This is a genomic window from Sphingobacterium litopenaei (assembly GCF_014692495.1).
GTDB lineage: Bacteria > Bacteroidota > Bacteroidia > Sphingobacteriales > Sphingobacteriaceae > Sphingobacterium > Sphingobacterium litopenaei.
On sequence record NZ_JACOIJ010000003.1, the window covers coordinates 173,015 to 223,580 of the forward strand.

Annotated in this window: 49 protein-coding genes and 2 tRNA genes (1 of these 51 only partly in view); 35 read left to right on the forward strand and 16 right to left on the reverse strand. The window is 35.2% G+C overall.

What is annotated here, in order from left to right:
• Positions 1-309: the end of a diaminopimelate decarboxylase gene (gene lysA / locus H8B04_RS02920; protein ID WP_190301395.1), read on the forward strand. Its footprint begins 855 nt before the window's first position; 309 of the gene's 1,164 nt are visible here — the last part of the coding sequence; its start codon lies beyond the left edge, outside the window; it ends in the stop codon at positions 307-309.
• Positions 310-432: 123 nt separating this feature from the next.
• A complete protein-coding gene (locus tag H8B04_RS02925; RefSeq protein WP_165290713.1) occupies positions 433-612 on the forward strand; it encodes a hypothetical protein in 180 nt (59 codons plus the stop codon).
• Positions 613-632: 20 nt separating this feature from the next.
• On the opposite strand, the gene H8B04_RS02930 is transcribed toward H8B04_RS02925, so the two are convergent.
• The 4 genes from H8B04_RS02930 to H8B04_RS02945 all read right to left on the reverse strand — a co-directional run bounded on the left by H8B04_RS02930 (position 633) and on the right by H8B04_RS02945 (position 5,550).
• Positions 633-890, reverse strand: a complete 258-nt coding sequence (locus tag H8B04_RS02930; protein ID WP_165290714.1) for a hypothetical protein — start codon at positions 888-890, stop codon at positions 633-635.
• Between the two features lies 1 nt (position 891).
• Complete coding sequence (gene icd / locus H8B04_RS02935; RefSeq protein WP_165290715.1) at positions 892-2,154, reverse strand: NADP-dependent isocitrate dehydrogenase; 1,263 nt, start codon at positions 2,152-2,154, stop codon at positions 892-894.
• 11 nt (positions 2,155-2,165) lie between these two features.
• Positions 2,166-4,301, reverse strand: a complete 2,136-nt coding sequence (locus H8B04_RS02940; RefSeq protein WP_165290716.1) for a cation:proton antiporter — start codon at positions 4,299-4,301, stop codon at positions 2,166-2,168.
• Positions 4,302-4,401: 100 nt separating this feature from the next.
• Complete coding sequence (locus H8B04_RS02945) at positions 4,402-5,550, reverse strand: ABC transporter permease (RefSeq protein ID WP_317166094.1); 1,149 nt, start codon at positions 5,548-5,550, stop codon at positions 4,402-4,404.
• 164 nt (positions 5,551-5,714) lie between these two features.
• Between H8B04_RS02945 and fmt the strand changes: the two genes are divergently transcribed.
• Positions 5,715-6,635 carry a methionyl-tRNA formyltransferase gene (gene fmt / locus H8B04_RS02950; protein ID WP_190301396.1) on the forward strand — a complete coding sequence of 307 codons (921 nt, stop codon included), beginning with the start codon at positions 5,715-5,717 and terminating at the stop codon, positions 6,633-6,635.
• A gap of 20 nt (positions 6,636-6,655) precedes the next feature.
• On the opposite strand, the gene H8B04_RS02955 is transcribed toward fmt, so the two are convergent.
• Positions 6,656-6,865, reverse strand: a complete 210-nt coding sequence (locus tag H8B04_RS02955; RefSeq protein ID WP_165290719.1) for a helix-turn-helix domain-containing protein — start codon at positions 6,863-6,865, stop codon at positions 6,656-6,658.
• Between the two features lie 253 nt (positions 6,866-7,118).
• Here H8B04_RS02955 and H8B04_RS02960 point away from each other — a divergent pair, with 253 nt between their 5' ends.
• From H8B04_RS02960 to H8B04_RS02990, 7 genes are all read left to right on the forward strand, one after another.
• Positions 7,119-7,979 carry a sigma-70 family RNA polymerase sigma factor gene (locus tag H8B04_RS02960; RefSeq protein WP_079642450.1) on the forward strand — a complete coding sequence of 287 codons (861 nt, stop codon included), beginning with the start codon at positions 7,119-7,121 and terminating at the stop codon, positions 7,977-7,979.
• Between the two features lie 203 nt (positions 7,980-8,182).
• Positions 8,183-10,783: an ATP-dependent chaperone ClpB gene (gene clpB / locus H8B04_RS02965; protein ID WP_165290720.1), complete on the forward strand. Its 2,601-nt coding sequence runs from the start codon at positions 8,183-8,185 to the stop codon at positions 10,781-10,783.
• Positions 10,784-11,084: 301 nt separating this feature from the next.
• Positions 11,085-12,503 (forward strand): arylsulfatase, encoded by a 1,419-nt coding sequence (locus H8B04_RS02970; protein WP_190301397.1) that lies wholly within the window; start codon positions 11,085-11,087, stop codon positions 12,501-12,503.
• Between the two features lie 35 nt (positions 12,504-12,538).
• Positions 12,539-13,708 (forward strand): hypothetical protein, encoded by a 1,170-nt coding sequence (locus H8B04_RS02975; RefSeq protein ID WP_165290722.1) that lies wholly within the window; start codon positions 12,539-12,541, stop codon positions 13,706-13,708.
• 91 nt (positions 13,709-13,799) lie between these two features.
• Entirely contained in the window at positions 13,800-14,813 is a 1,014-nt protein-coding gene (locus tag H8B04_RS02980) for a pirin family protein (protein ID WP_190301398.1), read from the forward strand.
• 112 nt (positions 14,814-14,925) lie between these two features.
• The gene (locus H8B04_RS02985; RefSeq protein WP_190301399.1) at positions 14,926-15,393 is read left to right on the forward strand and encodes a GNAT family N-acetyltransferase; all 468 of its coding nucleotides are present in this window, start codon (positions 14,926-14,928) and stop codon (positions 15,391-15,393) included.
• Between the two features lie 9 nt (positions 15,394-15,402).
• Positions 15,403-15,816 (forward strand): flotillin family protein, encoded by a 414-nt coding sequence (locus H8B04_RS02990; RefSeq protein WP_165290724.1) that lies wholly within the window; start codon positions 15,403-15,405, stop codon positions 15,814-15,816.
• Between the two features lie 44 nt (positions 15,817-15,860).
• Here the strand turns inward: H8B04_RS02990 and H8B04_RS02995 are convergent, their stop codons facing one another.
• The 4 genes from H8B04_RS02995 to H8B04_RS03010 all read right to left on the reverse strand — a co-directional run bounded on the left by H8B04_RS02995 (position 15,861) and on the right by H8B04_RS03010 (position 19,870).
• On the reverse strand, positions 15,861-16,127 hold the full coding sequence (locus H8B04_RS02995) for a hypothetical protein (protein WP_190301400.1): 267 nt from the start codon (positions 16,125-16,127) through the stop codon (positions 15,861-15,863).
• 107 nt (positions 16,128-16,234) lie between these two features.
• The gene (locus H8B04_RS03000; protein WP_190301401.1) at positions 16,235-16,825 is read right to left on the reverse strand and encodes a LytS family sensor histidine kinase; all 591 of its coding nucleotides are present in this window, start codon (positions 16,823-16,825) and stop codon (positions 16,235-16,237) included.
• A gap of 1 nt (position 16,826) precedes the next feature.
• The gene (locus H8B04_RS03005) at positions 16,827-17,423 is read right to left on the reverse strand and encodes a DUF502 domain-containing protein (RefSeq protein WP_165290726.1); all 597 of its coding nucleotides are present in this window, start codon (positions 17,421-17,423) and stop codon (positions 16,827-16,829) included.
• Positions 17,424-17,437: 14 nt separating this feature from the next.
• Complete coding sequence (locus H8B04_RS03010; RefSeq protein ID WP_190301402.1) at positions 17,438-19,870, reverse strand: bifunctional UDP-N-acetylmuramoyl-tripeptide:D-alanyl-D-alanine ligase/alanine racemase; 2,433 nt, start codon at positions 19,868-19,870, stop codon at positions 17,438-17,440.
• 71 nt (positions 19,871-19,941) lie between these two features.
• On the opposite strand from H8B04_RS03010, the gene H8B04_RS03015 reads away from it, so the two are divergent.
• The 3 genes from H8B04_RS03015 (at position 19,942) to H8B04_RS03025 (ending at position 21,298) form a co-directional block, all read left to right on the forward strand.
• Positions 19,942-20,421 carry a regulatory protein RecX gene (locus H8B04_RS03015; RefSeq protein ID WP_190301403.1) on the forward strand — a complete coding sequence of 160 codons (480 nt, stop codon included), beginning with the start codon at positions 19,942-19,944 and terminating at the stop codon, positions 20,419-20,421.
• A gap of 99 nt (positions 20,422-20,520) precedes the next feature.
• Positions 20,521-20,820 (forward strand): hypothetical protein, encoded by a 300-nt coding sequence (locus H8B04_RS03020; RefSeq protein ID WP_190301404.1) that lies wholly within the window; start codon positions 20,521-20,523, stop codon positions 20,818-20,820.
• 61 nt (positions 20,821-20,881) lie between these two features.
• Complete coding sequence (locus H8B04_RS03025) at positions 20,882-21,298, forward strand: tail fiber domain-containing protein (protein WP_165290730.1); 417 nt, start codon at positions 20,882-20,884, stop codon at positions 21,296-21,298.
• An 88-nt stretch (positions 21,299-21,386) separates the two neighbouring features.
• On the opposite strand, the gene H8B04_RS03030 is transcribed toward H8B04_RS03025, so the two are convergent.
• Complete coding sequence (locus H8B04_RS03030) at positions 21,387-22,427, reverse strand: outer membrane beta-barrel protein (protein WP_165290731.1); 1,041 nt, start codon at positions 22,425-22,427, stop codon at positions 21,387-21,389.
• Positions 22,428-22,951: 524 nt separating this feature from the next.
• On the opposite strand from H8B04_RS03030, the gene H8B04_RS03035 reads away from it, so the two are divergent.
• The 4 genes from H8B04_RS03035 to H8B04_RS03050 all read left to right on the forward strand — a co-directional run bounded on the left by H8B04_RS03035 (position 22,952) and on the right by H8B04_RS03050 (position 24,125).
• Positions 22,952-23,027 (forward strand) — tRNA-Gly (locus H8B04_RS03035).
• Between the two features lie 5 nt (positions 23,028-23,032).
• Positions 23,033-23,117 (forward strand) — tRNA-Leu (locus H8B04_RS03040).
• 173 nt (positions 23,118-23,290) lie between these two features.
• Positions 23,291-23,797, forward strand: a complete 507-nt coding sequence (locus tag H8B04_RS03045) for an HAEPLYID family protein (protein ID WP_190301405.1) — start codon at positions 23,291-23,293, stop codon at positions 23,795-23,797.
• Between the two features lie 88 nt (positions 23,798-23,885).
• Positions 23,886-24,125 carry a hypothetical protein gene (locus H8B04_RS03050; protein ID WP_190301406.1) on the forward strand — a complete coding sequence of 80 codons (240 nt, stop codon included), beginning with the start codon at positions 23,886-23,888 and terminating at the stop codon, positions 24,123-24,125.
• Between the two features lie 88 nt (positions 24,126-24,213).
• Here the strand turns inward: H8B04_RS03050 and H8B04_RS03055 are convergent, their stop codons facing one another.
• Positions 24,214-25,092 carry a CPBP family intramembrane glutamic endopeptidase gene (locus tag H8B04_RS03055; protein ID WP_190301407.1) on the reverse strand — a complete coding sequence of 293 codons (879 nt, stop codon included), beginning with the start codon at positions 25,090-25,092 and terminating at the stop codon, positions 24,214-24,216.
• A gap of 160 nt (positions 25,093-25,252) precedes the next feature.
• On the opposite strand from H8B04_RS03055, the gene H8B04_RS03060 reads away from it, so the two are divergent.
• Positions 25,253-26,206, forward strand: coding sequence for a glycoside hydrolase family 43 protein (locus H8B04_RS03060; RefSeq protein ID WP_190301408.1), 954 nt, complete (start codon positions 25,253-25,255; stop codon positions 26,204-26,206).
• Positions 26,207-26,261: 55 nt separating this feature from the next.
• Here H8B04_RS03060 and H8B04_RS03065 read toward each other — a convergent pair whose 3' ends face one another.
• Positions 26,262-27,332, reverse strand: a complete 1,071-nt coding sequence (locus tag H8B04_RS03065; RefSeq protein WP_190301409.1) for a Gfo/Idh/MocA family protein — start codon at positions 27,330-27,332, stop codon at positions 26,262-26,264.
• Positions 27,332-28,603 (reverse strand): Gfo/Idh/MocA family protein, encoded by a 1,272-nt coding sequence (locus H8B04_RS03070; protein WP_190301410.1) that lies wholly within the window; start codon positions 28,601-28,603, stop codon positions 27,332-27,334. The genes H8B04_RS03065 and H8B04_RS03070 overlap by 1 nt, the downstream gene beginning before the upstream one ends.
• Positions 28,604-28,719: 116 nt before the next feature.
• Here H8B04_RS03070 and H8B04_RS03075 point away from each other — a divergent pair, with 116 nt between their 5' ends.
• From H8B04_RS03075 to rodA, 8 genes are all read left to right on the forward strand, one after another.
• Positions 28,720-29,982 (forward strand): DUF819 family protein, encoded by a 1,263-nt coding sequence (locus H8B04_RS03075; protein ID WP_190301411.1) that lies wholly within the window; start codon positions 28,720-28,722, stop codon positions 29,980-29,982.
• A gap of 117 nt (positions 29,983-30,099) precedes the next feature.
• Positions 30,100-30,543 (forward strand): acyl-CoA thioesterase, encoded by a 444-nt coding sequence (locus H8B04_RS03080; RefSeq protein ID WP_190301412.1) that lies wholly within the window; start codon positions 30,100-30,102, stop codon positions 30,541-30,543.
• Entirely contained in the window at positions 30,536-32,203 is a 1,668-nt protein-coding gene (locus H8B04_RS03085) for a M1 family metallopeptidase (RefSeq protein ID WP_190301413.1), read from the forward strand. The genes H8B04_RS03080 and H8B04_RS03085 overlap by 8 nt, the downstream gene beginning before the upstream one ends.
• Positions 32,204-32,363: 160 nt before the next feature.
• Positions 32,364-33,386, forward strand: coding sequence for a rod shape-determining protein (locus tag H8B04_RS03090; protein ID WP_165291644.1), 1,023 nt, complete (start codon positions 32,364-32,366; stop codon positions 33,384-33,386).
• Between the two features lie 103 nt (positions 33,387-33,489).
• Positions 33,490-34,332, forward strand: a complete 843-nt coding sequence (gene mreC, locus H8B04_RS03095) for a rod shape-determining protein MreC (protein ID WP_190301414.1) — start codon at positions 33,490-33,492, stop codon at positions 34,330-34,332.
• Positions 34,325-34,849, forward strand: coding sequence for a rod shape-determining protein MreD (locus tag H8B04_RS03100; protein WP_190301415.1), 525 nt, complete (start codon positions 34,325-34,327; stop codon positions 34,847-34,849). Before mreC ends, H8B04_RS03100 begins: the two co-directional genes overlap by 8 nt.
• A gap of 12 nt (positions 34,850-34,861) precedes the next feature.
• Positions 34,862-36,838, forward strand: coding sequence for a penicillin-binding protein 2 (mrdA, locus tag H8B04_RS03105; RefSeq protein WP_190301416.1), 1,977 nt, complete (start codon positions 34,862-34,864; stop codon positions 36,836-36,838).
• A complete protein-coding gene (rodA, locus tag H8B04_RS03110; protein WP_165291640.1) occupies positions 36,828-38,099 on the forward strand; it encodes a rod shape-determining protein RodA in 1,272 nt (423 codons plus the stop codon). Before mrdA ends, rodA begins: the two co-directional genes overlap by 11 nt.
• 3 nt (positions 38,100-38,102) lie before the next feature.
• On the opposite strand, the gene H8B04_RS03115 is transcribed toward rodA, so the two are convergent.
• The gene (locus H8B04_RS03115) at positions 38,103-38,720 is read right to left on the reverse strand and encodes an IMPACT family protein (protein ID WP_190301417.1); all 618 of its coding nucleotides are present in this window, start codon (positions 38,718-38,720) and stop codon (positions 38,103-38,105) included.
• The gene (locus tag H8B04_RS03120) at positions 38,717-39,574 is read right to left on the reverse strand and encodes a DMT family transporter (RefSeq protein ID WP_190301418.1); all 858 of its coding nucleotides are present in this window, start codon (positions 39,572-39,574) and stop codon (positions 38,717-38,719) included. The genes H8B04_RS03115 and H8B04_RS03120 overlap by 4 nt, the downstream gene beginning before the upstream one ends.
• Positions 39,575-40,105: 531 nt before the next feature.
• On the opposite strand from H8B04_RS03120, the gene H8B04_RS03125 reads away from it, so the two are divergent.
• The 6 genes from H8B04_RS03125 (at position 40,106) to H8B04_RS03150 (ending at position 45,880) form a co-directional block, all read left to right on the forward strand.
• On the forward strand, positions 40,106-40,930 hold the full coding sequence (locus H8B04_RS03125; RefSeq protein ID WP_190301419.1) for a prephenate dehydratase: 825 nt from the start codon (positions 40,106-40,108) through the stop codon (positions 40,928-40,930).
• Between the two features lie 54 nt (positions 40,931-40,984).
• The gene (locus tag H8B04_RS03130) at positions 40,985-42,097 is read left to right on the forward strand and encodes a chorismate mutase (protein WP_190301420.1); all 1,113 of its coding nucleotides are present in this window, start codon (positions 40,985-40,987) and stop codon (positions 42,095-42,097) included.
• A complete protein-coding gene (aroA, locus tag H8B04_RS03135; RefSeq protein WP_190301421.1) occupies positions 42,097-43,347 on the forward strand; it encodes a 3-phosphoshikimate 1-carboxyvinyltransferase in 1,251 nt (416 codons plus the stop codon). The genes H8B04_RS03130 and aroA overlap by 1 nt, the downstream gene beginning before the upstream one ends.
• A 155-nt stretch (positions 43,348-43,502) precedes the next feature.
• On the forward strand, positions 43,503-44,594 hold the full coding sequence (aroC, locus tag H8B04_RS03140; protein WP_190301422.1) for a chorismate synthase: 1,092 nt from the start codon (positions 43,503-43,505) through the stop codon (positions 44,592-44,594).
• A gap of 46 nt (positions 44,595-44,640) precedes the next feature.
• Complete coding sequence (locus H8B04_RS03145; protein WP_190301423.1) at positions 44,641-44,943, forward strand: DUF3157 family protein; 303 nt, start codon at positions 44,641-44,643, stop codon at positions 44,941-44,943.
• A gap of 85 nt (positions 44,944-45,028) precedes the next feature.
• Complete coding sequence (locus tag H8B04_RS03150; protein WP_190301424.1) at positions 45,029-45,880, forward strand: ROK family protein; 852 nt, start codon at positions 45,029-45,031, stop codon at positions 45,878-45,880.
• Positions 45,881-45,899: 19 nt separating this feature from the next.
• On the opposite strand, the gene H8B04_RS03155 is transcribed toward H8B04_RS03150, so the two are convergent.
• Complete coding sequence (locus H8B04_RS03155) at positions 45,900-48,320, reverse strand: alpha-ketoacid dehydrogenase subunit alpha/beta (protein ID WP_190301425.1); 2,421 nt, start codon at positions 48,318-48,320, stop codon at positions 45,900-45,902.
• A gap of 132 nt (positions 48,321-48,452) precedes the next feature.
• On the opposite strand from H8B04_RS03155, the gene H8B04_RS03160 reads away from it, so the two are divergent.
• From H8B04_RS03160 to H8B04_RS03170, 3 genes are read left to right on the forward strand one after another with little or no spacing between them, the layout of a single operon-like run.
• Positions 48,453-49,184 carry a hypothetical protein gene (locus H8B04_RS03160; protein ID WP_190301426.1) on the forward strand — a complete coding sequence of 244 codons (732 nt, stop codon included), beginning with the start codon at positions 48,453-48,455 and terminating at the stop codon, positions 49,182-49,184.
• A 4-nt stretch (positions 49,185-49,188) separates the two neighbouring features.
• The gene (locus H8B04_RS03165) at positions 49,189-49,986 is read left to right on the forward strand and encodes a 3-keto-disaccharide hydrolase (protein WP_223815222.1); all 798 of its coding nucleotides are present in this window, start codon (positions 49,189-49,191) and stop codon (positions 49,984-49,986) included.
• A 6-nt stretch (positions 49,987-49,992) separates the two neighbouring features.
• Positions 49,993-50,457, forward strand: coding sequence for an NUDIX domain-containing protein (locus tag H8B04_RS03170; RefSeq protein ID WP_190301427.1), 465 nt, complete (start codon positions 49,993-49,995; stop codon positions 50,455-50,457).
• Positions 50,458-50,566 lie beyond the last annotated feature (109 nt).

Genomic DNA, 50,566 nt, shown 5'->3' on the forward strand with positions numbered 1-50,566 from the left:
AAAAGTGGTCAAAAGAAAAACTTCTTAATCCTGGATGCAGGTATGACTGAATTAATGCGTCCTGCTTTATATCAAGCTTACCACAAAATTGAGAAAATTGGAGAAATATCTTCAGAAGATAAAGTACTAAACTACGATGTGGTGGGACCTATCTGCGAAAGTTCGGATTGCTTTGGCAAAGAAGTAAAATTACCAGTTAGCAAACGTGGTGATTTAATGGCTATCCGTACTGCTGGTGCATACGGTGAAGTAATGGCTTCAAACTATAACTTGAGAAACGAGATAAGACATTATTTCAAAGAAAGCTAAGATTCTTAAATAAGTATAAAAATATAGCTCAATCTTTCAAAGGTTGAGCTTTTTCTTTTTTAGCACAAATCAAACTTCTTAGCATAAAGATTGTTCTATTTATAGCAACAATTATATACTACTATGCAAGAAGAAAAAAATGAACAAAAAGATTGGGAAGGAAAAGTCCCTGATGTTGTGAATGAAGAAGAGGGTGATAAGCCAGCTGGTAAGAATATTATTCTCGTGATTATAATTGCTATTATAATATTGGCTATTATCTATTATTTCTTCTTTAGAGATTCAGACAATATGTTTAGCTAATAAAAGTGATTTTACTATTATTATAGTAAAATCACTTTCCATGCCGAAAGAATATCATTTACCGCAATAAATTCTTTTGCCTTTTCTTGTAAATGTACATTTCTGGTACTCTCATCTCCAATAAAGGCATTTGTTAATTCTTGTATATTCGAAAGCATTCGAAATGAATCTACTTCCAATTCCGAAGGAAGTGAATCTACAGTTGTCAGTTTTATTTTTTCCTCTTCACTTAATACCGTTGACTCACGTACAAAAGCAGGTAATTCTTCGTATAACATTTTAAAGCTTCGCTATTATTTTATCTGCAAACTCACTTGTTTTCAATAAGGTTGCATTCTCCATCAAGTTATAAAAATCTATTGTAACGGTTTTATCCTTTATTGTTTGAGAAAGAGCTTCAACAATCTTATCTGCCGCTTCTTGCCAACCTAAATATTCCAGCATCATAACTCCACTCAATATCACTGATGAAGGATTCATCGTATTGGTATTAGCAAATCGAGGAGCCGTACCATGTGTAGCTTCGAAAATAGCGTGACCAGTTTTGTAATTGATATTTGCTCCAGGAGCAATACCTATACCCCCTACCATTGCTGCCAAAGCATCCGAAATATAATCTCCATTTAAATTTAATGTCGCAACAACAGCATAATCTTTCGGCGCTAATAATATTTGTTGTAAAAAATTATCCGCAATGATATCTTTAATAATGATTTTGCCAGCTAATTCAGCCTCTTTTTGTTCAGTGTTGGCAACTTCTTGACCCTTTTCCGTTTTAGTTCTCTCCCACTGCCCCCATGTATAGGTATACTCTGCAAATTCTGTTTCCGCTACCTCAAAACCCCAATTCTTGAAAGCCCCTTCGGTATATTTCATAATATTACCCTTATGAACAATTGTCACTGACGGTAATTTATGCGTAATAGCATATTCAATTGCCGAGCGAACTAAACGTTTTGAACCTTCTTCCGAAACGATTTTAATACCTACACCTGTATTTTCATTGAAAGAATAATCAACATTTAAATCGTTCAAGAGGTAATGCTGTAATTGCTTTGACTCCGAGGTACCTGCAGCAAACTCAATTCCTGCATAAATATCTTCTGTATTCTCACGAAAGATCACCATATTCACATCTTGCGGTCGTTTAACGGGAGAAGGAACTCCTTCGTACCATTTTGTGGGACGAAGACATACATATAAATCCAACTCTTTGCGCAAAGCAACATTCAACGAACGAATACCTCCTCCAATCGGCGTAGTCAACGGTCCTTTAATTCCGACTAAATATTCTTTGAAAGTAGCTAATGTTTCTTCGGGAAGCCAACTTCCTGTTGTATTAAAAGCCTTTTCACCAGCTAAAACTTCTTTCCATTCAATCGCTCTTTCTCCAGAATAGACTTTCTGTACTGCTTCATCAAATACACGAACGGCAGCATTCCAAATGTCTGGTCCTATTCCATCTCCTATAATAAAAGGTATTATTGGTGTATTAGGAACATTTAACACACCATTGTTTCCCATTGTGATTTTTTCGCCCATAATAAATAGTTTTAGTTGGATTTCTCTTTATTAAATATATTACCAATTTCGCGTGTGATTTTGCGGAATAATGGCGAAGTTTGAATAGATTCGTACTCGTCGATATGTTGATTTTCTTGTCGACTTGGGAAAATCAATATCAAATTCTGGTTTTTATAATAACGACCTACACGTTTTGCTAAGCCATCTAATGAATCCCTGTAGGAAACTTCACCTTGTCTTGAAGATACAAAAACAAGTAAAGAATCGGAGTTACTATAAGTAGCTACACCATAAATATTATCCCAATCTTCGTAGTTTCCAAATGTCATTTTCACAGAAGATTTAAGGCTTTTTTTCAGCTGTTGAATATATTCTTCTGTACGCGAATCACACACAAAGCAAATTGGAAGGGACAATTCTCGAGCCAATTTTAAAATTTTGTCCATCCAATATTCAAAACCGACCTCAGACTCTGCCAAAGGCGGAACAAAAACAGTAATGGAACGATGAGAAATTAAAGGTTTCTCAATTTTACACATAAAGAGCGTGGTATCAGTATTATTCAGGATACTTTCTGCTTTTTCTCCTACGATTTTTTCAACAAAGGAAGCAACACTAGGCCAACCCATTATAATACAGTCAGCCAATACTTTTTTCGACATGCGGGCGATACCTGCCGGAATATTAATATCTACAGTGGTTAGCAATTCGACTTCAGTTTCTGAACCAGAAGCATATTTAGCCGTACTTTCCAAATTGCGTTTAGCTTCCTGTACATTTATTTCGGCCTGTTCATTGTCTTTCACCACACTAACTATACTTATTGGATAGTGCGATTTTTTGGAACGTATCAATGCCGCAAAATCCAATATAGGTTCCATATTGTTCATATTAGCCAATGGAATCATGATTTGTTCTTCTGATTCTTCGACATGCTCGATATGCTCATCATCCTGATGTCCTTCTCGTACAACTTTTTTAGAAGCACTTTCAGTCACCATAGAGGCTATAATACAGGTTATCAATATTAATACAATCGTACCATTCAAGACATTTTCATCAATTAAGCCATTGCTGTGCCCCACCATGATCACGGCTAATGTAGCTGCAGCGTGCGCATTGCTCAATCCGAAAATTAGATTGCGCTGACTGGAAGAATATTTGAAGGTTAATTGCGTAGCGGTGGCAGCAAGAAACTTTCCTAAAACAGCCACGACAGTAAGTGTACCTGCCACTATCAATGCCATTGGACCCTTGGTAAGTACACTGATATCTACAATCATCCCTACCGATATCAAGAAGAAAGGAATAAAAATAGCGTTTCCAATAAATTCAATACGATTCATCAAAGCTGAAGAATGCGGTATTAACTTATTTAATGCTAAACCTGCTACGAATGCTCCAATAATCGGCTCTAGTCCTGCCATTTCGGCCATAAATGCGGAGAAGAAAACTACAGTAAGTACAAAAATATAATGTCCGGTCTTCTCTGATTCTACTCGTTGGAAAAACCATTTGGCAATGCGGGGAATTACACCAAACATAATCAGAAGAAAAACAGCAAATGATACACCCAATGTAACCCAAAACTCTTGATTAATATTTCCTTGTGAAGCCCCTGTGATAACAGCCAAAATAATCAACACTGCAGTGTCTGTAAGAATGGTTCCACCTATTGTAATGGCTACCGCTTCGTGTTTCGAAATACCATAGCGATTCACAATTGGATAGGAAACCAAGGTATGTGTAGCAAACATACTCGCTATCAGAATGCTAGGCAACAGATCATACCCTAACCCGTAAAAACACACAGGAAAACCGATTATTATCGGGATTATAAAGGTGAAAAATCCAAAAAGACCGCTTTTATGTTTGGTTTTCTTGAATTCATTCATATCTAATTCAAGTCCGGCAATAAACATAATATAAAGCAGACCTATGGTAGAGAATAAATTAACAGCTGAATTCTTTTCTAACCAATTTAAACCATGAGGACCAATAATTACCCCAGCTATAATCAAACCAATAATCCCAGGAACGCGAATCGGTCTTAGTAAAATAGGCGATAATAGAATAATAAGTAATACTAAAGAAAAAATTAAAACGGGATTGGTAAGCGGAGCCTGAAAAGCATGAATTAAATGGTCTAATACTTTGTTATTCATCGATATCTGCTATAATTTTTTCTATTCAACTTTGAAGAAGTATTCTCCGCAGTTAAAATACAAAAAAAAGACGGCATTTCGGAATACAACGATCGAGTATTTATTTAAACTGAATAGTTTTTATAGGAGATATTCGCGTAATTAACATCGAAGGAATGATCGTGGTCAAGAAAACCAATACAATAACAGATATATTTAAGATAACTACTGTTAGAAAATCAATATGCATAGGAACAAACTCTAAGTAATAAATACTTGGATCTAGTTTGAAAAAGTGTGTTGTTCGTTGGAAAAAATAAGCTACCATCGCCACTACATTTCCAATCAAAAGACCATACCCAATGATATACAAAGAATTCATCATAAACACTTTACGCAAGGCTGTATTATTCATACCTAAAGCTTTCAAAATTCCTATCATATTGGTACGTTCCAAAATCGTGATCAGCAAAGAGGAAATCATATTAATAACTGCCACTATTACCATCAGTACAAATATGATATCATCATTCATATCTAGCATTTCAAGCCAATTGAACACATCCGCCCAATATTCTATGACATTTGTCGCTTTCAATGATACCGGCAATGCCTCATTCACTGCTTCAGTGGAGTGCTCGAGCTGCTTAAAATCTTTTACGCGAATCTCATAGGCGCCTGTTTCATTCACAAGCAGATGATTCATCTTCCGAATAATTTCGATAGAACCTACCACATAATTTTTGTCCCAATCATCAGAATTAGTACGATAAATTCCCTTTATCAGAAATTTGCGCTTACGCGTTCTATTCTCCTGAACAAAGGACATGATGACATCATCACCAACTTTTAAATTTAAGCGATTAGCTAAGTAATAAGATACTAAAAGTTGTTGTTCAGCATTTTCTGCATTCAAATCTAAAATTTCGCCGTCAACTAAAGAGCTTTTCAAAAAACGCTGATCATAGTTCGGTTCAACGCCTTTTAACATCACTCCTTCGACCTCTGAATTGACATTGATTATACCTACTTTAGTCGCAAAACCGTTTATGGATTCGATATTTGGAATAGAAAGTATTTGAGTAGTTTGGGAATCACTCAAGAAGACTGGCATCAGCTCATAATCCGCCAATGTCTGTTTAGTTACCACAATATCACCAAAAAAACCACGTTGCTTCGTGGTAATTTCTTCTTTGAACCCTCGAAGGATAGCGACAGATAATAGAATAGCTATTATGGCAATAGACAACGCGCCTATTGTGACACGCACAATAAGTTTTGAAAAAGTCCGTTGACCTTTTATATTTATTCTATTGGCTAAAAATAAAGGAAAATTCAACCTGCAATATTATTTTGTAACTTCGCAAAGTTAATAATTTTTGGCACTTGACAAATTCAAGTTATACCGTTTTAAAATAAAAGTAATAAGAATATATGCGTATCGTTTTTATGGGAACTCCAGATTTTGCAGTAGCTTCACTAAAAGCTTTGCTTGATGCTGGAGAAAATGTTGTTGCTGTGATTACTGCTCCAGACAAACCAGCTGGTAGAGGACAAAAATTAAACAAATCTGCTGTTAAAGTATTTGCGGAAGCAAATGCATTACCTGTACTGCAACCCGAAAAATTGAGAGATCCTCAATTCATTGAAGAGTTAAAGTCCTATAATGCAGACCTGCAAGTCGTAGTTGCTTTCCGAATGTTACCAGAAATGGTCTGGAATATGCCTCCTATGGGAACAATAAATGTACATGCGTCCTTGCTTCCTCAGTATCGTGGTGCCGCGCCTATCAACCATGCTGTAATTAATGGTGAAAAACAATCCGGTGTAACTACCTTCCTTCTACAACATGAAATAGATACAGGAAATATTCTTTTATCGACAAAAGTAGATATTGCCGAAACAGATAATGCCGGAATACTTCATGATAAATTAATGAACGCCGGAGCCGAAACGTTAATCAAAACAATTGAAGGTCTTCGTAATAATACGATAAAGCCTATTCCACAAGAAGACTTTAAGATAGAAGATCTGAAACATGCTCCTAAAATTTTCAAAGAAGATTGTCTAATTGACTGGAATAATTCCACAGAAAAAATCTACAACCTTATACGTGGATTAAGCCCCTATCCTACAGCCTTCACATATTTACATGGGAAAGTGCTTAAAGTCTATGAGGCAGAAAAAGAAATTCAATCCCATCAGAAAGAGTCTGGAACTTACGAAACCGATGGTAAAACGTATTTAAAATTTGCCACAAATGATGGCTTTATCAATTTGAAAATGATTCAAATTGAAGGCAAAAAACGTATGGAAATAAATGAGTTTTTAAAAGGATATCGGTTTGAGAAATAAATCTATCATTAATTAAAAAATCAATCTTCTTCATACACTATTATATCTCCAGGTTGGCAGTCTAAAGCCTTACAAATAGCTGCCAATGTGGATAAACGAATAGCTTTAGCTTTATTATTTTTTAATATTGACAGATTTGATAAAGTAATCCCTACATGTTCACTCAATTCATTAAGTGACATTCTTCTTTTAGCCATAACCTGATCTAAGCGGATAATTAACTTTTTCATTTAATATAATTTTATATTGAAAAAACATTTTAGCGACAAAAAGGTTTTAATTATGAAACAAAAATTATTTATTGCTTTATAATGGAACGTTAACATTATTTAATAATTTTTGGAATGATTTTTGAAGTAAAGTAAACACTTCAATACGATTCACAACTTCCTCATAATGAAGCAATAAATTACAAAATTATTACACGAAAAGACTTGTTTTTTTCGTATTTTTGCAACATCCAGAAAAAAGGTATAAAAATTAATGAGACAGCTCAAAATTACACAATCGATCACGAATCGTGAATCACAATCTCTTGACAAGTATTTACATGAAATTGGTAAAGTTGACTTGATTACTGCTGAAGAAGAGGTAATCTTGGCTCAACGTATTCGCGAGGGGGATCAAGTGGCATTAGAGAAATTAACAAAAACCAACTTACGTTTCGTCGTTTCTGTAGCTAAACAATATCAGAATCAAGGTCTTACTTTAGGTGACTTGATTAACGAAGGTAACTTAGGCCTAATCAAAGCAGCAAAACGTTTTGACGAAACAAAAGGTTTTAAATTCATCTCTTATGCGGTGTGGTGGATTCGTCAATCTATTTTGCAAGCTATCGCTGAACAATCACGTATCGTTCGTTTACCTTTGAACCAGGTTGGTTCATTGAGCAAAATCAGCAAAGCTTTCTCAAAATTAGAACAAGAGTACGAACGCGAGCCTTCTCCAGAAGAATTAGCAGATATCTTAGAAACTACGGTAGATAAAGTTTCGGATACATTGAGTAATTCGGGTAGACACGTTTCAATGGATGCACCATTTGTACAAGGTGAAGAAAATACACTATTAGATGTATTGGAAAACTCTGACCCAGATACAGATAGTTCATTGATCGACGAGTCATTATCAGAAGAAATCAAACGTTCCCTATCTACATTAACAGAAAGAGAAAGAGAGATTATCGTATTATTCTTCGGATTAGGATCTAATCACCCACTATCACTTGAGGAAATCGGTGAAAAATTTAATTTAACAAGAGAGCGTGTACGTCAAATCAAAGACAAAGCATTACAACGTCTACGTCACACTTCTCGTAGCAAAATTTTAAAATCTTACTTAGGCTAATAATATAGCCCATACAAAATTTGAAAAGCGCAAGATGATCCTTGCGCTTTATTTTTTGCCAAAACTTCATTATTCTAATAAACAATCTGAAATAATGTCCTTATAATTTATTCAGAACAGACAAAATTTCCGATTTTATACTTCCAAAACCTATAGGCATTCCATTTGTTAAAATATGTATGTAAACCGAAAGGAAAACAGATATGAATTTTAACAATTACACTATCAAAGCTCAGGAAGCCATACAAAAGGCTTCAGAAATTGCGACAGCAAATCAGCAACAAGCAATTGAGCCTGCACATATACTAAAAGCATTACTAAGCGTCGATGAAAATGTTATTTCGCATTTACTTAAAAAGCTTAATGCAAATAGCAATTACATTAGCACGGAAACCGATAAACTGGTAGATGCATTACCAAAGGTATCGGGAAGCAATATTTATCTAAGTAATAATGCGGCATCAGTTCTTCAGAAAGCACAAAGCTATTTGAAAGAATTTAATGACGAATATGTGTCAATAGAACATCTTTTATTAGCACTTCTCTCCTCTTCAGACAAAGTGGGGAGTCTCTTAAAAGATCAAGGAATAAATGAAAAAGATTTAAAATTAGCTATAAAAGAATTGAGAGGAAATAATAGAGTGACAGACCCAAATGCAGAAGCTACATATAATGCATTAGGCAAATACGCACGCAACTTGAATGAGTTCGCAGAATCAGGAAAATTAGATCCTGTAATCGGACGTGATGAAGAAATTCGGCGTGTGATGCAGATTCTATCGCGTAGAACGAAGAATAATCCAATATTGGTCGGTGAGCCAGGTGTAGGTAAAACTGCGATTGCTGAAGGTATTGCGCATCGTATCATCAAAGGTGACGCACCAGAAAATTTGAAATCTAAGACTGTATTCTCCCTAGATATGGGAGCATTGATTGCTGGGGCGAAATATAAAGGTGAATTTGAAGAGCGCTTGAAAGCTGTGGTAAAAGAGGTGTCGGATTCTGATGGAGAAATCATCTTATTCATCGATGAGATTCATACATTAGTTGGCGCAGGTGGTGGCGAAGGGGCAATGGATGCCGCTAATATCTTGAAACCTGCTTTAGCGCGTGGAGAATTGCGTGCTATCGGTGCGACAACGCTGAATGAGTACCAAAAATATTTTGAAAAGGATAAAGCCCTTGAGCGTCGCTTCCAAAAGGTGATGGTCGAAGAACCGGATACACAAGATGCTATTTCAATCCTTCGTGGTTTGAAAGAACGTTACGAAACGCACCACAAAGTGCGTATTCTCGACGAATCGATTATAGCGGCTGTGGAACTATCACAACGTTATATCACAGATCGTTTCCTACCAGATAAAGCGATTGACTTAGTCGATGAAGCGGCTTCTAAATTGCGTTTGGAAATGGATTCGGTGCCAGAAGCTGTTGATGAATTAGATCGTCGTATCATGCAACTAGAAATTGAGCGTGAAGCGATCAAACGCGAGAAAGATGAGAAAAAGGTAGCTGAATTATCGGAGACTATTGCGAATCTTTCGGCTGAACGTGATTCGTTGAAAGCAGCTTGGCAAGCCGAGAAAACACTCGTTGATCGCGTGAACCAAGAAGTGCAAAATATAGAGAACTATAAATTAGAAGCTGATCAAGCCGAACGTGCAGGTGATTATGGTAAAGTTGCTGAATTACGCTACGGAAAAATCAAAGAAGCACAAGATACGGTAGAAAAATTGAAAGCTGAACTAAGCGAAAAACAAAAAAGCTCACGTATGCTGAAAGAAGAAGTTACCGCTGAAGATATCGCAGATGTGGTATCCCGTTGGACTGGTATTCCAGTAAGCAAAATGGTACAATCGGAACGTGAGAAATTGTTAAACTTAGAAACAGAATTACACAAACGTGTTGCTGGTCAAGAAGAAGCTATTGAAGCGATTTCGGATGCTATCCGTCGTTCACGAGCTGGTTTAAGTGATGCTAAACGTCCTATTGGATCATTTATCTTCTTAGGTACTACGGGGGTAGGTAAAACGGAATTAGCAAAAGCTTTAGCTGAGTTCTTATTCGATGATGAGCAAGCCTTGGTACGTATCGACATGTCAGAATATCAAGAACGTCATTCGGTATCACGATTGATCGGTGCGCCTCCAGGATATGTGGGTTATGATGAAGGTGGTCAATTGACTGAAGCAGTTCGTCGTCGTCCTTATTCTGTTGTGTTATTGGATGAGATTGAAAAAGCGCATCCGGACGTATTTAACATTTTGTTACAAGTATTGGATGATGGACATTTGACTGACAACAAAGGTCGTGTCGTAAACTTCAAAAATACAATTATCATCATGACTTCGAATACAGGTTCGCACATTATCCAAGAGAATTTCTCTACGCTGACAGAGGTGAATCGTGATGAGATCATAGCGAAAACAAAAGACGAAGTTTTTGAATTATTACAAAAATCTATTCGTCCTGAGTTTTTGAACCGTATTGATGAGATCATTATGTTCACTCCGTTGAGCAGAAATGAAATCGGAGATATTGTACGTATGCAGTTCCATCACGTTACTCGTCAATTGGCTGAACAAAATATTCAATTGACAGCGACAGAAGAAGCTTTGGATTGGTTAGCACAGTTGGGTTACGATCCGATTTACGGTGCACGTCCATTGAAACGTGTTATTCAAAAACGAATTTTGAACGAATTGTCCAAAGAAATATTAGCTGGCAAAGTAACTTCAGATTCAATTATTCAATTGGATGTGTTCGATGGCAAGTTTGTATTCTTAAATACATCAGAAGGATAATATTTTAATAATTCTCCTTTCGTAAAAAGGTTCTTTTCAGCAATGAAAAGAACCTTTTTATGTTTAATAAATTAACAGTTATGTTGTGCATCAAAATATAATAAATTGAATAAGAATCAATTCGTTATTCTTACTTATATTTATCCATGAAAAAAATCTGATTCACTTTTTATGGGAATACATAAGAATTATTAATGCTATGTATTTTAAATATTACACAATAATTTTAACTAAAATTTTATAAATTTAAAATATATTTATTGGATTACATTTTATTTTTTCATAGAATAATTTTATCTAAATGCAGAAAATAAGAAAATTTATTACAATTATCCTATTTACATTAGCCATATCAGTGAATGGGCAAACTAGGAACCCAAATATTGTGTTTATAATGGCGGATGATTTAGGTATTGGGGATCTTGGTGCGTATGGCCAAACTAAAATCAAAACACCAAATATAGACAAATTGGCTCAGCAGGGCGCAAAATTCACCCAATTCTATGCTGGCACTTCTGTATGTGCACCCTCACGCGCGTCTTTAATGACAGGAAAGCATACAGGTCATACTTATGTGCGTGGAAACAAAGAAATCGAGCCCGAAGGTCAAGAACCCTTAGCTGACTCCATACGAACTTTTGCGATGGATCTACAGCAAAATGGATATGTAACTGGAGCATTTGGGAAATGGGGACTTGGAATGGTCGGAACTAGCGGAGATCCTAACCTCAAAGGATTCGATACCTTTTATGGATATAATTGTCAGCGACAATCACACCGCTACTACCCTACGCATTTGTGGCACAATGACAAACGTGTGATCCTTGCTGGAAATAATTTAGCAGACAAAGTTCATTATGCGCCTACTCTTATTCAAGAACAGACGTTGAAATTTATTGATGACAATAAACAAAAACCATTCTTCCTTTTTGTTCCTACAGTATTGCCTCATGCTGAATTAGCTGGCCCTGATGATGAATATTTCAAAATGTATGAAAATGCTTTTGTGGAGACTCCACACAAAGGTCAAGATTATGGGCCAAATGCAACCATAGGTGGATATGCTTCTGTGGACAAGCCACGCGCGACCTATGCTGCAATGATCACTCGAATGGATGCTTACGTGGGTCAAATAATAGAAAAACTTGATGAATTAGGATTGCGCGAAAATACAATTATCCTATTTACAAGTGACAACGGTGCACATCGTGAAGGTGGAGCTGATCCTGATTTTTTCAACAGTACAGCAGGTTTTAAAGGCGTCAAAAGGTCGCTATATGAAGGAGGTGTACGTACTCCACTAATCGTAAATTGGAAAAACAAAATTGCTCCCAATCAAGATATTAAACATGTTGGAGCATTTTGGGATGTGTACAACACTATATTAGAACTCGCTAATTTAACACCATCTACTCAAAATGATGGCATATCTTTTTTGCCGACACTCGTAAAGAATACAAAGCAAAAGAAACATAAATATTTGTATTGGGAATTTCATGAAGATGGAGGAAGACAAGCAGTTCTATCCAAAAGCTGGAAATTGATTAAACAGAAAGTCGGATCACCTAAAGATTCTTACTATGAGCTATATAATATTGACAAAGATCCGTTCGAACAAAATAATTTAGCGACTTCAAATCCTAAAAAAGTTAAACAACTTGCTATGCTGATAGAAGAAGCGCATATTGAAAGTGAAATATATCCTTTGTTAGCTAAATAAAGAGCATTAATCACTAATAATTAAACTATATAATTATGAGAATATTCCTATTAATCCTTTTTATAACCAACCATCTCATACTTTCTGCTCAAGATAAAATCCAAAAACTAATAGTAGCAGAATTTATGGAAGGAAATGGATCCTTTAATTATGTGACCAGCTATAATTTCAAAAATGGAATATTTATTGGAAAAGACACCATTATCCAGATCGGCGATAGAAAGGATGGATTTAAAACTTCTCGCGTTGGCTTTAGTAACTATAGCGGAATCATCTATAAAAACAAATATTACATTCCTTCTTATGGAAGTGTGATAGATTTGAAACAATCTTCAATAATTAAAACAGAAGATGGTGACCATTTTATTGCAATTCACAACAATTCGGATACTCTTATTTTTTACAGGAATAATTCATTCACAGGCAAAGGATATTTAGCTCTAAACCTTAACTCAAAAGCATACGATTTTATTACTGAAAATACATGGTATAAACCCCGAAAAGATAGAAGTAATCCTAATAATACGCACTATTTGGAACTCGACCGCACAAATCTACCTTATAAAATCTGGTTAAATGATTATTCAGGAAATCGAAAATTAATCATAGAAGATGTAAAGTCTGGTCCAGCCATGTATTCAGATGCTCAATTTCCAAACATTGAAACCTATTGGGTGGATAATACGTCTTTTCTCTACGTAGTTCATCATCGTCTAATAGATACGCTTAAAAAAGATATGTATCATAAAGTAGCAATTAGAAGATATAATATTGATTCAGACATAGACGAGGAGTTTTATACACACGATTCTTTATCTAAAGGAATACTAAATGGTTATTTTAAGGTTGATCCTATGAATCATCTTCTGCATAAAGCATCGAGCAATGATTATTATTTAGTGGATTTAACTCATAAGAAGTTATCGATTACAAACAGGTTTAACGTAAATGCTAATTTTGAATACTCTAGCAAAACTGCTCAAAATGATTTTGATAGGACATTTTACTTTAATGGTAACGAAATTGGTAATAAATGGTCAAATACGGTATATGCGACTAGAAATTCAATTGCTATAACCTATGGAGAATATAAATCCAATCTTGGTTACCCTAAAGGACTTCAGATATGGACAAAACAAACTAATGAATGGCTAATATTTGATATCCCTTGGGTCAATGCAATATTGGGCTGGATGGAAGAATAAACTTCTCACTTACCTCCAGGTAACCTCATCAACTTTTAGTACATTACGGCATGTCATTTGATGATTATATATCAAAAAGAAAGGCTTAAAAATGAAAGTTAAAAATATCCAAAAAGTGACAGGTCCAATGCCTATTGGCGATCCATTTATTATGGGTGCATACCATTATGACAAATACCCAGAAGGCAATGGCAAATTTGGTCCTAAAGCGTCCTTGGATGGTAAAAATTTGGGTAATGATTTTGATAGTAATGCAGAATGGCGCATGTATCATGGTAAAGAAATTCCTGGTTTTCCATTTCACCCACATAGAGGATTTGAAATTATTACGATAGCTGAGGAAGGTTATGCCGATCACTTCGATTCAAAAGGCTCAAAAGGTCGTTATGGTGAAGGTGATGTACAATTAATGAGTGCAGGGTCAGGTGTATTGCATGGCGAAATGTTTCCATTGATTCACGAAGACAAAGAAAATCCGTTGCGCTTATTCCAAATTTGGCTTAACCTGCCAGCTTCCAGCAAAATGACAGAACCTCAATATAAAATGCTTTGGCACGAAAAGATTCCTGTAACAAAAGTCGGTGACGAGGCAAAAGTGAAAGTGATTCTAGGTGAATATAATGGTGTAAAATCCATAGAAGCTCTTCCCTACTCTTGGGCAAAAGATCCTAATCATCATGTAGGGGTGGCTTTAATAGACTTAGCACCAAATGCTTCATACACTCTAAATGCTGTATCAGATACTATGAATAGATTTTTATTCTTTTATGATGGAAAAGGGGTGGTTTCAATTGAAGATTATAGTCTTCAACCTAACTATATAGCAGATTTAGAGGGAGGTGAGGAAATTATCATTAAAAACGGTTCAGAACGAGCTAAATTATTAATTTTAGAAGGAGAACCAATTAATGAGCCTGTGGCAGCTTACGGTCCTTTTGTCATGAATACTAAAGAAGAATTAGACCAGTCTTTTGCAGAATACCGCAGAACGCAATTTGGTGGCTGGCCATGGGGGCATGAAGAAATTGACGTTGTTCATCCAAAAGATGCGGGAAGGTTTGCCAGTTATAATTTTGGCAAAATCATCGACAACCCAAATTTATAAATAGAAGAGCGTTCTTAAGGAACGCTCTTCTTTCATTATAGGAGCCTGTAAATTCCTCTCATTTCATTTTTTAGAATAATTTTAGTATCTTCTGACAAAGTATAATGGAATTATGGATAGTGCTATTTTGATAAGAAAATTCAAACCAGAAGATAGTACCGCATTATTGCAAATCATAAAAAACAATACGCCTGAATACTTTGCCGTAACTGAAATTGAAGATTACAAAACGTATTTAGAGACCGAAATCCAAGACTATTTCGTAGCCGTATTAGAGGATAAAATTATTGCGGGCGCTGGAATTAATTACGACAGGGAAAAACAACTGGCTAAGATCAGTTGGGATGTAGTAGATATAGGGTTCCACAAACAAGGTATAGGAACATTACTATTAAATCACCGTTTGGAAATAATTGCGACTAGAAAAAATATTAAGTCCATCATTGTGCGTACTTCACAACATGCCTATGCCTTTTATGAAAAGAATGGATTCAAGTTATTAGAGCGACATAAAGATTATTGGGCTGAAGGATTTGATATGTATAAAATGAGTTATAATAAGAAATTAATAGAAAAGTAAGGTACGTATATGAAAAGTTCAAAACCTATAGGGATAATTATTGGGATAGTCGTATTAATCATCATCATTTTGATGTTTGGACTTCCACTCTACAATGTATGGCAACAGGAAATGGCTGGTAAAGCAGAAATGGCTAAAGCAGAACAAAACCGTAAAATATTGATTGAGGAAGCAAGAGCTCGATTAGAAGCTGAAAAACTGAATGCACAAGCCGAAATTGAGCGTGCTAAAGGTATGGCTGAAGCGATGAAATTAGAAAATGGAACGCTGAATACTACGTATAATCAATATCTCTTCATTCGTACATTAGAGAAATTGGCAGATAAAGGTGATTTGCCACAAATCATTTATATGCCTGCTGAAGGGCTCGTTCCTGTATTGGATGTCAATCATACCAAAAAATCAGTAACGCCTGTTGAATAATTAAAAAGCCCTTCAAAATTTGAAGGGCTTAAATTACAAATTATCTAAAATTCCACTTGAATAATGGCTGCAAGAGGAATTAAAACGCCACTTTTGATTTGAACATATCGATCAGTGACTGACCACACTGTCGTTTCTACACGCAAGGGGCCATCAACTGTATTAAATACTATAGATGCCTTAGATTTAAATTCGTTACCCAATCGTTGTGCATCTGTCAATTTACTTCTTAATTCCTCGGATCTGTTTACTTCGGCTGCTAAAATTTTGTGGTTTACTATATCTTCTTTTTCTATTAATGTTCCTATCATAATATTTCTAGATTTAAATCCGACCTTGTTTTTCTTTATAAGTAAATATAAATAAATGATAAATTAAAATAAAGATTGCAACAAAAGAAATACGTAAAAATATAGCCCTATATTAAGAGTAATGTAGCTTTAAATGTAGCACTGTTACTATTGATGAACAAACTGTGCTTATTTGGGTATATCAGTTCCAAACGTGCTTTGAAATTATCGATAAGCGCAGTATCTTCTTGATTCGCGATATAATGATTTACTCTATTACTTACCTCGATTTTAAATGTATCGCCAATGCTATTTAACTTGATCCGAATTGGATATTTTTCCATCGTTGTATAACCATTTACTATAGCATTCTGAACTAACGGAATAAGCACAAAAGGAAAAATTTTATAATCACTTGATTCGTCAACATTATTCTGCAACGTAATGAAAAAATTCTCCCCTTTTAAAGCTTTATATGCCAGTACATATTCCTTCAAAAGATTAATCTCATCGTGTAGAGTTCTTAAGTTGCTTTCATCCACAACAGTTGTCAAAGAAATAAGGCTTTCTATTGCCTGCAATCTATTCTGTTGAACAGCCAAAGCCACTAAATGTTTATCCAAAACGGCATTTTGAACGCTAATTTGAGCTTGTAAAGCTAATTTAGCTTCATCGAGTTGTGGCGTTTTTTGAAATAATTTCGAGATAAAATTCGCCATATTATTCTAATCCTGAAACACCACCAGACACCACTAATTTCATAGCATCCGTTGCGGACATATTCAATTTTTCAACAAACCTAGACTCTACAACAACTACCTGTCCAGCAAATGAATAAGAGTAAGGAAAATAAACGATTACTTCACTATCCAAACCTACTCTAGATAAGTCACGTTGTGTCAAAAAACCTATTTTCTTTAAGCCCATTTCATTCACTTGAACTAAGACCGGTTCATTGAATTTTTTAGCGTCGCCAACAAATGCTTCTGTAAAATCTTTTATAGAAGAATATAACGTATTAAATAGCGGAATACGATTGATCGTACGACTCAACCATTGACGAATAGGAGCAGTCACAAAAGTCGTAAAGATAAATCCAACCAATATAAGAATACATATAACCGTAAGTAAACCTATTCCTGGTATGTATAAAGGATGACCTTGCTCATCTTCCAGAAAATGCTGTGAAATATTGAGTGCATTATCTAACGACGCGAAGATCCATATAATTAAAAATATAGCTCCTGCGACAGGTACTACTACTAATATTCCCTTGATCAGATAATATAAAATTCGTTGAAAAAGCTTCTTAAACATATAATGATTTAGATTTATTCGTAATAATATACACGTTTAACACGTGATGATATTCCTGTTAGTAACTCATAAGGAATTGTACCTATGCGTTTCGCTGCCAAAGCTACATCCGGAAACACATACACCTCATCCCCTTCTTTAGCTTCGATGTCGGTAATGTCCAACATGCACATATCCATACAGATATTTCCAACCGTCTTAACCAGATGACCATTAATCATCATCTCACCCACCCCATTTCCAAAACGACGGTTATATCCATCGGCGTAGCCAATTTTCACTGTCGCGATGACTGAATCTCGAGTCAATACACCTTTCCGATCATAACCAATAGTTTCTTCTTTTGGGATATGCTTTATCTGCGTAATAGTTGTTTTCAGTACACTTACCTCTTCCAGATTAAGGTCTTTTGGACTCATATCATAACCATACAGGCCTATCCCCAATCGTACCATATCCATATGCGCTTCAGGATTATGTACTATACCAGAAGTATTGCAAATATGGCGAATAAAATCATACCCAATGGCAGATCTAATCTTTTCACTAAGACGTTTATACAGTGAAATTTGCTGTTCTGTGAACTCCTTGAATTCTTCAGCACCTGCTCCAACCAAATGTGACAATGCCGATTGGACTTTGACATGATTTTGAGATTTTAAAGTAGTTAAAAGATCGTCTATTTCGTTCTCCATAAAACCTAGTCTATGCATTCCAGTATCTAATTTGATATGGATAGGATAAGCTGTAATTTCACGGTCAGCTAAGAACTTAACAAAAGCTTTAAGTATACGCTTCGAATATATCTCAGGCTCAAGTTTATACTGAATAATATCTTCAAAAGCACTTTCGTGGGGACTTAACACCATTATCGGTAATTTAACTCCTCCACGTCGCAATTCGCTCCCCTCATCTACGAACGCCACTGTCAAATAATCGACATTATTAAACTGCAAAATATTAGCCACCTCAAAGGAACCACTTCCATACGAAAAAGCTTTAACCATAGCCATCATCTTGACCGAAGCATCTATTTTAGAACGGTATTGTTTGAGATTATGCTCCAAGGACTTCAAATTAATTTGCAGAATTGTTTCATGCGATTTCTCAGTCAGACGACGACTTAGACTTTCCAGCTTATATTTACGCGCCCCTTTTATTAACACTACAGCATTTGAAAAATTCAATTGCGTTAAATTAGCTAATAACTCATCGGTAGTTTCGTAAATTCTAACGGTACCGTTTGAAGAATATTTAAAATTCTTGAAACGTTCTCCGATTAAAATAACTTCATCCAAAATCACCGTTGATAATAAGTTATTCAGTTTTGTTTGGAATTTTTCAGTCCATTCCTCTCCTTCAAAATCACTTAAAACTAACTTTTTCTTATCGAATTGATTTTGTTGATTCAAAAAATCCAAAGCAATATTCAGCGAAGCCAAATCATTAGAATACGTGTCATCAATGATACTGCTATTATTCTTTCCTTTCTTCAACTGAAGACGCATATCTAAATGCTTCAATCTAGAAACACGCTCTTTAATGATCTCAGAATTATACCCCAATTCCAACAGAACAAGTATACAAGTAAGCACATTCTCTATAGAAGCCTTATCCGTAAAAGGTGCTTCAATATTAAACTCCTTACCCCCGTATGTTAAAGTTAAATGAGTAGAATAACCTGAAATTCCAGATTTTAGTACTTGAAGTTTATCCGCAAGTAAATTACCCCAACTAATTACCTTTCTTGCATTTAAAAAATTTTCAGGAATCTGATCAGAAGGAACGATTATTTTTTCCGCACTATCAAAAAGCTTCCATTTCTCTTTTAACTTTTCTTCTTTGGATGGAAAACCTTCACGATGCGCAGTACCCAAAGATGTCAGAATTCCCCATGTCGGACGTATCATTTTTTGTAAATAATCCATCTCGTGCACGGTACTTATCCCCGCTTCGATCAAGGCGACATTATACTCATTAGTCAGATTCCACAACGAGAGTGCAACACCTAGTTGCGAATTGTAGCTTTTTGGACTTTGGTATACTTTCTTTTCTTCTTTGAGCAATTGTGCCAACCATTCTTTTACAATAGTCTTTCCATTACTTCCAGTGATCCCAATAATCGGAATTGTAATCTCATTACGATGCATAGCAGCTAATGCTTGCATTGCACGCAAAGTATCCTCTACCCAAATAAAATTTGCATCTGGATAAGATTCAACGGAAAAATTAAGGTCTGAAACAACAAAATTGCGCACGCCTTTATGATATCCATCTGTTATAAATTTATGCCCGTCCTGCTGTGCCTGCAAAGCAAAAAATAAACTTCTTTCACCCGTTCTTATTTTACGTGTGTCATATGATAAAATATCAAAAGTTAAATTAGGATTTGCCAGAAAAGTTTTAATCGGCACCAGGTGCTTGATTATATCTGAGATAACGTACATAGCTTTGTTTGTTCAAAACAAATTTCACCATTATTTTTTAATAAGTCTATCATTTTTTCAAGATTTGTAACATGGAAGATTTCGAAAGAAATAAAAAGAAATATACTCCTCATCAGGCCAAACTGAAGATTGAAAATTATTGTGCTTACCAAGAACGTCCTCAACAAGAAGTTAGGGACAAACTTTACGAGATGGGATTGCATGAAGAAGATGTAGAAAACATCATCGCTAATTTGATTTCTGACAATTTTCTTAATGAAGAACGTTTTGCTAAAGCCTATGTTCGTGGGAAATTTAGAATGAAAGATTGGGGAAAAATAAAAATAACTCAACATTTAAAATCGAAGCGGATATCAGCTCCCCTAATTAAAATTGCACTAAAAGAGATCGATTATGACGAATATATAGAAAAGCTGGATCAAATTATACTTAAAAAAGCTACAAGAGCAATTAGCAATTTATCTTACGAAGAGAAATCGAAATTGGTACGTTACATACAGTCCAAAGGTTATGAAAATGAATTGATTTTCGAAAGGCTAAAGCTGTTATAAAGCGTGTTATATGACAAAAATGTAACAGAATAACTGTTTTGAAAAAAGCAACTTTTATTTATTTTTACGGAAATAAGAAAAAAATAATACTTTAATCATATGCGAAAACAATTGGTTCAATACATACTCTCCGTAATATTATTGGCTTGTTTTGCATATAAAATGACTTCGGCAGTTACTCAGGCGATCTCTCAAGAAATTGAGATATTGGATTCGTTCTCAACGGAAAAAGAAACCAAGGAGATTGAGAAGATGAATGAAATAGAAGTATTTATTCAATCTAACTTTAATTTTTTATTTACATCTACGAGTTTAAAACTGGATTTTTACGAAAGAAAAAGTAGTTTGCCATTTCGCTATTTTCAAATGCATTACCCTCCTCCAAATGCAAAAGCTTAACGCTTAAATTTTCCATTTTTAAAACATAAAACAAATATTTCATTTATAAAATCATATAAATATGACTATAAAATCAATTGTCATTATTGGCGCTATTATGGGGTTTGCACACACTGCAAACGCACAACAAATTGAAGAAAAAGAACTAAAAGTAAATGTTCAGACTATTTCTCAACCTTTTGCGGTACTAAATAGCTTGGAGCCTGTAACTTTCAATTTTAATACAGAAAAATACAAAGCTTTTGAATTACCAAAAAGCAAACAATATGGTTTCACTACTGCGAATGCTTCTCCTGAAGTAATAACAAAGCAAGCTAAAATTTACAAAACAGGTAAAAATGCAACAAAAGCATTTCAATATGATGAAGTAAATAATGAAAACTTAATCCCTGTTTTGGTTGCTGCTATTAAAGAACAAAAAGCGGAAATTGAAGCACTTCGAAAGGAATTAGAAAACCTTAAGAAAACTGCAGAGTAAGACGAATTAGAAAGGGATTTTGATAAATCAAAATCCCTTCTTCCATTTATAAAACCAATTTGACTAATTATAACACTTTTATATTTTATTAAAAAGAGTACACTAAGGCTAATGAAAATTGTGAAGCTGATTTAGTAGGTGTTACGAAATCACTTTTATAGAAAGGTTTAGCATCACTTGAGTCAAATCGAAACTCTGGGATAAATGCTAATCCCCCATGCGTCAATTTACCAGTTAATGTAAAAGAAGTATATTTGTCACCTTCAATGCCACCAACTTCTTTCTCTGCGAAGTACTCACCTCTAACCCCAATCTCTGCATAATCTGTTACACTAAATTTTGGATATAATGCTATTCCTTGATATCCACCTTCTGATTTAAATGTATAATCAGCTGCATTCAACCCTAAAGAGAATTTCTCCGTCACATCATAACTAGCTACTAAGTCATAAATAGTACCCGATGAATAATTATCTTCTCCTCCTACAGATGATCCAGTAAGGAAATTAGCATAAATACTTAATCCATCAACAGGCGCTAAACTCAATTGAGCTCCAAAATGTGATACCCCATTTAAATCTTTGTATTCATTCCAATCGTTGAAAATACCAGCCATTAAAGATACTTTATCTGAGAAAGCATAAGTACCTTTTATACCTGCATTTTGGAAGGGTCCCGCACCAAATAAATAAGAAGTACTATAATGAAAATTTGAAGCTGGTGAAATCACTTCATATCCCACAAATGTTCCCATAAAACCTGCAGTCATCGAAAATTTATCGGAGAAAGCATAATCAACATATAAATTTTGAATATTAAATGAGTTACTTTCATTAGCACCCACGCCGTCTCCATTAAGTAGAGATTGATATTGACCTCTTGGACCAAAAGATAACTCTCCTACAAAAGAAGCCTTTCCTGTTGTTTTTTTCAATCCTAATGCAAGCATTCCTAATGAAACAGAATTATGATCACTGGCAAAGTATGTTCCTATATTTTCTCCTTTTGCAAAATCATACTTCCAATACGCGTCTGCTGAACCAGAAATTTCCAATCCACTTGTACTTTCCTGTGCATAAGCAAATGCACCCATCATAAATAACGATAAAAGTAAAGATTTTTTTCTCATAAATTTTGTGTTTAGTTTGTATTAATAGGTTAATTTCTCACTTTTTAAGTATTTAAATTTGAAATTATTACAAAACACCATAAATAAATTACATATTTCAATATTTTTATTGATTAAATTTCAATTTAAACAAATTTATAAAACAAATAATGGAAATATTTTAATACAAAACAAGAAAAAATGATATTTTTTTTCATAAAATCTAATTAAAAAGTTTAATAATTGAACATTTTGTTATCACTAAGCTAAAATTTAAACTCAAAACAGTTTATAAAAACAGTTTTTTAGCATAAACTACATTTTAATCTCGTTTATTCATCTCTTTAAGGAAAAATTTTAATGATTTTGTCGGAAAGGAATGTTTTTAGAAATTATTCTCACTGATTATCAAACAAATGGCTTTAAACACTAAAAAAAAGCCATTTTATTTTCAAAAACATTTTGCAAAACTAGATTATAGCTCTATATTTGCATCATCAAATCGGAAGGACGCGATGTCCAGACAACTTGAAAGACTTAAAAAAGCGAAAATAGCTCAGTTGGTAGAGCACAACCTTGCCAAGGTTGGGGTCGCGAGTTCGAATCTCGTTTTTCGCTCCAGAGTTGCCTAGGTGGTGGAACTGGTAGACACGCAGGACTTAAAATCCTGTTCCTGTTAAAGGAGTGCGGGTTCGATTCCCGCCCTAGGTACGAAAGCTCGACAGTAATGTCGGGCTTTTTTTATGCACAGTTTTTAGAAAAATTTACTTATTAAAGGTTTTAATCTAAAAAACACTCCTCTTTACCAATACTTATTCTATTAAATAAGTTTTATTCCCATTTTATTCCCAATTCTGCTAATAGGTTTGTCGTAAAATAATGCTATGAAAATTAATTATACGATTTTACTGCTTCTTCTATCACTAACGACATTTGGTCAAAATCAGTTGAATAATCAAAATCATTCCATAAAAGACACTACTTTAACTAAATTACCTCCGAAAGTAGATCATGCCGAACCATTGTATATAGATTTAATGCGAGATTTAGGCGCACGAAAAGGCGAAGCAGAAATAAATGTTGGTTTTGGAAGAAACAACCACAAGCATTATAATGAATTCTACGGATTTGTAGAGTATGAATGGGCTATTGCGAACCGATTAGGTATGGAAGTCGAAGTACCATTCTCATTTAACCAACTTAATAAAGACAATACTCATTTCACTTTGCCAGGAAATAAAATAGAAGGTTTAAAACTTGCTTCTCAGTATACATTTTTGGTAAATGAGAACAGAAAATTATCAATGGCATTCGCTTATGTTCATGAGTTTGAATTGAACACATTTAAGGAATTATTAATCAAGGAAACATATTTACGGGAATGCGAATGAATCCAGTATTTATAGCTGCTAAAAACTTCCATAATTTTAACACCATATTATATACTGGACCTGTTTTTAATAATGATTACAAGAACATATGATTGGGACTGGAGCCACAATAAATGCCAGCTGTTTGTATGTTATTCCGAATACAAAAAACTTCATAGGCTTAGAAAATAACATGGATATTGATGGAAATGGTTTTCATGATTATCTGCGACCTCAAGTTAAAGTTGCTGTAAGACACAATTTAATGGTTGGACTTGTAGGAGGTATACCCTTATCCCATGAAAATTCAAGAGGTGATTTAATGACACGTATTATTTGGGAACTATAAATGAGAATAAGCAATAGCCCTTCTTCTATCGTATCATATATTTTGAGGGGTTTACGTCTTTATTTTATCAATTTATATCCGTTGATACTTATTTAATTTTCTTCAAAGTTTCCAAAGAAATAATATCATATTCATCTTTAATAACATTCAACAATTCATTTTTAAGGATTCCTTTTTCAGATTGGAGCGATAAATTAATAAGTATGGGATCCGTATAATAACTTCCCTTACCATATAGCGTATCCAACACAGATTGAAAACTTTGCTGTTTTAGCGATATCAAATAAATGGTATCATTTTGATTTTTTATCTGAAGAATTTTTGGATTATTAGATTTAAAAAATGGCACCTCTTCTATCACCAAAGAATATCGATTATCTTCTTGAACAAATGGTTTATCAAATAATGAAACAATTAATGGAAATAAAATAACAAATAAAAGATTCCAGCTCGAATGAAATAATACACCCCACCAAAAATTTAGTTTAACACGAATAAATGAGATTATTAATCCTCCAGTTATTTGAGACAGAAACAAAAAAGGAATAAAAATATAATATATAGTATCATTATTATCATAATTGGAAGCATGAACAATTCCAAAAGAAAGTGATAATATATACACCAAATATGGAAAAATTTTATCCCATGATTCTCTGCTCACTATAATAGCAACTAAACCTGAATATCTTAAAATATATCTAAAAAAGAATTCTTCAATTAACGGCACTAATAAAACAAGCATAAGAATGCTGGTTATCAAAGTATAATCTTCGAATACAGCCGATTCTCGTAAAGGAGTTATATAATCGACAAATTCATAAATAGGATAAACTAGGAAACAAAGAATGGCTATTTCAAAAAGCAAAAGAATACCGAATATTCTTAGTTTTTGTCTAAAAGAAATTTCGTATTGTTCGTCTTTAGGATATCGGAGAAATTTAATTAGTTCGATAAACAGTTTCATTATTCTAAATTAACAAAATATCTGAGATCAATAGACCTTAATCATGTTTTTTAATTTCTCCATCCTACATGTTGTAATCAATATTTTACGGACATAATAAGCAGAAATATCTTTAAGATTGTATATTTACTATCTATCTATAAACCAACCCTTAAATTTTATGAGAAAATTTTTGATACTCGTTACATTTCTTTTTTTAGAGCTAAATGCTTTTAGTCAACAAAACCCCGTTTTCCCAGGAAATTATGCAGATCCTGAAGCAATTATTTATAATAATACCTACTGGATTTATCCTACATATTCGGCACCTTATGAGGAACAAATTAAGTTTGATGCCTTTTCCTCGAAAGATTTGGCTACATGGACTAAACATGCTAATATCTTAGACAATAAAGAAATAAAATGGGCAAAGCGTGCGATGTGGGCGCCTTCAGTAATTGAGAATAATGGGAAATATTATTTTTTCTTTGCAGCCAATGATGTCCATCAAGGAGAAGTAGGCGGAATTGGAGTAGCTGTAGCAGACAAACCCGAGGGGCCATACAAAGATTTATTAGGAAAACCATTAATTAGTGATATCATCAATGGCGCCCAACCTATTGACCAGTTTGTATTTAAGGATAAGGACGGCACATTTTATATGTATTATGGTGGTTGGAAACATTGCAATGTGGTGAAATTAAGTTCTGATTTTACTAAATTGATTCCTTTTGATGATGGAACATATTATAAAGAGGTTACTCCTAAAGATTATGTAGAAGGTCCAATTATGTTTATCAAAGACGGAAAATATTACTTTATGTGGTCAGAAGGTGGATGGACTGGACCTGATTATAAAGTAGCTTACGCAATTGCGGATAATCCTCTAGGCCCATTTGAAAGGGTAAATACCATTCTCGAACAAGACCCAAATATTGCTACTGGTGCTGGACATCATTCGGTTATCAAAATTCCTAATAAAGAAAAATATTACATTGTGTATCACCGAAGACCTTTAGGAAAAACAAGTGCACACGATAGAGTTACCTGTATAGACGAAATGAAATTTGACAAAGATGGAAAAATCATTCCAGTCAAAATGACTTTCGAAGGTGTGAAACATATGTTGAAATAATAAATGTCCCTTATTTATTTAAGGGACATTTATTATTAAATATCTTTAGTTGGTATTATAGCTTAACTATTTCCCCAGTTCTGACGCTTTCATCACAAGCTAATGCAATTTTTAAACTATTTAGCGCATCGTCCATCGATTTGGATATATCGAAATCATTAATAATTGCTTCGTAAAAGAACCTCTGTTCACGATTGCACAATTCTTGATGATCGGGCTCATCCGTCAAATTAATCCATTTATCTTCTTGTAAAAAGTTATTATTTGAATCGACAGCTGCATGATGTACCCGTATGGACTCGGTTTTGGTGTGCGCTTCTATAGAATCGGACTTTCCATCCTTTGATGCTTCTTTTGCAACGATGGAAACAGAACCTTTTGGCCCAAATACATCTTTCACAAAAAAAGCAGTTTGGCTAACCATAGGCCCCCATCCAGCTTCATACCAACCAACAGACCCATCATCAAAACGAATCTGCAATTGGCCATAATTATAATTGTCCGTCGGAATATCTTCCGTCAAGCGAGCACCTATAGCTGAAACTGAAATAGGTTTAGCAGTTGTCATTTGACACATCACATCAATATAATGTACTCCACAATCTACAATTGGACTCAAGCTCTTCATCAAATTACGATGCACGTCCCACATATAACCTTGGCTTTGCTGATTGAGATTCATGCGAAATACTAACGGTGAACCTAGTTTTTTTCCTTCCTCAATAAAACGCATCCAAGAAGGGTGATGTCTTAGAATATATCCTACGACCAACTTCTTACCTGCCTTATTAGCCGCATCGATCACGCGTTGAGCACCAACAACAGTATCCGCTAAAGGTTTTTCAATAAAAACATGCGCGCCTGCTTCAAACGCTTTTACGGCATATTCTTCATGCGTATCGGGATAAGTCGAAATGCACACAGCATCAGGTTTTGTTTCGACTAAAGCTTCTTCATAATCTTCAAACAAATTGTAATCTGATCCTAAACTCTGCTGAAGCGCTAATTTACTATTACCTCGTGATACTAAACCGGCTATTTCAAATTCTGGAAAATCGTGGTAAGCTTTTGCATGAGAAGCCCCCATATTGCCACAACCTACTACTAATATTTTAATCTTCTCCATTATACAAATGATTTCATGCCTGGTCTAGCAATTTCCATATTGTCCGCAGGCATATCCCAAGAAAAATCTTTAGAAAGCGGACTAAGCACTTCTTTGGAAGACATAATTTGCTCGTAAGTGATGCGTTTACCTGTGTAAGCTGAGATTTTACCCCAAATGGCCAATAAGGTAGAATTTACCATATGATCACCATCATTTATTACGTTACCTGAGCGCACCGCTGCTAAAAGCTCATCGTGCTGCGTTTGGTACATATTATTAGAATTGCCTGAAAACTCGTACGGCTTTTCTCCGTGAATTTTATAAGAACTCATCAGGTTAACTTCAACATTTCCCTTAGAACCCAAAACCTCTACAGAATTACGACTATCTGTTCCGCTTTGTTGTCTTCCAAAATGTACTCCTTTCACCCCATTCCCATAATCATATTCTACTGCAAAATGATCGAAACCATTGCCAATAGCATCCCATTTCCATGTTTGTCTTCCACCAGTTGCAAACACAGATTTTGGCAATTTATTATTCATAATCCAATTCATATAATCCAGACTATGAACAGTTTGTTCTACGATTAGATCTGCAGCATAACGCTGGAAATAATACCAGTTTTTTAATTGATACTGCATTTCATTATAAGAAGCTAGACGTAGTTTTAACGTATTCTCGCCACCACACCTAAAAGTAGTCACCGATTTTACCTCCCCAATATCGCCTTCCGCTACACGTTTCATAATTTCACGATTGGGCGTCAAATAGCGAAAACAGAATCCAGACACAATATTTAAATTCTTCTCTTTCGCAATTTTTACTGTTTCCATCACACGTTTAAGTCCAGGGATATCAATCGCTACAGGTTTTTCGCAAAAAATATGTTTGCCTTTTGATACCGCATATTCAATATGATCAGGTCTGAAGTTTGGCGGACTGCACAATAAAACTATATCAACATCGGTATCTATAAGATCTTTGTAACTTTCGAAACCCAAAAATTGTCTTTCTTTAGGCACATCAACTCTTGCACTATCCTTTTTCATCGCAAGTTTCAATGCTTGATCCACTTGCTCCGGAAAAACATCAGCCAAAGCTGTAATAATAACATCAGGATCTGCAGACATAGCCTGTATTAGTGCACCTACTCCTCTACCCCCACAACCTATCAATCCTACTTTAATTTTTCTATTCAGGTTTATTGAATTGGCCATAGATGCAAAAGGCAAAGTGCCTAGTACAAGACCACTTGTTTTAATAAAATTTCGTCTAGAATATTTCATACGTTAAATATGCAACTTTATATAATTTTTAGGAAGTTGAAAGTCATTACTTTCTGTTTTTATTACCAAAAACATCAAAAATATTACATATTTTCACAGCATTTTAATGATAAACCATGGAAAGCGTACAACAAATAGAACCACTTATCACCAATAATACTGTGATTGTCGGTATACTGATGGCAATCTTAGGATTAGTTTTTTATACTTCTGGAATCAATAACAAATTCATAAAAGGCTTTTATGATATTATCCCCCCTTTACTTTTATGCTATTTTTTACCCGGAGTTTTAAATTCATTTCATGTATTTGACGGAGCTAATTCTCCATTAACAACTATCGGAAGTCGCTATTTCCTTCCTGCATGTTTGATTTTGTTTATTCTTAATTTGGATATTAAAGAAATGTGGGCCCTACGCAAAAGGGCGGGATTGATGTTCATTACCGGAACAGTCGGAATATTACTCGGAGGACCATTAGCGGTTTACCTTACATCATTAGTAGCTCCACAAGTAGTTGGAGGCTCTGGTCCGGATGAAGTTTGGCGAGGTCTGGGTTCACTTGCAGGGTCTTGGATTGGTGGTAGCGCTAACCAAGTCGCATTAAAAGAAATCCTTCAACCTTCACCGAAGCTTTTTTCTTCTATTATTGCAGTCGACGTATTCGTAGCATACACTTGGATGGCACTTTTATTATATGGTGCGAGCAAAAGCAAATTGATGGATAAATTTTTCAAGGCTGACGCACGAGATGTAGATGAATTAATGGTGAAATTGGAGAAAAAAGCGAAAGAAAATGCTAAAATGCCAGAAACTAAAGATATCATAATTATGTTATCAGTGGCATTTGCTGGAACAGGGTTGGCTACCTTTTTGGCTGAGCCAGTAGCTGCTTACATTATGGTTAACTATCCTCAATTAGAGACCTTCTCTTTGACCAATACATTTTTTTGGATAATACTATTTGCTACTATTATCAGTGTTTGTCTTTCTTTTACACCTTTGCGTAAACTAGAAAATGTAGGCGCCTCCAAAATGGGAACAGCCTTGTTGTACATGTTGATCGTCACTATCGGTATGCAAATGGACATTTTGGCCATTCTCCAAAACCCTGGATTATTTATTGTTGGTATCCTTTGGATTTCATTCCACGCCTTACTTCTATTTATAGTAGCTAAAATCTTTAAAATTCCTTTCTTCTACTATGCCGTAGGAAGTATGGCAAATGTTGGAGGAGTGGCATCGGCATCAGTAATGTCAGCTGCCTTCCATCCTTCTCTGATTTCCGTCGGTGTCATTTTATCGGTGTTTAGCTACGCTATTGGAACCTATGCTGGTTGGTTAACGGCTATATTAATGCAGTTAGCCTCTCCAATTTAATATATAAAAATATTCAGGACTAAAAAGAGCGATAAAATAGGTTTTATCGCTCTTTTACTTTAAGGTTTAAGCCTATAAATTGATATTAATTACTATTTTAGGGCATATGAATTAATTATGAACGACAACATCTATTATGAAGGACAGGTGCTATGGAGTCAAATAGACGCTAATAGACACCTTAGACATTCCGCTTATGCCGATTTTTGTGCCCAAGCCCGAAGCAATATGTTAAACAAAATAGGATTATCGTTAGATGAATTTGCTAAAAATAAAATTGGTCCTATTCTTTTTCGCGAAGAACTCATTTACCATCGTGAAGTTAAGCTAGACGAGTTCATCAAAGTATCCACAGAACTAAGTAAAATCAATACGATAAACGGTAGATTTTCCTTCCAACATAAAATTTTAAAATCAAACGGAGATGTAGCTGCTACCGTAAATGTAGATGGCGCTTGGCTTGATTTAGTTGCACGCAAACTCACAACCCTGCCCGAAAACTGGAAACCTATTTTACAAAACATCCCTAAAACTTCTGATTACATCGAAATAAATGAATAAAACTTTTTTTGCAAGTACGATTATTGCTGCATTCTGCCTTACTTCTGCCCCATCCAAAGCGCAATTGATGCGCGCAAAAGATCTATATAATAAAGCTGATTCTCTTCGAGGACAATTAACACCATTAAGGACCTGTTATGATGTCCAATTCTACCATTTGGATATCAAAGTAGATATCGATAATAAATTTATATCTGGCTCTAACCTATTTAAAGTTAAAGCAATTCAGGATTTTAAGAAATTACAATTTGACCTATTCGATAATTTATCGGTAGACAAAGTGGAATATGAAGGACAGAATCTAGCGTTCACGAGAGAATACAATGCCGTTTTTGTCACATTTCCTAAAACAATTAAGAAAGGTACAGTAGAAACCTTCAAAGTATATTATTCCGGAAATCCTATTCAAGCTACCCGTGCTCCATGGGATGGTGGTTTTGATTGGAAAAAAGACAGTAATGGAAAACCTTTTGTAGCTACAGCTGTGCAAGGTCTTGGTGCTAGTGCATGGTGGCCAAATAAGGATCATCAATCCGATGAACCTGATAGTATGCTTATATCGGTAGCCGTTCCAAAAGAACTCATGAACGTGTCCAACGGAAGGCTGATAAAAGTAGATTCGCTGCAAGATGGATATACCAAATACCATTGGCGAGTAGTTAATCCGATTAACAACTACAATGTCTCTTTGAATATCGGCGACTACGTACGATTTCGGCAAAAAATCAAAACAGAAGATGGGATGATGGATGCGGACTATTATATTCTCCGCGAGAATGACACCGAAGAAAAAAGAGCGCACTTGAAGAAAAATGTTGCACAAACATTAGAAGCTTTTGAATATTGGTTTGGTCCTTACCCTTTCTACGAAGACAGTTATAAAATTGTGGAAACGGCGCATTTGGGAATGGAACATCAATCTGCTATTGCTTATGGCAACAAGTATCAGAATGGCTATTTAGGAAGAGATGGATCCAATACGGGTTGGGGTAAAAAATGGGATTTCATTGTCGTTCACGAAAGCGGTCATGAGTGGTTTGGAAACAATATCACGGCAAAAGATATCGCTGATATGTGGATACATGAGAGTTTTACCAATTATTCCGAATCTTTATTTATAGAATATTTTTATGGTAAAAAACCTGGGCAAGACTATGTGTATGGAAATCGTAGCGGAATCTTAAATGATAAACCTATGCAAGGTCCTTACCATGTCAACAAAGAAGGATCAGGAGATATGTATGTCAAAGGCGGCGTATTTTGGAATATGATACGAACTATGGTGGATGACGATACCAAATGGCGGTTTATCTTGAGAAGTTTAAATAAAGATTTCAAACACAATCAGGTAGATTATAATGATATTGTTAATTATATTTCCAAGCATTCTGCGCTGGATTTAAGCAAGGTATTTGAGCAGTATGTTCAAACCAACGTTATTCCTACTCTTGAAATAAAGTTTAACTCTAATGGCGAGGCTTTAGGTCGATGGAAAACAAATGTTAAAGAATTCAAAATGCCAATTCATTTAGGTACGGAAAATATACTCAAGCGAGTAATATTAACGGACACTTTTTCAAAAATAAACATTGAAGGATTGAAAAAAGACAACCTAAAAGTAGATACATTCAACTACTACATAAAATTGGATGTGCAATAATTCAATAAAAATGTGCGTTAAATACGGATACGAGAATAGAATATCGAATTGCTAATAAAAAAGAAAATTTATTATCGGTTTTTATCGTGAAGCTATTATCATAATCAGTTTTTTTAATTAATTTTGTTCAAATTTTTCACAAAGAATCAGGACTTTTTAAATGGGTTTATTCAATTGGTTTACGCAAGAAGTTGCGATTGACTTGGGGACGGCAAACACCCTAATTATACATAACGACAAAGTAGTAGTGGATGAACCTTCGATAGTAGCATTTGATCGCACTACCAATAAAGTAATTGCTATTGGTAGACAAGCGATGCAAATGGAAGGTAAAACGCACGACAATATAAGAACAGTAAGACCTCTACGTGATGGTGTAATCGCTGACTTCACTGCAGCAGAAGCATTGATTCGCGGTATGGTGAAACTGGTTAACAATGGTAAATCTTGGTTTTTCCCATCATTACGTATGGTGGTATGTATTCCTTCAGGTATTACTGAAGTTGAAAAACGTGCTGTACGTGATTCAGCAGAAATTGCGGGAGCTAAAGAAGTTTATCTTATTCATGAGCCAATGGCTGCTGCCGTAGGTATTGGTATCGACGTAGAAGAACCTGTTGGTAATATGATTATTGATATCGGTGGTGGTACAACAGAAATTGCTGTTATAGCATTATCAGGTATTGTGTGTGATCAGTCTATTCGCGTAGCGGGTGACAACTTTGACTCGGATATCGTACAATACATCCGTCGTCAACATAATATCATGATTGGTGAGCGTACTGCTGAAAAAATTAAAATTGAAGTAGGTGCTGCATTACCAGAATTATCAGATCCGCCTGCGGATTTTGCAGTTCAAGGTCGTGACTTGATGACTGGTATTCCTAAACAAATTACAGTATCTTACACGGAGATAGCGCATTGTCTAGACAAATCAATTTCTAAAATTGAAGAAGCAATTCTAAAAGCTTTGGAGATCACTCCTCCTGAATTATCTGCAGATATTTACCAAACTGGTATTTATTTAACAGGTGGTGGAGCTTTATTAAGAGGGCTGGACAAACGTATTCAAGCTAAGACAAAACTTCCAGTTCATGTGGCGGAGGATCCTCTTCGTGCGGTAGTTCGTGGTACTGGTATTGCGTTGAAAAACATTGGAAGATTCAAATTCTTAATGCAATAATCTTCTCAATATAAAATATTTAGACGCGATATAGAAAAGTATTACTTCTTCTATATCGCGTATTTGTTAACAATAAATTTAAATTTAGTCAACACACCTTTTCATGAAAAATTTGTGGCTCTTCTTAGTCCGATATAATGCCTTCTTTTGGTTTATACTATTTTTCGTGTTTTCATTAGCTCTTGTTGTTAACAACAATAATTATCAACGCTCTTCTTTTGTGAATTCTTCCAACGTCGTTGTTGGATCTTTCTATAGTAATGTCAATTCTTGGAAAGAATACATGCATCTTGCCGAAGCAAATAAAGATTTGTTGGATGAGAATGCCTTACTAAGACATCAGTTGCAAGAAATGGTGGCAAAAGACAGTATTAATGAACCATTGATTACAGATTCAATGGACAATCCAAGTCGTTATGAATTTGTCGTTGCATCTGTAGTAAATAATAGTGTACATCAACGAAGCAACTACATTACTATCAATAAAGGATCTTTGGATGGTATAGAAAAAGATATGGGCGTTATTACTTCTAACGGTGTTGTTGGAACAGTTTTAAATGTTTCTCTGCACTTCAGTACCATAAAATCCTTATTGCATCCAGATACCAAAATTTCTGTTTCAGTGGATTCCACGTCTTCAGCTTTTGGTTCATTAGTATGGGGAGATAATACAGAATCTAGATTTGCTATGGTTCGAGATATTCCTAACCACGTCAAATTGTATGTCGGACAACCAATCTATACTTCGGGATATTCGACTAAATTTCCGAAAGGAATAAAAGTGGGATATGTTGTTCAAACAGATATTGTTTCGGGTGGATCATTTAAGGATGTTCGAATCTTGTTGACTACAAAATTTGAGAAATTAACCCACGTCTATATAGTCAAAGACAAATTAGCGAAGGAAAAATTAGAGTTAGAATCATTAAACGAAGACAATGGGTAGAATTATAATTTTTAATATCATTCGTTTTTTGGTGTTACTTATTCTGCAAGTAGCAGTGCTTAAAAATATAGGATATTACAATATAGCGGTAGCATTTCCATATATCCTCATCATTCTCTTATTACCTATTGGATTACCAAATTTTTTGCTCTATACATTAGCATTTCTTACAGGATTATCCATTGATGCGTTTTACGACAGTATTGGTATACATGCTGCAGCTTGTGTAGCCTTAGCTTATTTCAGAATATTCTTTCATAAAATTACGATTGAATTGGATGAGCAAGAATCTTTCAATACACCTTCTTGGGGAAATATGGGTTTTAAATGGTACAGTACCTATATCGTATTGTCTGTAGTAATTCATCATGTTGTTTTATTTTTTGTAGAAGCATTCTCTTTTTATAATTTTATACATACACTCCTTAGTATTGCATTAAGCGGGGTGTTTACATTAATATTAATATTTGTTATAAGCTTATTGACATACCACAAAAAGTCTCGTGTCATTAATTAATAAGGTTCTTTCATGAATAGTTTTTTCGAACGTAAATACGTTATTCAAGGTATTATCCTTATTATAGCATTGACCCTAATCGCTAGATTATTTTACTTACAGATAATTGACGATTCTTACTTATTATCAGCCAATAATAACGTCCTACGTAAAGTAATAGAATACCCCGCACGTGGTGTTATCTTAGATCGAAATGGTGAAATTTTAGTACAGAATGAACCTGTTTATGATTTGATGGTCATTCCTAAGGAAGCCAAAAACATTGATACTGCACTACTTTGTAGATTGATCGATATAGACCGCGAAGGGTTTGATAAGCGCATGAAAAAAGCGCGTGACCACTCTCCTTACCGAGCTTCCATATTTGAAAAATTAATTCCAAAAGAAACCTTTGCTGTTCTTCAGGAACATATGGATAAATTCAACGGTTTTTATACTGTAGATCGTAATATACGTACTTATCCAGATAGCGTTGCTGCGCAATTTTTAGGTTATATTTTAGAAGTCACAGAGAAAGATATCGAGCGGTCTAAGGGATTTTATCGCTCGGGTGATTATATAGGCGCTTCAGGAGTTGAACGTTCTTATGAAGAATTATTACGCGGAACGCGAGGTGTTAAAAACCAAATGGTAGATGCCCTGAATAGGCCTCAAGGTTCGTTCATGGAAGGTAAATATGACACTTTAGCTATTTCGGGAGAAGGTCTTGTTTCTTCATTAGACAAAGAATTGCAACTATTAGCTGAAAAACTGATGCGCAATAAATTAGGTTCTGTAGTAGCTATAGAGCCATCTACTGGAGAAATTTTAACTTATGTAAGTAGTCCGAGTTATAATCCAAATTTAATGGTTGGGCGCGAAAGGGGAAATAACTACATGAAAATGTTGAACGACCCCTACAAACCTATGTTTAACCGACCAATTCAAGCATCATATCCTCCTGGTTCTGTATTTAAGGTTGTTGCAGCACTTACAGCCCAACAAGCGGGCGTGATCAATGCACAGACAATTTTCAATTGTCCTGGGGGTTATCGTTATGGCCGTAATGCAATAATGCGCTGTACCCACGTAGATGGTCCCACTGATTTAGTAAAGTCAATTCAAAAATCTTGCAACACCTATTATGGTTATGTCTATGCACATATGCTCGATAGACGTGGCATGCCGAGCTACAAAGCTTACGATTTATGGCGTGATGGTTTGATGAAATTCGGCTTAGGTCACCCTCTAGGTATTGATTTACCGGGTGAAAAAGGTGGAAATGTATTCCCTTCGGATTATTACACCAAAAATTTTGGCAGTAACAAATGGACTTCTAGTTACAACATATCACAATCTATTGGTCAAGGTCAATTAGGGATTACACCTTTGCAAATGGCAAATATTATGGCTATTGTGGCAAATCGAGGATTCTATTATCGACCACACTTAATTAAAGGTATTGGCGAAGAAAAAATTGTAAAAAAGGAATTTACAGAAAAAATTTGGGCGGGTGTAGATGCTAAATATTACGAACCGGTAATTGAGGGAATGAGTCGTGCGGTTTCTTCTGGTACAGCTGCCGCTTCTAAAATTCCCGGTATTGAAATGTGTGGTAAGACCGGTACAGTGCAAAATCCTCATGGGGAAAACCACGCGGTATTCTTTGCTTTTGCTCCTCGAGAAAATCCTAAAATAGCTATCGCAGTATTTGTAGAAAATGCAGGATATGGTGGTACCTGGGCTGCTCCGATCGCCAGTATGCTGGTAGAAAAATATATCAAGGATACGATTACATTACCAAAATATATCCAAGATCGCGTCATGAATGCTGTTATTTTGCCTAAAGTAAAAACCAAGGAAATTAAGCCTACGGTAAAAGAAAAAAAAGATAGCACAAAGAATTCACAAAATAATTCTACTCCAGTAAAACAAGCTGCAGCACGGGAGAAAAACAACAAAAATTTATTGGTTCACCATAGTCAAATAAGAAGAAACTATGCACAATGATAAGAAAGGATTTCTGGGAAAAATTGATTGGGTGACTATTTGTTTGTGGTTGCTATTATGTCTTATTGGCTGGTTCAACATTCATGCTGCTGTATATGACCCTGAAAATCCAGGATTATTCAGTATGGCTACCAATTATGGCAAACAGTCAATTTATATCTTTACTGCTCTAATAATTGGCTTCAGTATACTTATCATAGACCAACGATTTTTTATTTCTGCGACTCCGTTTATCTATGTGGTCGTAACATTGCTACTCGTAGCAGTATTGGTTGTGGGACGAAATGTCGGAGGTAATCAAGCTTGGATACCTATCGGAAGTTTCCGCTTACAACCTTCTGAATTCGGAAAATTAGCGACCTGTCTCCTCTTAGCTTATTTTCTAAATACCCAGACTAACAAAGTCCCAACAATGAAGGGTTTAGTTATAGGTGCTTGTATCGTGCTTTTTCCAGTTTTTTTGGTTATGTTACAACCCGATACAGGTTCTGCTCTAGCCTTCTTTTCCCTAATATTTGTATTTTACCGTGAAGGATTTGTAGGAACGAAACTGCTTATATTTGGTGGTTTAGCTATACTCTTGTTCGTTTTAGCCTTATTGGTAAATCAGTGGATTTTAATTGGTCTAATCGCTGCTGTCTGTGTTGTATTTATATTTTTACTCGGTAAGAAAAGAAAGTATTTAATCGATATAGGAGTAATTTTCGCTGTTGCTAGTGTATACGTGTTAAGTGTTGACTTTGCTTATGAAAATGTTTTACAATCGCACCAAAGAAATCGTATTGATATTATATTAGGCAAAATGGATGACCCGAAAGGTCAGGGTTATAATCTTAACCAATCCAAAATTGCTATTGGTTCAGGAAAATTATTTGGAAAAGGATATTTACAAGGGACACAAACGAAATACAATTTCGTTCCAGAACAAAGTACGGATTTTATCTTTTGTACAGTTGGTGAGGAATGGGGATTCGTTGGTTGTTTAACTTTGATAGGTATCTATATTTTCTTGCTTTTGCGTATCATTCATATTGCTGAAAGGCAACGCACCACTTTTGCGCGAGTTTATGCTTACGGAGTGGCTTCTATCCTATTTTTCCACTTCTTTATCAATATTGGAATGACAATAGGGATTGTACCTGTTATTGGAATTCCATTACCATTTATTAGTTACGGTGGCTCCTCATTATGGAGTTTTACAATATTATTGTTTATTCTATTGAAATTCGATTCTACACGAAAAGGACTTTCACCGAATTAGTATTTAAAGCGTTCGCAAATACGTAATGCGAGCGCCTTCGACCTTTTCCATTTTCTGCATAAAAGTATTAACCTGCATTTTGCGCATTTCTACAGTCATAACACAAGCATTATCAAATTGTTGGTCCAAAACAGTAATATTTTCATCCTTGATGACACGCATCACATCATTCATAGCCAAATACTCAAAGTCAATTTGATACACATCATTGACTGTTTTTTCTACGACAACTGCATTAGCTAAAGCTTCTTGGGTTGCTGTTTTGTAAGCATTAATTAAACCAGGAACTCCAAGTAAAGTACCTCCAAAATATCTTACAACTACAACCAAAATATTTGTAACGTCTTTGGAAAGTAAGGCATTCAAAATAGGTCTTCCCGCAGTTCCAGATGGTTCTCCATCATCGTTCACTCGAAAAACTGTTCGATCTGGCGACAAACGATACGCCCAACAGTGATGTCGCGCTTTTGGATGCAACGACTTTAGCTCTCCTATAATTTCCTTAAGCTTATTTTCATCCTTAAAAGGATAGGCATAAGCAATAAACTTACTTCCCTTGTCTCGAAATATACCTTCGGCAGGTTCTTCAATAGTAAAGTACGTATCTTCAAATAAACTCACAGGTATGCAATTAAAAGTATTGACACTACAGCCAGCACTAAACCTATTTTGTTCGTTAAGCTGAGTTTTTCATTAAACAGAAATACTCCCACCAAACTTCCCAAGACTATTACTCCAACATTCATCGCTGTAAAAACTATAGATGGATTATCAGCTATTGCGCGATGGGCTTTCATGTAATAATAAATATTTGCAAAGTTAAATAAACCTAATATTAATCCCCAGACAATTGCTGATTTGTCCAAACGTTTTTTTTGTATTCCTACTCGATACAATAATATCAAAAACGCAAAAATCATTGCTCCTACAAATACGATAAACATAGATGTCGTGTAAGGAATATCACTATACAAGGCAATTTGTTTGAATAGAATATCAATAAATCCCATTCCTACGAATACTATAATAGGATACACTGAGTTTTTTCTAGTTCGCCTATTCTGCGCCTTACCCCAACTGACCGAACAAGCAACAGCTATTAATCCTACCGCAATTCCTATGAGTTTGTTAACTTTTAAAACTTCATTAAAAATCACAAAAGATGCAATTAACGGTATAAATAAAGACATGCGTTGTGCCACATCTGTCTTTACTATGCCACTATATTTCACTGCTAGTGCAATAAATATAAATAAGGATGGTAAAAGAAAAGTTAAAGGAATATAAAACTGATAGGGAAGTGAATTCCATCGCAAACCTTGCAAATGGGGCTGTAATAATAAATATGTCAGGACTACTGTAGTGGGGTAATTCCAGAGTACTAATTGTTGTACATTGACCTGCTTTTGCCTCGCCAATTTGATTAACACCCCTACCAATACACTACAGCAAACACTTATTAATACATATATCATAAACTACTTTTTGTTAAGAACACAATATTATTAAATATATTTCAATTATAAAACCACTCATAAAAGCATCAAACAACACTAAAATTTATATGTTTTTTATAAATTTTACATATCAAAAAACACACATAAAAAACATTATTTTTTATTAAAAATTTCTTCATAATTTTAAACAATAAAAAAAGCCAAAAGCAGCCTTATTGAAGAATAAACAAATTTTTTAGATTTTCTAACCTTAAAAACACCTTGTTTTAACACTAAAATTCACAAGAAAATACCGTATATTTTTACCACATTTTTAAGCTAAAAATTGATCAAAAAAATATTTTTTTTTACAAATATTTTGGAATTAAAAAATATTGGTATACCTTTGGATTATCAAAACGAGAAATGAAAAACTTTAACACATATAATTTCTACTACTTCTTTTATTTTAGCAATAAAGGACGGGACTAATTATAGTGTTGAGTTAAGAAGATAAATACTAAAGTCCCGGTTTGAAACTGGGACTTTTTTTGTGAACATAAAAACGACATGAGTATAAAAATTGCAATTCAAGGTGTAAAAGCATCATTCCACGAAGAAGCTGCTTACAAATATTTCGGTCAGGATATCGAAACTATTGAATGTGGTTCTTTCAAACAAACCTGCGAAATGCTTAAACAAGGCAAAGCAGACTATGTAGTGATGGCAATTGAAAATTCTATCGCAGGAAGTATTTTACCGAATTACAATCTACTAAGAGATTACAGATTCCATATTATTGGAGAAGTACACTTAAATATTCAGCAAAATCTATTGGCTTTACCAGGTGTAAAATTGAGTGATATTCAATTTGTAGAATCCCACCCCATTGCCATTCGTCAATGTGATGAATTCTTAGGAGAGCATCCAGAATGGACGATCAAAGAAGGTATGGATACTGCAGGTTGTGCCAAGAAAATTGCAGATGAGAAGCTGACACATACTGCAGCAGTAGCAAGTGAATATGCAGCGAAGATTTATGGTCTGAATATTTTAGAAAAACGTATTGAGACACACAAAAAGAACGCAACACGTTTCTTAATATTAGCAAACGAAGTCGTAGAGCAAAAAGGTGCTAATAAAGCTTCTTTATCTTTCCAAACTGGTAATGCGGTAGGTTCTTTAGCAGCAGTATTGCAATGTTTTGCTGAACAAAATGTTAATCTGAGTAAAATACAATCTATGCCCGTAGTTGGACGTCGAAATGAATATGATTTCTATGTAGATGTAGAATGGAAAAAGCAATCAGACTACGATGCCGCTATTCGCAAAGTCTTGAAACATACGGTAAATTTCAGCATCATGGGCGAATACATCAAAAACGAAAAAGTATAACACAAACATAAAGAGTTACTAATCAAATTGTAAATAAAAAAATTCAAATAAAAAATGAAACATTCTTTAGACATCCTTCCTTTAAGTTCTTGGATAGATACAAACGGTAAACCATTAATCATTGCTGGACCTTGTAGTGCTGAAACAGAAGAGCAATTAGTTTCTACAGCACACTTGTTAGCAAATACAGGTAAAGTAAACGTATTGCGTGCTGGTATTTGGAAACCACGTACTCGTCCAGGAGAATTCGAAGGTATTGGTAGCATTGGTTTAGAATGGTTAAAACGTGCTAAAGAAGAAACAGGATTATTGACAGCAACTGAAGTTGCAACAGCGCAACACGTGAAAGAAGCTTTGGCTGCTGGTGTAGACGTGCTTTGGGTAGGAGCACGTTCTACAGCTAATCCGTTCACTGTGCAAGAAATTGCGGATGCTATTCAAGAATCTGGTGTTGATATTCCGGTATTAATCAAAAACCCAGTTAACCCTGATTTATCATTATGGTTAGGTGCTATTGAGCGTATCAACCGTGCTGGTATCAAAAAAATTGGTGCTATCCACCGTGGTTTCTCATCATACGAAAAAACTGCTTTCCGTAATGAGCCAATGTGGGATTTAGCGATTCAATTGAAAACTATTGCTCCTGAATTACCTTTAATCAATGACCCAAGCCACATTTGTGGTAACCGCGAGTTGATTCCTTACGTAACTCAAAAAGCATTGGATATGGATATGCAAGGTTTGATTATCGAATCACATATCGACCCTTCAGTAGCTTGGACGGATGCAAAACAACAAGTTACACCAGCTGCTTTAGCAGATTTATTGGATAGCGTTAATGTACGTAAAGCTGAATCTAACAACCCTGCGTTCGAAGATAAATTAGCAGAATTGCGTCAGCAAATCGATAAATTGGATGACCAAATTCTTAAAACTATCGGTGACCGTATGAAAATCGCGGAGAAAATCGGTGAGTACAAACGTGATAATAATGTAACTATTTTACAAGTTTCGCGTTGGGATGAAATCGTTCAAAAACGTGTTCAATTAGCAAAAGCATTGAACTTGGGCGAAGACTTTACAGTGAAATACTTAGAATTATTGCACAACGAATCTATTCGCAAGCAAAATGAGATTATGAACGTAAAAACAACTGCGGAGGCATAATGAGTAACAAAAGCATTAAGCTATCTCATTCAACAAAAAAATTAAGTGGCACGGTTCAACTAACTGGCTCCAAGTCAGAGAGCAACCGTGCTCTTATTATACAAGCGCTTAGCAAAGGAAAAATTACGATTGAAAACCTTTCTGAAGCTGATGACACCGTATTGTTAACCAAAGCCATTAAAGACGCTAACTTAGCAGGCGAAGGTCAAAAAACAATTGATATCGGTCCAGCAGGAACGGCAATGCGTTTTATGACATCATACTTGAATCTGATTCCTGGTGATTTTATCTTGACAGGAACGGAACGTATGCAACAGCGTCCTATCGGAATTTTGGTTGATGCGTTGAAAACTATCGGTGCGGACGTGCATTATGTCAAAAAAGCGGGCTTCCCTCCTTTGCATATTGAAGGTAAATTATTCCAAGGCAAAGACAAGGTTTCTATCAAAGGCGATGTAAGTAGTCAATATATCTCTTCACTCCTTTTGATAGCTTCATCCTTGAAAAAAGGCTTGACTATTGAGATTGAAGGTGAATTGACCTCGCGCCCTTATGTGACAATGACTTTGAATATGTTGGCTGAAGCAGGAATTCAACATACTTGGGAAGGCAATAATATTCAGATTCTTCCACAAGAAGCAAAGGAAGCGACGATTTATGTAGAACCAGATTGGAGCGCAGCTTCGTACTGGTATGCGATGGTGGCTTTAGCTGAAGAAGGAGAAATTAGACTTCCAGGTTTAAAGAAAAATAGCCTTCAAGGCGATATTGCGATTGCTGAAATCATGACACATTTTGGCGTAAAAACGACTTTTGAAGAAAAAGGAATTTTATTGCAAAAATCAGATGCAAAATCAGATAAAACGTTATTTGATTTTAAAGAATGTCCTGATTTGGCACAAACAGTAGTCGTAGTTGCGGCAGCATTAAAACGTAATGTATCTTTTACTGGTTTAGAAACTTTAAAAATCAAAGAAACAGACCGTATTACTGCTTTACAAAATGAAATTGGCAAATTTGGCGCTACATTGACAGAAGATAATGAAATTTATCATTTGAATTCAGATAATGTAAAAGAACCAGAAGCTATTTCTATTGCGACTTACGAAGACCACCGTATGGCAATGGCTTTTGCACCTTTGGCTTTAGTTTTCAATGAAATCCAAATTGAAGAACCACATGTTGTTGAGAAATCATATCCGATGTATTGGGAACATTTAACAGCACAAAGTTTTTCGATAGCAGAATAAAAACATTATAACTTCATTCCGAATTTAAAATCGTCATTTCGAATGAAGTGTAACGTAATGAGAAATCTTAAAAGAGATTTCTCCTAGCGTCCGAATGACAGGATATAAAATTATTAGTGAGCAAATAAGTATATTTACGCTACTAAAATCAAATTATGGCAGGAAATTCATTTGGCGATTTATTCAGGATAACCACTTTCGGTGAGTCTCACGGCAAAGCCATTGGTGTTATTGTGGATGGATGCCCATCAAATATTGAGATTGACGAAGCTTTTATTCAATCCGAATTGGATAAGCGCAAACCTGGTCAATCTAAAATTACGACACAACGTAAAGAAAGTGATACGGCTCAAATCTTATCGGGTGTTTTCGAAGGAAAATCAACAGGTACGCCTATTTCGATTGTAATTCCTAACGAAGATCAACGTTCTAAAGATTATTCGCATATCGCAGACAAATACCGTCCTTCACACGCTGATTACACGTACCAAATGAAATATGGTATTCGTGATTACCGTGGCGGAGGTCGTTCTTCAGCGCGCGAAACAGCGGCTCGTGTAGCTGCAGGTGCTATTGCGAAGTTATTTTTAAAACAACAAGGCATTGAGATTTTTGCTCATGTATCTGGCGTAGGTCAAATCGAAGCTCCTAATGTGGATTCTTCTGATTTAAATCTTTTATTAGAAACACGTGAATCCAATATTGTACGTTGCGCTGACCCCGCAGCTGCGAATGAAATGATTGATTTCATTGATAACATTCGTAAAAACGGCGATACCGTGGGTGGACGTATATCGACTATTATTCGAGGTGTTCCTGCAGGATTAGGCGAACCCGTTTTCGACAGGTTGCATGCTGAATTAGGTAAAGCGATGTTGAGCATTAATGCGGTTCATGGTTTCGAATATGGTTCTGGCTTCGAAGGATCTAGAATGCGCGGCTCCGAACACAACGACGTATTCACGACGGAAAACGATAAAGTTGTTACTAAAACAAACTTTTCAGGCGGTATCCAAGGTGGAATTTCTAACGGCATGGACATCACGTTCAAAGTAGCTTTCAAAGCTGTTGCTACAATTATGCGCGACCAAGAAACTTTGAATCAAGCAGGAGAAGAAACAACAATTTCAGGTAAAGGTAGACATGATCCTTGTGTGGTTCCTCGTGCTGTAATTATTGTGGAAGCTATGGCGGCTTTAGTTATTGCTGATCAACTGCTTAAGCAAAGAGCTTATACTCATATTTAAAATAGTTTCCGTATTTTTACGGAAACTATTTAACCTTTTATTACCTATGAACTCTTTATTCTTCACTCTTCTTAGTTTGATGCTATTTTTAGCTGTGCAAGCTCAAGACCAATATGCCACGACAAAAGATGGAAAGAAAGTATTGCTTCGATCAAATGGCACTTGGGAATACGTGAATAGTAAATCAACTTCAAGTAACCCCTCTTCTTCCAATAACAAAATTCAAACTATTAGAAGTAATTCGACGAATAATTCTGGCAGAACCTATATACGTGGTCCTCGAGGAGGCTGCTATTATATAAATAGAAACGGCGGTAAAACCTACGTGGATCGCAGTTTATGTAATTAAAATTTAACTTATTAAAAATTTTATGTTCAAATTTTAATAAGAAAACATATCTTTGAATGATAACTAAGTTAATCTAATTGCAATTATGTCAGAAGCCCCTTCTTTTATTTTAGCGTGTGACATTGGTGGAACTCATATTACTTCCGCTATTGTTAATACCCAAAATTGGGAAATTTTATCATATACACTTTCACGTACACATATTAATTCATCTTCAGATGCTAAATCGATTTTTCAAGGATGGTCGGGTAATATAAAATCTTGCCTATATAAATTTGATGGAACAATTGACCATATTGGAATAGCAATGCCAGGTCCTTTTGATTATGAGAAGGGAATATCGTTAATGAAAAATCAAGATAAATACGATGCTATCTACAAATTAGATGTAACAGAAGCTTTAAAAAACGAATTGGAAATACCTTCAATTGAAATAAAATACATAAATGATGCCGCGGCATTTTTACAAGGCGAAGTTTATGCTCAAAATTTATCTTCGGAAGAAAAAGTATTAGGTATTACGTTAGGAACAGGATTAGGCAGTGCTGTATGGTCACAAAATGAGAAAGCTTTTGATGCGGACTTGTGGAAAGAAAAATATCGAGAATCAATTTTTGAAGAATACTTAGTTACAAGATGGTTTACCAAAACCTTTGAATCTTTAAAAGGAAGTAAAGAAAAAGGACTCAAAGAGATAATTGACAATCATGGTAATTCTCCAGAATTTGACACATTAATAAGAGATTACCGTGAACAATTAAAAGATTTCTTAGCTTTTTTTAGCGATAAATATTCCTGTAATTGCTTCGTAATCGGAGGAAATATCGCAAAAGCATGGAATTTAATTGATTTGGATAATTATTTTTCAGAATATAAAATTATTCAAGCCCAATATGCTGAAAAAGCAGCACTTATTGGCGCTGCTTCTATATTTTAATCAAAATACTTAGCTTTTTTTAAACTAAGTATTTTGGAAACTGTTGTGGATTGACATCATTCATGATCTCATAAACAGCTTCAATAATATCATCTACAGATGGTTTAGTGAAATAATCACCGTCTGACCCATAAGGAGGACGATGCGGCTTCGCAGATAATGTTCTAGGCTTACTATCCAAATGATAATATCCATTCTGCTGTTCTAAGATTTGTTGCAATATAAACGCAGAAGCACCGCCAGGCATATCCTCATCCACTACCAGTATTCGGTTTGTTTTGCTTAAAGAAGCTAAACACACTTGTGTACGATCAAATGGTTGTAAACATTGTACATCCACGATTTCTATAGAAATTCCAATCTTATCTAATTCCATAGCCGCCTCTTGTACAAGGCGTAGTGTCGATCCATAAGATACTACAGTAATATCGGCACCCTCACGTATGACTTCAGCTATACCGATTGGAACGGTGAATTCCCCTACATTGGAAGGCATTTTTTCTTTTAAACGATATCCATTCAAACATTCCACCACTACAGCTGGATCATCTCCACGCAAAAGTGTGTTGTACATCCCTGCAGCTTGTGTCATGTTACGAGGAACACAAATATGCAATCCGCGTAAAGCTCCCAGCAAAACTGTCATGGGAGAACCAGAATGCCAAATTCCTTCTAATCTATGACCTCGTGTTCGTATTATAACTGGAGCTTTTTGCTGACCTTTGGTTCTATAACTCAAAGAAGCTAAATCGTCACTCAACACAGGAAGTGCATAGATCAAATAATCTAAATATTGTATTTCAGCAATTGGTCGCAAACCTCTTACGGCTAACCCTATTCCTTTGCCAATTATCGCCGACTCGCGAATACCGGTATCGAAAATTCGTATTTCGCCAAATTTTTCCTGTAATCCTGCAAATCCTTGGTTTACATCACCAATCTTCCCTACATCCTCTCCAAAAGCTACCAAACGCTCATCATTTTTGAAATTTGCTTCAAAACAAGCGTTCAAGACTTCTCTGCCATCTAATATTGGAGAATCCGTAGAATAAATTGGTTCTACAACCTCTACCTCTAACGGAGAAAAAGAATTTTCTGTAAACAATTTGCTGTTATAACGCTCTTGGTTCAGCTTTTGCTTTTCTAGGTACCAAGTATATAATTCATCCTTTTCAGCAGAATTCTCAAAACGCAAGTCGCGCAAAACCTGACGTACCGTCGAATATATTTCTTTAAGAGAAGGCTCTGTGGTACTCTTTAAAATATTTAATGGTAGTTCAACGATTTCATTTTCTAATTTTGATAAATAATGAATCGCTTCGTCCAATTCACTTTGCAACAGCTTACGGTAATCCGTCCAAGCTCTTTTCTGCTCTGCGCGAACTAAATCTTTTGCAGTAGATTCAATCTCTTTAAGCTCTGCCTCAACTGCTATACCCGAACTAATAATCCATTGACGCATTTTGACATTACAGTCAAATTCTTGTTCCCAAAGTAATCTTTCCTCAGACTTATAGCGCTCATGCGAACCCGAAGAACTATGTCCCTGGGGTTGAGTCAATTCTGTCACATGTACTAAACAAGGAATATGCTTTTCGCGCGAAATTTTTGCGGCCATCTCATAGGTCTCACAAAGACCAGCATAATCCCAACCTTTTACCTTAAAAATCTCAAATCCATATGCATTATTATCTCGCTGAAAACCACGAAGTACTTCTGAAATATCGGATTTAGTAGTTTGAATATCATTTGGAACAGAAATACCATAACCATCATCCCAAACAGAAATCACGGCTGGAATTTGTTTCACACCAGCAGCATTGATAGTTTCCCAAAATACACCTTCCGAAGTAGAGGCGTTACCAACCGTACAAAAAACTACTTCATTTCCTTTGTTGGAGAAATATTTTAAATATTCAAGATCTTTATTATTTCGGTAAAGCTTAGAAGCTAAGCCCAGACCCAATGTACGCGACATCTGCCCACCTGTGGTAGAAATATCAGAAAATGAATTTTTCTGAATGGTTTGGTTTTTCCACGCGCCATTTTCATCGGTAAGTGCTGTAGAAAAATGGGCAACCATTTGTCTACCTCCGGATGAAATATCGGCATCCAATGAGGGATGAGCATACAGTTGTGAGAAAAAATTATACACTGTACTTATTCCAGATACAAAAGCCCAAGTTTGATCTCTGTAATATCCTGATCGCCAATCACCATCTTCGAATACTTTTGACAAAGCGATTTGTGCGATTTCTTTTCCATCACCAAAAATACCAAACTTCGCCTTGCCCGTTAGCACTTCTTTCCTTCCCAATAAACTTACATACCTACTTTGAACTGCCGCCTCATAGTCTTTCAATATGATTTCACGAAAATCATCATAACTTAACTTAGATGTGGCTACGTTCATAGGTGTACTCAGTTTCGAATCTATCATTAACTTATATTCTTATTCAACAAAAGTAGCAAAATAACTCTTTACAATATAGCCAATAATTTAATATTACTCCTAAAATATAGATAAGAATTATGTACTTTTAAGCGCAACTTAAAGATTTAAAATTAGAGTATGAGTGTAACGAATAATGAGAATAAACCAGAAATTGGGTTAGGCGATTTAGAAAAGACGGTGATATTGAATTCATTACTAGAAGTGCCTTTTGCAGAACGCGATCAAAATTGGATAGCCAATTTTCTACAAGCCGTGGATCAAGCAAACCTTAAATTAGGTAGTCCTGAGGTCGTTATTGCAAGTGATGGTTTTCCTTATATACAGCTTCAAAATGTGAAAGCTGACGAAAGCTTCCAAGCTTTTGTAATCAACAAACAACTTCCTGCGATATTAACACAAGGATTCGGCGTAGTTATCAATCCGCAGAATGAAAGACCAGATTGGATATTTACGTATGGAGATATTGTCAATTACGAATTGAATGACACTTTTTATGCTGAAAAAAGCATTTTCTCCAACAATAGAGAGCAAATAGAGATCAAACCTGATGAACAAATTTTGATAGGTGCTCCTTCGGACGCTATCTTACCTAAATATCTTAAAAATCAATTGCGTGAATTTTTAAAGCATGCAGGCATTGAAACACCAAAAGCGATGATGATTGCTAGAAATTATGAGAATGAGCAAGATGTAAAACAAGATTTGGTTTTCAATTTCACTCCTCCTCAGATAGCAGATGACAAAAAATTTGAGATTATTTCTAATACAATTGGCTGGTTACTTCCAAGACATTATTCCGTATTGTTTGTCGACGAAGCAGCTGTTGAAAATGGATTCATAGAAATTTAACACCATGAAAATGAAACTTTCTCCAGCAATATTTTGTAGTCTTTTTTTACTAGGATGCGCTGTAAGCAAAGAAAACACTCCAGAATGGAAACCACTATTTAATGGTAAAGATTTGTCAGGATGGACTGCAAAAATCTACCCTTATGAAGTGGGTAATAATTTTGCCAATACATTTCGTGTAAAAGATGGTGTAATCCAAGTAAACTACGATGGCTATGGAGAAAAATATGAGGATAGATTTGGGCATTTGTATTACGATATCCCCTATTCTCATTATCATTTGAAATTAGAATATAGATTCTACGGTGACCTTTATCCAGGAGCACCAGACTATACCATCCGAAATAGTGGAGTCATGTTTCATTCACAAGATCCTCGTACTATGCCAGCCAATCAAGATTGGCCTATTTCGGTAGAAATGCAATTTTTAGGCGGGTTAGGTGATGGCAAACCCAGACCTACAGGCAATATGTGTTCACCTGGTACACATATTTATTATAATAATGAATTGTTAACGACACACTGTATAAATTCCACTTCCAAAACATACCACGGAGATCAGTGGGTGAAAGCAGAATTAATTGTATTAGGCGATTCGTTAGTACATCATATTATCGAAGGCGATACGGTGTTGACCTATTCTAAACCACATATCGGAGGCCCAATAGTCAATAATTATGATCCACGTATTAAAATAGATGGAACTGCTTTAAAAAGAGGTTTTATTGCTTTGCAAAGTGAAGGACAGCCCGTAGAATTCAAGAATATATATTTAAAAGATTTATCTAAGAAAAATAAATAAAGCGAAATGTTTCCATTTAACGTCAGAGTATACGGAATACTTAGAACCGAAAACGACGAAGTGTTGATTACTGATGAAAGAACACAAAGTGTGTCGTTCACTAAGTTTCCAGGTGGAGGATTAGAATATGGAGAAGGTCTGATAGATGCACTCAAAAGAGAATTTATGGAAGAGTGTAACCTGAAGATTGACGTGATAAGGCATATTTACACTACGGACTTTTATGAAAAATCTAGTTTTAATAATAGTCAAATTATCTCAATCTATTATGAGGTAAAAGCATTAGAAGAATTAAATATTGATTTAAAGACTTTACCTTTTGATTTTAACAATAATTTGGTTGCGGATAAATTAGAAGTTTTCAGATTAATAAAGCTTGAAAATCTAAAAGAAGAAGATTTGACTTTCAAAACAGACAAAAAAGCATTAGAAGCATTTAAATTTTTAACTAGAAAAGAGGGTGTAAATTAAACTGTGTCATTAAATAAATACTTATTTTTAGACACAGTATAATGAACAACGAGAAATTTGATTTTGAGCGCTTCAAAGAAGAAGCTATGAAAGGCCTTTACGAAGGCAA

What these genes read in the sequence shown, in the direction of transcription:
- H8B04_RS02925 (WP_165290713.1), top strand. Translation starts at nt 433, where the DNA reads ATGCAAGAAGAAAAAAATGAACAAAAAGATTGGGAAGGAAAAGTCCCT.
- H8B04_RS02930 (WP_165290714.1), bottom strand. Translation starts at nt 890, where the DNA reads ATGTTATACGAAGAATTACCTGCTTTTGTACGTGAGTCAACGGTATTA.
- icd (WP_165290715.1), bottom strand. Translation starts at nt 2,154, where the DNA reads ATGGGCGAAAAAATCACAATGGGAAACAATGGTGTGTTAAATGTTCCT.
- H8B04_RS02940 (WP_165290716.1), bottom strand. Translation starts at nt 4,301, where the DNA reads ATGAATAACAAAGTATTAGACCATTTAATTCATGCTTTTCAGGCTCCG.
- fmt (WP_190301396.1), top strand. Translation starts at nt 5,715, where the DNA reads ATGCGTATCGTTTTTATGGGAACTCCAGATTTTGCAGTAGCTTCACTA.
- H8B04_RS02955 (WP_165290719.1), bottom strand. Translation starts at nt 6,865, where the DNA reads ATGAAAAAGTTAATTATCCGCTTAGATCAGGTTATGGCTAAAAGAAGA.
- H8B04_RS02960 (WP_079642450.1), top strand. Translation starts at nt 7,119, where the DNA reads ATGAGACAGCTCAAAATTACACAATCGATCACGAATCGTGAATCACAA.
- clpB (WP_165290720.1), top strand. Translation starts at nt 8,183, where the DNA reads ATGAATTTTAACAATTACACTATCAAAGCTCAGGAAGCCATACAAAAG.
- H8B04_RS02970 (WP_190301397.1), top strand. Translation starts at nt 11,085, where the DNA reads ATGCAGAAAATAAGAAAATTTATTACAATTATCCTATTTACATTAGCC.
- H8B04_RS02975 (WP_165290722.1), top strand. Translation starts at nt 12,539, where the DNA reads ATGAGAATATTCCTATTAATCCTTTTTATAACCAACCATCTCATACTT.
- H8B04_RS02980 (WP_190301398.1), top strand. Translation starts at nt 13,800, where the DNA reads ATGAAAGTTAAAAATATCCAAAAAGTGACAGGTCCAATGCCTATTGGC.
- H8B04_RS02985 (WP_190301399.1), top strand. Translation starts at nt 14,926, where the DNA reads ATGGATAGTGCTATTTTGATAAGAAAATTCAAACCAGAAGATAGTACC.
- H8B04_RS02990 (WP_165290724.1), top strand. Translation starts at nt 15,403, where the DNA reads ATGAAAAGTTCAAAACCTATAGGGATAATTATTGGGATAGTCGTATTA.
- H8B04_RS02995 (WP_190301400.1), bottom strand. Translation starts at nt 16,127, where the DNA reads ATGATAGGAACATTAATAGAAAAAGAAGATATAGTAAACCACAAAATT.
- H8B04_RS03000 (WP_190301401.1), bottom strand. Translation starts at nt 16,825, where the DNA reads ATGGCGAATTTTATCTCGAAATTATTTCAAAAAACGCCACAACTCGAT.
- H8B04_RS03005 (WP_165290726.1), bottom strand. Translation starts at nt 17,423, where the DNA reads ATGTTTAAGAAGCTTTTTCAACGAATTTTATATTATCTGATCAAGGGA.
- H8B04_RS03010 (WP_190301402.1), bottom strand. Translation starts at nt 19,870, where the DNA reads ATGTACGTTATCTCAGATATAATCAAGCACCTGGTGCCGATTAAAACT.
- H8B04_RS03015 (WP_190301403.1), top strand. Translation starts at nt 19,942, where the DNA reads ATGGAAGATTTCGAAAGAAATAAAAAGAAATATACTCCTCATCAGGCC.
- H8B04_RS03020 (WP_190301404.1), top strand. Translation starts at nt 20,521, where the DNA reads ATGCGAAAACAATTGGTTCAATACATACTCTCCGTAATATTATTGGCT.
- H8B04_RS03025 (WP_165290730.1), top strand. Translation starts at nt 20,882, where the DNA reads ATGACTATAAAATCAATTGTCATTATTGGCGCTATTATGGGGTTTGCA.
- H8B04_RS03030 (WP_165290731.1), bottom strand. Translation starts at nt 22,427, where the DNA reads ATGAGAAAAAAATCTTTACTTTTATCGTTATTTATGATGGGTGCATTT.
- H8B04_RS03045 (WP_190301405.1), top strand. Translation starts at nt 23,291, where the DNA reads ATGAAAATTAATTATACGATTTTACTGCTTCTTCTATCACTAACGACA.
- H8B04_RS03050 (WP_190301406.1), top strand. Translation starts at nt 23,886, where the DNA reads ATGATTGGGACTGGAGCCACAATAAATGCCAGCTGTTTGTATGTTATT.
- H8B04_RS03055 (WP_190301407.1), bottom strand. Translation starts at nt 25,092, where the DNA reads ATGAAACTGTTTATCGAACTAATTAAATTTCTCCGATATCCTAAAGAC.
- H8B04_RS03060 (WP_190301408.1), top strand. Translation starts at nt 25,253, where the DNA reads ATGAGAAAATTTTTGATACTCGTTACATTTCTTTTTTTAGAGCTAAAT.
- H8B04_RS03065 (WP_190301409.1), bottom strand. Translation starts at nt 27,332, where the DNA reads ATGGAGAAGATTAAAATATTAGTAGTAGGTTGTGGCAATATGGGGGCT.
- H8B04_RS03070 (WP_190301410.1), bottom strand. Translation starts at nt 28,603, where the DNA reads ATGAAATATTCTAGACGAAATTTTATTAAAACAAGTGGTCTTGTACTA.
- H8B04_RS03075 (WP_190301411.1), top strand. Translation starts at nt 28,720, where the DNA reads ATGGAAAGCGTACAACAAATAGAACCACTTATCACCAATAATACTGTG.
- H8B04_RS03080 (WP_190301412.1), top strand. Translation starts at nt 30,100, where the DNA reads ATGAACGACAACATCTATTATGAAGGACAGGTGCTATGGAGTCAAATA.
- H8B04_RS03085 (WP_190301413.1), top strand. Translation starts at nt 30,536, where the DNA reads ATGAATAAAACTTTTTTTGCAAGTACGATTATTGCTGCATTCTGCCTT.
- H8B04_RS03090 (WP_165291644.1), top strand. Translation starts at nt 32,364, where the DNA reads ATGGGTTTATTCAATTGGTTTACGCAAGAAGTTGCGATTGACTTGGGG.
- mreC (WP_190301414.1), top strand. Translation starts at nt 33,490, where the DNA reads ATGAAAAATTTGTGGCTCTTCTTAGTCCGATATAATGCCTTCTTTTGG.
- H8B04_RS03100 (WP_190301415.1), top strand. Translation starts at nt 34,325, where the DNA reads ATGGGTAGAATTATAATTTTTAATATCATTCGTTTTTTGGTGTTACTT.
- mrdA (WP_190301416.1), top strand. Translation starts at nt 34,862, where the DNA reads ATGAATAGTTTTTTCGAACGTAAATACGTTATTCAAGGTATTATCCTT.
- rodA (WP_165291640.1), top strand. Translation starts at nt 36,828, where the DNA reads ATGCACAATGATAAGAAAGGATTTCTGGGAAAAATTGATTGGGTGACT.
- H8B04_RS03120 (WP_190301418.1), bottom strand. Translation starts at nt 39,574, where the DNA reads ATGATATATGTATTAATAAGTGTTTGCTGTAGTGTATTGGTAGGGGTG.
- H8B04_RS03125 (WP_190301419.1), top strand. Translation starts at nt 40,106, where the DNA reads ATGAGTATAAAAATTGCAATTCAAGGTGTAAAAGCATCATTCCACGAA.
- H8B04_RS03130 (WP_190301420.1), top strand. Translation starts at nt 40,985, where the DNA reads ATGAAACATTCTTTAGACATCCTTCCTTTAAGTTCTTGGATAGATACA.
- aroA (WP_190301421.1), top strand. Translation starts at nt 42,097, where the DNA reads ATGAGTAACAAAAGCATTAAGCTATCTCATTCAACAAAAAAATTAAGT.
- aroC (WP_190301422.1), top strand. Translation starts at nt 43,503, where the DNA reads ATGGCAGGAAATTCATTTGGCGATTTATTCAGGATAACCACTTTCGGT.
- H8B04_RS03145 (WP_190301423.1), top strand. Translation starts at nt 44,641, where the DNA reads ATGAACTCTTTATTCTTCACTCTTCTTAGTTTGATGCTATTTTTAGCT.
- H8B04_RS03150 (WP_190301424.1), top strand. Translation starts at nt 45,029, where the DNA reads ATGTCAGAAGCCCCTTCTTTTATTTTAGCGTGTGACATTGGTGGAACT.
- H8B04_RS03155 (WP_190301425.1), bottom strand. Translation starts at nt 48,320, where the DNA reads ATGATAGATTCGAAACTGAGTACACCTATGAACGTAGCCACATCTAAG.
- H8B04_RS03160 (WP_190301426.1), top strand. Translation starts at nt 48,453, where the DNA reads ATGAGTGTAACGAATAATGAGAATAAACCAGAAATTGGGTTAGGCGAT.
- H8B04_RS03165 (WP_223815222.1), top strand. Translation starts at nt 49,189, where the DNA reads ATGAAAATGAAACTTTCTCCAGCAATATTTTGTAGTCTTTTTTTACTA.
- H8B04_RS03170 (WP_190301427.1), top strand. Translation starts at nt 49,993, where the DNA reads ATGTTTCCATTTAACGTCAGAGTATACGGAATACTTAGAACCGAAAAC.